Origin of the sequence: Marinomonas algae, from assembly GCF_047525555.1 — a bacterium.
GTDB lineage: Bacteria > Pseudomonadota > Gammaproteobacteria > Pseudomonadales > Marinomonadaceae > Marinomonas.
The window spans coordinates 1-57,671 of the sequence record NZ_JBLIXK010000006.1 but is presented as its reverse complement, the minus strand read 5'-3'; the positions used below and the strand labels follow the sequence as shown (position 1 = coordinate 57,671).

The following is a 57,671-nucleotide window of genomic DNA, read 5'->3' as shown; positions in this document are numbered from 1 at the left end:
AGGCGAGGAGTTACTGAGCCAAGTTGGTTTAAAAGATCGTTTGCATCATAAACCATCACAATTATCAGGTGGTGAAAGGCAGCGTGTTGCTATCGCTCGAGCTTTGGCTAATCGTCCGGCTTGTGTCTTAATGGACGAACCAACGGGTAACTTGGATGAAACAACCTCATTGGATATTCAGAATTTGATCAATGAGTTGAAAGTCACCTATAACATGGCGTTTCTTATTGTGACTCATGACGAAAAAATGTTGGGCTGGATGGATTCAGCTTATCGTTTATCCAAAGGAGCGCTGCAGACTTTAAAGTGATATTCATGTTTGGATATTGTTAGAGAAGGGAAGTGCTTCTAAATGATCGTTATAGGCCGAGGTTAATCACCTTGGCCTTTTTTATTTCTGCGAGCGTAATTGACGCTCTTTCCAGCGTTTGATGACATGAAAACGCCACAAGATGATAATCAGAGCATAACCAATCGCACCAGCAATTAAGCCTGACATGACCGAGCCCACATAAAGCGGAAGCCAAATATGCTCCATTTTGTCCCATATCCATTCAATGGACAGTTTGAAATGTTTCCTATCATGGCTGCCTAGTATGAAGCTGCCAAACTTATAGTTAAAATAGAAAACAAAAGGCATGGTGAATGGGTTGGTAATCCAAACGAGTGCAATCGACAATGGAATGTTTGCACGCATTGGGATAGCGAGAAGGGCGGACGCCAGCATTTGAAATGGCATGGGAATAAAGGCCCAAAATAAGCCGTTAAAAAAGCCTCTTGCCACAGATTTTCTGTTTAAATGCCATAGATTGGCGGCATAAATCTGGGAGCCTAAAATACCTAAGACTTTACTCTTTTTAAGCTTTTCTGGGTTAGGTATGAATTTTCTTAGGTGATTTTTCGGCATAATCAGATAAAAATAAGTTAGCACTTTAAGACATGGAGGTCTTGATGTTACTAAGTAGTTTGTCCATTTTGGTGGGCGCCATTTTGGTGCCAGTAGAGTATTTATGGTTGTATTCTACTTATATCATTCTAGTGTGTCTCTACTTAATCCGTATAAAAGGGTTAATAGTGGCATGTTTGACACTTATCTCCTTTATTTCAATTGCTCTTCATGAGTTCTCAGGTACAGAGCCTTTGTCATTATTTTCAGGGCAAAAGCTTGGGGTAAATGTAGATCGTGAAGAGATTTATTTAAGGTCAACAGAGGTTTTTCAGGCAAATAGCAAAGCAAAACAGTATGACGTTAATTTAGTGTTTTTCCTGCAAGACGGCTCCCGCCAGACATTTGAGCATTTCAATCTTATTCCTGTTTCACCTTTCGATACCCTATTTTTTGATAGTCGTGATGATTCTCTAATTCGTGGCGTGATTAGTAAGGTTGTTTGGCCTGAAAAAGACGGTACGCCATGGCAACGTAAGCTGTATGTAGAAAGAAAACTTACTCAAATTGAAGTTCGCTTTGAAAACTCTGACCTGAACAGGCTACAAGTAAGAAATATCACTGAGCCAAGAGAGTGGCTGTTAGCCCAATTGGATAATGCTCTGCAGGATTTTTCATCTTGGCGTTTTTCCAAGGCCTTGTTACTTGGGAAAAATGACCTTTGGAGTGAAAGAGACACTTGGATTGTTAGAGTCTTAGGCTTAGCGCATTTGTTTGTGGTGTCTGGCTTGCATACAGGCTTCATGTTTGTGATTGGCCGTTTGTTGAGTCGATGTGTGTGGCAATTTTGTCCAGATAAATTGTTATTGGCAGGTTTAACTCGATGGCACTGTGATTTCGTCATCATAGTGCCCTTGTTGTTTGGTTACGCTTATATAACAAATTGGGGAGAGCCAGTCATACGGGCTTCGATCATGTTAAGCGCTTATATGTGTGCTCGTATGTTGGCGTTAAAAGTGTCTCCTTATAGCATCATTACGTTTGCCCTGTGGCTTGTACTACTGATTGAGCCAAGATCCATATTAAGCCCCGGTCTGTGGTTGTCATTTAGTATGGTGTATTTATTGATTGGCTTCTGTCAGTTATCTACGAAATTATCTCGGCTGCTGATATTGCAAGTGATGCTAAGTACGGCGTCCATGGTGCTGATACTGGGTTGGCAGGAAGGGATTTCAAGCAGTTCTATCTTGATGAACGTTTTCCTTATTCCTGTGGCTGGCGTTATATGGTTTCCGTGGGGAATGGTGGCTTGCTTTGAAGTTTTGATTTTTGGAACCCTGCACAGTTATCAAATATTGGATTACGGCCTTGGTTATATTGAAAGCTTTTTGGAATGGGCTGCTTTTACTGTCCCCGTTTTTTATTTCGATCACTTCTCTTCAGCCATTCCAAGAATAATTATGCTCTTATTGATTGTTTATTGGGTATCTCAAAGTCCCTTGAAAAGAGGGTTTTTGAGTGTACTGGCGATTTGGTGTGTGTTGTTTTCACCTGTGTGGCTTCACCTTTATAAAGCAGATATTCAGATAGAAAATAAAGCAAACACCTTGGCAGTTAAAAACAGCGTCAATTCTCTGATAACAGACACTTGGGCCGGTGGAGATTTGGGTAAATTACTGTTTAGTGGTTACTTGGGAGACAATATCAAAGGTCGCTACATCTTGGCGCCAAATTCGATGTCTTCCTTAACGCCTCAATCCTTATTACAGCATGAAATAGATTGGATAATTTTTAAAAGGCCACCGCCTGAAAATGTTAAGTCGATGCTAAAGGCATTGAGTGTGAATTGGCTGTTGGTTTCTTCTGGTGAATCTCTGAATTTTTATTTTCAAGACAATAGAATTACATTAAGGCATTCGAACTGTATATATTCATTTTTTCTCTTAAAATCTGACACTTGCAAGCGTGTAGAAAAGTTCGAGAGTGTGGTAAATTACTTGCAAACTTAAATTGGAGATTGAAGTGTTAGCCTTTATTCAAACTGGTGGTTTTTTCATGTGGCCGTTAATGGCTTGTTCAATCCTAACGTTGGCCATTATCCTTGAGCGCTTTTGGACGTTACGCAAATCGGGTGTGGTGCCAAATGGACTGCTCAGTGATGTAATGACCCGTTTACGTGACGACAGAATGACACTTGATTACATCCGCTCAATGCAATCTAAAACGGGCTTGGCTTCGATTTTTGCCGCTGGCTTATTAAACTCAAAGCATGGGCGCAGTGCCATGAAAGAGAGCGTTCAAGAAGCTGCGAGTCATGTTATTCACGAGCTAGAACGCTTTATGAACACATTGGGAACCATCGCGGCCATTTCTCCTCTATTGGGCTTGCTTGGAACTGTTGTCGGCATGATCAAGGTGTTTGCTGTGTTAATGGAAAATGGTGCGGGCAATACAGCGCTTTTAGCTGGTGGTATCTCTGAAGCATTATTAACCACAGCAGCAGGCTTAGGTGTGGCGATTCCTGCGTTAATATTCCACCGCTTTTTCAGTCGTAAAATCGATGTGCTGGTTGTGACAATGGAGCAGCAATCGACCAAATTGGTAGATGCGCTTCATGGTGATAAAAGCAAATCAGGAGCAGCACAGTGAAATTTCGTCGTCAAAAAATCGATGACGTCCAAATCAACTTAACTCCTTTGATTGATGTCGTTTTTTTACTGTTGATTTTTTTCATGGTAAGTACAACGTTTAACCAAAGTACTGAGTTAACGATTGATTTGCCAACGGCTACTTCTAACGCACCCAGCTCTGATGTTTCTCAAAATGTTGAGCTCGTTATCACAGCTGACGGCCAATATGTCATCAATGGACAAACTCTGATTAATGAAAGAGTCAGTACCTTGGTTCAAGGCTTAAAAGAAGTGACCAGAGGTGATAACTCAAGACCGTTAATCATCACCGCTGATGCGAAAGCTTCTTACGATATGGTGCTAAGAGTATATGATGCCGCTGCGACTCTGGGCATTACTAAATTAGCTCATACTGCACAAAAAGAGCCAACCCAGTGAGCTTAGAGCGTCTTATCAATCGATCTTGGTACGGCAAATGCGGTTGGACGCATATTTTCCAACCGGTACAACCTTTGGTTAAGAAGTTAGTAAAACAGAAGCGTACTGACTTTTTACAACAGACGAATCCTTCCTATCGTGCTCCTGTGCCCGTTATTGTTATTGGCAATATTAGCGTGGGAGGAACGGGCAAGTCGCCCATGGTTGTGGCGATTTGCGAGCTACTAAAAAAACAGGGTTATCGTCCAGGGATCGTTTCCAGAGGGCATGGCGCGAAAGTTGACGCGCCAACTACTGTGTCTCCAGATAGTTTTGCCAGTGCTGTTGGTGATGAACCCGTTATGCTAGCTCGCCAAACTCATTGTCCTTTGGTGGTGTTTCCTAAAAGAGATCAAGCTGTTCAGCATCTACTGAAGACTACAGACGTCAACATCATCATCAGTGATGACGGTATGCAGCATTATCAGCTTGATCGAGACATCGAAATTGCCATGCTTGATGCAAAACGCGGAGTGGGCAACAGTCAGTTGTTACCGGTTGGGCCATTGCGTGAGCCAGTCGAGCGGCTTACTGAGGTGGATTTTATCGTAAGCATTTCAGAACAGATGACAGATCCGCTCACTAAATTGAACTTGCCGGTTGTTCTAACTCGTTTGACGTCCTCAAGTTTATTGTCATTAGATGGACTTCGCTCTTTGGATTCCAACGCCGCTTTTACAGATGATGAGCAATGGCATGTTATGGCAGGAATAGGGAACCCACAGCGCTTCTTGGATACCTTGACGGAATTAGGACTAGCAGAAAACAATACGACTCATAAATGGTTTTCAGATCATCATTCGTTTAAAGAGTCCGACATTCCAGAGACGGGAAATGTCGTAATGACAGAGAAAGACGCAGTGAAATGCCAAAGCTTAGCTTCACTAAATCCGAACCTTTGGTATTTACCTGTTTCGTTGGTTTTACCAGAGTCTTTCCAACACGATTTTTTAGAAAAATTAAACCTTATTAAAGTAGGTAATCAAGATGAATAAAGCGTTATTAGATATCCTCGTTTGCCCTGTTACGAAATCAGCGTTATCACTGAGTAAAGATGGTAATGAATTGATTAGTAAAATAGGCGGGATGGCGTACCCTATTCGCGATGGCATTCCTGTTTTACTTGAGACAGAAGCGCGCACGTTAACAGCGGATGAGCGTCTTGAGTCAGGCTCTGCAAAATGAGATCTTTTAAAGTACTCACGGTTTGTTTGGGCAATATTTGTCGCTCGCCAGCTGCGCAGGGTATTTTAGAAAATATTGCCACCACTCAACAGTTGCATTTAGAGTTGGACTCCGCTGGAACTGCGGCGTATCACATTGGCAATCCTCCAGATTCTCGTTCTATATCGGCTTTAAGAAAAGTTGGTATTGATATCAGTGGGCAAAAAGCCCGTCAGGTTAGAGTGGAAGACTTCCACGAATTTGATTGGATTCTTGCAATGGACAGAGCCAACCTAGCGAATCTTCGTAAGATTCAGCCAGAGGACAGTTCTGCCAAGGTTGTGATGTTTGGTGAGTTTAATGAACAGGCTCAGTTTGGTGAAGTGGATGATCCATATTATGGCGGCACAGAAGGCTTTGCTTCCATGAGAGAACACCTAACCGACATCGCTAATGCATTCGTGCTTCACCTTAACTCTAAAGACAATACAAACCGTTAATGATTATGCCATTTAATACAGACGATTCTCTTGTACAAACGGTTGAAGCAAGTATTCAAAAAGATGTTTCTTTAGCCACTTACAACACTTTTGGTTTTTCTTATCAGGCTGAGTACTTTGCTGTTGCAGACAGCCTTGAGTCACTCAAAATTTTATTGGCTTGGGCGAATCGTTCGAACGTCAATATCACCATGATTGGTGGTGGCAGTAATTTACTAATTTCTGATCATATTGGCGGCTTGGTTATTATTAATCGCTTGTTGGGAATGAAAGCTCATGAGCATGCAAATAACTTGATTAGTCTTACTGTGTCTGCAGGAGAGAAGTGGCATCAAGTGGTTGAGCACGCAGTTGAACAGTCTTGGCATGGTATTGAAAATCTCGCGCTGATTCCTGGCACAGTGGGGGCTGCACCTGTTCAAAATATTGGTGCTTACGGTGTTGAGGTTAAAGATGTTTTGGCTCGTGTTCAGGTGATTGACCAAACCTCTGGCGATGTTTATTGGATAAACGCTAAAGATTGTGGCTTTGCATACAGAGACAGTCACTTTAAAGGCAAATGGAAAAATAAGTTAATCATTACATCGGTGGAATTGACGCTTAAAAAGCAGGCTGAGTTATTGTTAAGTTATGGTGGATTGGCGAACCGCATTGACGGTGAGCCGACGCTGAGAAAAGTATTCGATACAGTATGTGCTGTTCGAGAAGAAAAACTGCCAAATCCAGAGAAGCTATCTAATGCAGGCAGCTTTTTTAAAAATCCTATTGTCAGCCAAGAGCAGCATAGTGAGTTGAAAAAACGCTTTCCCGATTTGGTCTCTTTTGCATTTGAAGATAATTTTAAATTGGCGGCAGGCTGGCTAATTGATCAAGCGGGTTGGAAAGGAAAAAAAAGCCAAGGTGTTGGCGTTTATGACAAACAAGCTTTGGTGCTGGTGAACTACTCCGCACAGAATGCCGATGCTCTATTAGACCTTGAAACTCAAATTAAGCAGTCGATTATAGAGCGCTACGGTGTTGAGCTAGAGCGAGAGCCAGTTCAATTGCCTGTTCAGGCAAATACTGCTCACTAGATGGAGTTAATGGATTGAAAGTCGGTGTGATTGATTCAGGTGCTGGTGGATTAACCATTCTTAATGCTATTCATAAAAAACTCCCTTATCTTGATTTACTCTACCTAGCAGACGATGAGTTTGCGCCTTATGGCAGTAAAAGCTTGGAGCAGTTAGAGAATAGATTGATTCAGATTGGACGTTTTTTCGAAAGTGAAAAAGCCTCTGCCATTGTTGTCGCATGCAATACGGCAACGGTCACTGCAATCGATGCATTAAGAGCAAGTACCTCTTTACCTGTGGTTGGTGTTGAGCCAGCGGTTAAGCCAGCCTTTCGAGTCAGCAAGCAACGAAAAGTGGCCGTACTTGCAACACCTGTTACCGCTCGCAGTGCTCGACTTAATCAGCTAATTGATTTGTGGAAAGCAGACGCTCAAGTGTCCATTATGTCCAGCGATTCACTGGCTTTTGATATTGATGCTTGGCCAGAAACACGAGAGAAGATAGAACAAACCATTCACCAACTGAGTGTCGAGATGCTGGAGAAACAAGTAGACACTTTGGTGCTTGCTTGTACGCATTATCCTTTAGTGAAGCCTCTGTTTGAAAAAGAGCTGGGCGGCGATTGTGAGATCATTGAGCCGAGTGAAGGGGTGGCGGCTCAACTTGAAAGGCGCTTATTTCATCATTATCTTGATGAGATGAACATGCTCACTTTGTCAGAAAAGGTTGGTGGCGTTGAATTATGCAGTTCCTTGGGAATGAATAACATGCCGCGTTTAGTGTCGTGGGTATCAGAACCTAAGGATATTGTTTTTCAAAGAGCCGTAAAAATTTAGCTCAGCCAGTCTGATATTAATCATTAAAAAAGGCCAAAATTCGGTCTTTTTCCCACATAGCATCCTTGTGTCCCAATTCTATTAAAGCTCGGCAGTATTCTGGAGTAAAAAGCAGATAACTTGCCGCTGAGCTGATTTTCTCAGAGGTTGATCCACCAGCTGCTTTTAATAAGACTCGAACGTTTTTAGGTAATGTCCCAATATGACGATGAGCTATTTCGTTAAGCTCTTCTGATGGCGAAATGATTAAGGTCTCCGTTGGTAGGTACTGATGCTGCGCCTGTTTTTCCTTAGGAAGGTCCTTGATTAAACGATTCATGATTTCTAATTGATGAATGTCATCTTCAAGGTTATCAATGAACGCACTGTTCAATAATTGACCTAGTATCTGCGTCACACTTGGTGCGCTGTGTTTAATATTGTCTTCTGGTGTTGACCAAGGTTTGGGGCTTCGATTGCCACTCACGCCGATAATAAAGAGTTTGTTCGCACCACATTGTAGTGCTGGATAGATGGCGGATTTTTGTCTAATCGCCCCATCGCCATAATAGTGCTGATGTATTTTATGGGCAGGAAATATCATTGGAATGGCGCTGGAAGCCAATAAATGATCAACCTCTATATTATCCTTGATGCCTTTTCGCCTACTTGCTTGCCATTCTTTTAACCCCGCTTTTCCTTGGAAAAAGGTGGTTGACTCACCTGTGCTGTAGCTCATAGCGGTGATTGCCAATGCTGTCAGTTGTTGAGTTTCGATAGCTGTATTAATCCGCGAGAAATCTAGGTGATTATTTAGTAACTCTTTTAAAGGCGTATTGTCCATCAAAGCAATGGAAGACCCATGACTGTGTTTATGAAACAGCGAAATGAGAGTTTTGGTTAAAGAGCTCGCCACAGGCCAACGGCCCACTGTGTAAATTTGATCTGGTGTTAGGTGGCGCCATACAAAAGCTAAAGTGGAAGCGGCTTTGGAAAAGTTACTGGCGTGAGTAGCAAGCATGGTTGCATTGAGTGCACCTGCGGAGGTTCCACATAAAATAGGAAAGGGTAAAGGCGTATTTTTAGGGAGCATTTTCCCCATCGCAGACAATACACCGACTTGATAGGCTGCACGAGCGCCGCCACCAGAGAGAATTAATGCCTTGTTATTTTCCATATAAGCTCGCTTAGTCAAATCCAAATTAGATAATTTGAAGCTCTTATGTATCTCATAAAACAGAGCTTTCTTCTATCGAAACAATGACCCACTTCTTAATAGTATGGATGCTTTCAAGAAAAACTAGATATAATTTATAGGTATTTCTAGTCTTTATTGTTATTACATTTATAGACTAAGCGAGCCATGTCAGTCACAATCTCGTCTATACTTTTTCGATAAGTGTTTTTTGTTGATGCTTTTTTAAATCATCGCTTTTTAATAATAATTAATAACAAAGGATGAATAATATGAACGCTTCTGTCGTCATTAGCGGAGTTGGTTTATGGACTCCAGCGCAATCCATTAGTAATGAAGAACTTGTAGCCAGCTACAATGCATGGGCTGAAAAATTTAATACTGAAAACGCAACGGCGATTGAGTCAGGCGAAATAGAAGCCAAGCCGTTTTCCAGTGCCGCTTTTATTGAAAAAGCATCCGGCATTAAAAGTCGTTACATCTATTCAAAAGAGGGCGCTTTAGACATTGATCGAATGCGCCCAGTACTTGATGTTCGTGGTGATGACCAAGTTTCCCATCAAGCTGAAATGGCCATTGAAGCAGCTAAGAAAGCGCTTTTTGCAGCCAGCAAAACTGCAGCAGATATTGATACCGTGATTGTTTCTTGTGCTTATACCCAGCGCTCTTATCCGGCGATTGCTATTGAAGTGCAAGCGGCGCTGGGCATAGATGGATTTGGTTTTGATATGCTGGTGGCTTGTTCGGCTGCAACCTTTGGTCTGCAAAGAGCAGTGGATTCAATTAAAGCCGGTACATCAAAAGGTGTGTTGGTTATCAACCCTGAACTTACGTCGCCTCAAGTGAATTATATGGATCGAGATTCTCATTTTATTTTTGGCGATGTGGCCACGGCTACGGTGGTCGAAAGCAGTGAGACTTGCCAATCGGAGCATGCTTTTGATGTTGTTAGCACAAAGTGCGTGACGGTTTTCTCCAATAATATTCGCTCGAACTTTGGCTATACGACTCGAGTGACGGATGAAGATCCTTACGCCACAGATAAGCTTTTCCATCAAAATGGCCGTAAAGTATTCAAAGAAGTGTGCCCAATGGCGGCAGAACACATTGAAAATCATCTATTAAGTGAAGGCATTCAAGTATCGCAATTAAAACGTTGGTGGTTACATCAAGCCAATATCAATATGAATTTATTGATCAGCAAGCGGCTCTTAGGTCGAGATGCTACTTTGGATGAAGCGCCGGTAGTTCTAGATGAATACGCGAACACCGCCTCGGCTGGTTCTATTATTGCTTTTGCCAAATACCATGAAGATTTAAACGCAGGGGATATAGGTGTTATTTGTTCGTTTGGCGCCGGTTATTCAATTGGCAGTTTGATTCTGAAAAAACGTTAAACGCTCTGTGCATTCAAGCCATTTGCACACTATTCGGTTAAGTCGTTGAAACTCATGTTAATTTAAGGGAGACTAATTACATTTGTTTCAATGATTTAATAGGGTGTTTTAATATGGCAATTCATTCTCAAGCTGGACAGCTTGCTCCCCATGATTCCTTGGTGAATCTTCCTGAACTGATGACAGCGTATTACCTTAAAAAACCAGACGTTGCTAAGAATCCTGAAGAGGGGGTTAGCTTCGGGACGTCTGGCCATCGCGGTAGTGCTTTATTAGTGAGCTTCAATGAAGACCATATTCTTGCTATTTCCCAAGCCATCGCTGAATACCGTAAAGGGCAAAATATCTCTGGCCCTTTGTATTTAGGGAAAGACACACACGCCTTATCTGAAGCCGCATTTCAAACGGTACTGAGTGTGTTAACGGCAAATGGAGTGAAGGTTCGAGTTCAATTAAATGGCGGCTTTACACCGACACCTGTTATTTCCCATGCCATTTTGACGCATAACAAACTTCAGAATGATTTAAGTGACGGCATTGTCATTACACCTTCACACAACCCGCCTGAAGATGGCGGTATCAAATACAACTCGATCAAAGGCGGTCCTGCCGACAAAGACATTACGGATTGGGTAGCGAAAAGAGCGAATACACTTCTACAGAATGGTTTAACAGAAGTGAATCGCTTCACACCCAATGAAATGGAAGTGAGCGGACTCATTGAGTCTTTTGACTACATTAATCATTATGTTGATGACCTTGAAAATGTTATCGATATGAAAGCCATTGCGGATGCAAAAATCCGTATTGGCGTAGATCCAATGGGCGGTTCTGGTATTCATTATTGGGCGCCAATTGCTAAAAAATACGGCTTGGATATTTCGGTAGTCAACCCAGAAGTTGACCCGACTTTCCGTTTCGTCCCTTTAGATAAAGACGGTCGTATCCGTATGGATTGCTCATCTCCTTACGCAATGAATAATTTATTGGCGTTGAAAGATGACTTTGATATCGCCGTTGGTAATGACCCAGATTATGATCGCCACGGTATTGTCTGTGCGGGTTCTGGGTTAATGAATCCGAATGCCTATTTAGCCGTGGCGATTGAGTATTTATCTCAACACAGATCTGAGTGGCCGGAAGATATCCAGTTTGGTAAAACTTTGGTGTCGAGCGGCATGATTGACCGAGTCGTGAACGGGCTAGGTTGCAGCTTGTGCGAAGTTCCTGTTGGTTTTAAATGGTATGTTGATGGCCTGTATGACGGTGTTATGGCGTTTGGTGGTGAAGAGAGTGCTGGCGCTTCTTTTTTGCGTAAAGATGCCAGTGTTTGGACAACCGACAAAGATGGTTTCATCATGGCATTGCTTGCTGCAGAGATTTTGGCTGTAACAGGTAAAGATCCACAAACGCTTTATAATGCACAAGTTGCGAAATACGGACAGCCATTTTATAAACGCATTGATGTGACGGCAACACCAGCGCAAAAAGCGATATTGGGTGCATTAGATGCTAAAAATGTCGCACAAACAGAACTTGCTGGTGAGGCGATTCAAAGCGTGTTAACTCATGCTCCAGGTAATGGTGCAGGCATTGGCGGTTTAAAAGTATCAACTGAAAACGGTTGGTTTGCTGCTAGGCCGTCAGGCACAGAGAATGTTTATAAGATTTATTTGGAAAGCTTTGTATCGGAAGGTCATCTTGCAGAGCTGGAAAAAGAAGCGAAAGCATTGGTCGACAGTGTGTTAAATGCATAAGCGAATTTAGATAAAAAATCCCTCAGCCTTTATCAATAAGACTGGGGGATTTTTTTATTGCATTATTACTTATGCTTTCTAGACTCTTCTAAAAGATACGCAATGAAGTTCTTAATGCTATTCAAATTGAACTCAGCACTGGTCATGTGATGATCTAAATCTTTGATCTCATGGGCTTGCTGAATGTGCTCACGACGAATGACTTCTTGCTTTAATTCTTGCAAGGTAAGCTGAGTTTCATCAATCAGTTTGTTCAGTCTTTCAGTCGATAATACTTGTAAGTTACTCATAAAAATTCCCTTAATTAAATTAAGCTACTAACACCTAAGCAGACAGCAGGAAGGATGAAAAATACACCTAACACATAAGCAAGGGCGGCAAATTTGTTTTCTGATGCGGTTGCACCTAATGATTCTGCCGCTTTTACAGGTAGTTCACGCAACATTGGAATGCCATAGATGACGACAACGCCAAGAATATTGTAGGTAAGGTGAATAAAGGCAATTTGCAATGCCGCAGCGGCATTACCTGTTACGGCTGTGGCAGCAAGAACGGCCGTCACACAAGTACCAATATTCGCGCCTAAGGTGAACGGGTAAATGTCTTTCAGTTTAAATGCGCCAGATCCCGCAAGAGGCACCATTAAAGAGGTCGTTGTGGAAGACGACTGAACGAAAATAGTGACTAAGGTTCCAGATGCAATGCCAGATAAAGGGCCACGGCCAATCGCGGTATGCATAATGTCTTTCGCTTTACCAACCATCAGCTTTTTCAGTAGCTTGCCAACCATGGTAATGGCAACAAAAATAAGCGCAATACCGATTAGAATCAGTGTCACGCCACCTATTTGGTCACCCAGTGTGTGAGTTGCATTTTTGACCGTATTTACAACTGGAGCGGTAGCCGATTTAACGAAGTTAAAGCTATTGATTGATGTATCGCCAGAGCCATAAAATATCGCAGATAGTGAACCGCCTAGTTTTTCTAAAATGCCAAAAGCCATTTCGAGTGGCAAGAAAATAACAACCGACAGTAGGTTAAAAAAGTCATGTACGGTAGCCGCTGAGAAAGCGCGTTTGAATTCTTCTTTAGCTCGAACGTGACCAAGAGAAACAATAGTGTTGGTAATAGAAGTACCAACATTGGCTCCCATCACCATAGGCACTGCAAGTTCAACAGGCAATCCGCCTGCAACCAAACCCACAATAATAGATGTAACAGTAGAGGACGATTGAATTAATGCTGTCGCCACAATACCGACAACAAGGCCTGCGAAAGGGTTGCTTGCGAAAGCAAATAATTCTCTTGCATGACCTGCGGTTGCCATTTTAAATCCACCGCCAATCATGCCAACAGCACAAATCAACAAATAGACTAAAAGGGCAACCATTGCCCATTGCATATAGTTTTGATATTCACTTCTGTTGGGGAGTACTGCCTGATTATTTTCCATGGTGAGTTTCTACCTAATAGTTAATTGGTAAAATGGATACTACGGGCAGTTGTTTACGAAAATATGACTATATGAAAGGTTATATTTTGAGGTTTTTCTTGCCTTTTCAGAAAGAAAAAACAAGAAAACCAAATGGCGATTTAAACAGAGGTTAGGCGTGATAGCCACTTAGTTAAAGGAATGCCTAATTGCGTACCAATCTTTTGGGCGTTGCTTTTTAGTTCTTTTCCGGTCGAATGGTTTTTCTTTTTGCCGGCAATGATGACCCAATTACCTGTCCCTGTGTCTAGCGCTCGGACGTCAACAAAATAGCGTTTAATAAGCTCGTTTAGTTCATCGTGATTTTTATAATCATTCCAGCAATTAAGAGCCAGCCAGCCATCTTCTTTAATATTCTTAGCGCAATTTGCAATGAAGCTTTCTTGTAAAACTGCACGATCCATTCCTTCTGTGTTATAGATGTCCGTCATGAGCAAATCGACTTTTTTCGCCAAGCCTTCTTCTAAACGGTCAGTCGCATTAGCTACTTCCAAGGTGACTCGTTTTCCTTGAGGTAATTTGAAGTACATTTGTGCTGCATCCAATACTTCTTGGCGCAATTCCACAGCGGTTATTTGTACGTTTGGAATCGCGTAATACAGGGCATTAAGCAAAGCGCCGCCGCCCAAGCCTAGAATACAAACGCGCTTTGGCTGACAGAAAAGCAAGGGAAGCGTCATGGCTTGAGTGTATTCATGTTGAAGGACGTGTGGTGTTGAGAGACGAATGCGACTTTGTTCATCGCCTTCTGCAAAGGAGAGCACTCGATATTGTCCATCATCAAAAACGCGAATAGGGCCTAATTTATCTGCACTGTCGTGCAATAGGTTGTGGTGGCTCATGGTGTCACGTTTTCCTTATTCTTTATTGTTGAGATTATAAAAAAGTAAGGCTCAAATTAATTGAGCCTTACTTAAAGAGGGCTTATTGGATAACAACTTCTCTTACGTGTTTTAGAAGCACTTGTATCGGATGTGGCAGATTTGCATCATCAAAGCGTTTTGCTTGGCTCCGACAAGAATAGCCTGTCGCCACTAATTTATTGCTTAGCTCTGGGGCGTTTACTTTCTCTTTCCATGACAATTCATAGATGGTTTTAGAGGTGTCTTTATTCGCTGTTTCATGGCCGTAAGTGCCAGCCATGCCACAGCAGCCCACATTTTCGACTTTCAGCTCAAGGCCTAGAAGACTGTAAACCTGCTGCCAATCTTTAATGGAACCCGCCGCGTTGGTTTTTTCTGTGCAGTGCGTCATGAGATGGTACGTTGACTCTTCACACATTAGTGGCTGTTTGATCAGATGGTCTTTCTTCTCGGCTAACCATTCTTGCATCAGGTGAATCTTAGGAATTTGTCTGTTGTGACCAAACGCTTTTGTATACTCGGAGCGATACGTCAAAGTCATTGATGGATCTATACCAATAAAAGGCAATCCATAAAATGACAAACTTTGTAGCATGTCTAAGTTTTTTCGTGCCGTTTTATTGAATGCTCTCATGAAGCCGTGAACGTGTAAGGGCTTTCCATTTGGCATATAAGGTGCTAGATAAGCTTGGAAGCCTAAGCGACTTAAAAGCTCCATAGTGTCGAGCACCAGTTGAGTTTCAAAGTAGCTGGTGAAAGCGTCTTGCACGACAATCACAGCTCTGGATCTGTCTTTATAACTCAATGATTCAATCGCCAATGGTGTTGCTAAGCGGATGCCTCGCAAAGACATTTCTTTTTTTAGATTGTATTTGCTGAGTTTGGGATTGTCCGTTAAGCCTAAGTATTTGCTACTGAGTTTGTTGGCCCATTTTCGATCCATTAACCAATTGTAAGTGCGCGGAAAGATCGCCATGGTCGGAACCATAAATTCTAAGGAGCCAATCAGGTAATCTTTCGCTGGACGCAAATAACGACTGTAGTAAAGCTCTAGGAACTTTGCTCTAAACTCAGGAACGTCAACCTTGATCGGACATTGACCAACGCAGGATTTACACGCCAAACAACCCATCATGGACTCATGAACTTCATTCGAGAAGTCATAAGCACCGCGGCGTTTTTCTATGGTGTTTTTTAGCTTTGGAAAGAAACTAATCAATGCATTGCTGTGTTTAACCGACTTGCTTGCTTTAGCCGTATCTACGCCTTGTTCACTCATGCCGCGCAGCCATTCGCGCATTAAGGAAGCTCGACCTTTTGGAGAGTGTTTACGGTCACGTGTGCCTTTCCAAGAAGGGCACATCGCATCATTAGGGTCGAAGTTGTAACAAGCGCCATTGCCGTTGCAATACATACCTTCTTTGAATTGCTCGCGGTTTTTGATTGGGATTTGTCGGTCGAATTGCCCGCGTAATGGTACTTCGTCAATTTTTAATAAATCGACGCCCAGTTCAAATGGCGTAGCAATCTTCCCTGGGTTTAATTGGTTGCGTGGATCAAAAGCGCCTTTTACCTGTTGAACGCTTGAATATAAGTCTCCAAAGAAAGCAGGCGCGTATTCTGAACGTACACCTTTGCCGTGTTCGCCCCAGAGTAAACCATTGTATTTTTGGGTTAATGCCACCACTTTATCAGTGATTTCGCGAATCATAGGTTCTTGAGATTCGTCTTTTAAATCCAAGGCGGGACGAACATGAAGTACGCCTGCATCCACATGACCAAACATGCCATATTGAACCTCGTAACTGTCTAACACAGCACGAAATTCCATAATGAAATCCGCCAAGTTTTCAGGTGGAACGGCGGTATCTTCCACAAAAGGAATAGGGCGCTTTTCACCTTCTGCATTACCGAGTAAGCCAACTGACTTTTTGCGCATCGCCCAGATTTTATTCACATTGCTGTGACCCATAGCGATGGTGTAGCCCAAAGTGTTGCTGCCACCTTGTTCAGCCAATGCGTCCAATTTATCAGTTAAGACTTTGATTCTGTCGGCAAGGTTTTGTTCGCTGTTGTCTGTGTATTCAACAAGGTTAATGCCTTGAATGTTCTCGCCCGTTTTTTCTGGAAAAAATTCAGCGACGGAATTCCAAATGATGTCGCCTTTGGCAAGTCCTAATACTTTTGAGTCAACGGTTTCGATGGAAGTTGGGTTAACCGCCAACAATTCACGAGCGTGACGTAATGAACCTTCAAAGCTGTTGTAACGAATATTCACTAAAGCCGCATAGGTTGGAATCGGTAGTAGATTGACCTTGGCTTCAACAATAAATCCTAGTGTTCCCTCTGAACCGCAAAGCACAGAGTTCATATTGAATAAGCCGTCTTCTGTGCGAATGTGCGCGAGGTCATAACCTGTTAAGCAACGGTTTAATTCTGGAAAAGTATCTTGTATTTCTTGTGCTTTGGTTTTCTGAATAGCGTCTACAGTTCGATGAGCGTGAGCAGAGTAATCGCTGCCGCTTTGAATGCTGGAAAGTGTTTCATCATCAATAGGGAAAGATTCCAGTAGCTCTCCGTCTAACAAAACGGTTTTCAGAGACAGAACATGATCGCGTGTTTTGCCGTACATGACAGAGCCTTGTCCGCTGGCGTCTGTGTTGATCATGCCGCCAATAGTTGCTCGGTTACTGGTCGATAACTCTGGCGCAAAAAACAATCCGTGAGGTTTAATGGCTTTATTGAGCTGGTCTTTAACAACGCCAGTTTCAACACGCGCCCAGCCTTCTTCAACATTGATTTCCAAAATACGGTTCATGTATTTGGATAAATCGACAATCAAACCATCAGTGAGTGACTGTCCATTGGTTCCTGTGCCGCCGCCTCTTGGGCTCAGTACAATGTCATGGAATTCTTCTTGATTAGATAAGCGAACTAATCGTTGAATATCGTCTGTGTTTTTAGGATAAATGACGCCTTGTGGGAGTACTTGGTAGATAGAATTATCAGTTGATAGAACAACGCGATTAGCATAATCAGGATTCGTGTCTCCTGCAAAACCTGAAGCATTCAGACGTTCAATAAAAGAAAGGTATTTTGTCTGAATCGGCGAGACTTCAGAGAGCTTAGGAATCATGTTTCATCTCCATAAATGATGAGTGCGCCGATTTTAACAAAGAAAGCCTCTAGATAGGGATATTTCTAACATGAAATTTACCGATCAAATGTCTTACTTTTTTCATTTGTCACGTCATTCACCGTAGAGGAGTCGGGCGTTTATATCAATTAATATGCTACTCTTTATTTTCGTTTAATTGATGTTTCATTAGGTTGTCTGGTGTCGCTACTATTTCCGCTAACTCTCCCTTTTCTAGTTGAAAACTCTTCTCAATCACAATATGAAATGGACGTTTATCGTGGTGATTTGGAACACTCAAAAGCGCCTGGGAATAAATGGCATAAACTTCAGCATCATTTAGCGGAAGCTCAGCGACAGAATGCGAATGTTATCGCTACTTTTGGTGGGCCTTTTTCAAATCATTTGCATGCTTTTGGCGCCATGCTTGCGCAAACGTCTTTTAAAGCGGTTGCCATTGTTCGAGGTGAGCTACAGCCGAAACTGACACCTACTTTGTTAGATATGGTGGCTAGTGGCGTGGAGTTATGGCCCTCGACAAGGTCGGATTATCGATTGGCCGAACAATCCGATGTTGCTCAAGCGATAAATCACCAATACAAAAATGTGTATTGGGTTCCCGAAGGTGGAGGAGGAGAGCTAGGTGCATTAGGCTGTCGAGACTGGGCTGTGAAAATCTGTGCGGCGTATGATCAATATGATGCTTGGGTTGTTTCTGCTGGAACGGGAACCACGGCCGCTGGTTTTCTGGCGAACGGAACAACACCGGATCTGCATGTGTTCAGTGCCTTAAAGGGCGCGTCAGATCAGCGGAATCAAATTATTGAGCAAGCTCATAAAGTAGCAGGGAATGATCTCAAGTATAACCTCAACAATCGACTATTCTTTCACTCAGATTGTCACGAAGGCGGCTATGCAAAACACAGTTCTGCACTGTTAGCGTTTCTTAAGTCTTTTGCGACGACAAATCCAGCTATGCCATTGGACCCTGTTTACACCAGCAAAAGCATGTTTGCTGTATTGTCATTAATGGAACAAGGGGCTTGGCCATACCGTCGTACATTATTTATTCATACAGGCGGTTTACAAGGTTGGCGAGGTTATTCTGATGCCAGTAATCCATTTTCCTTGACCTAACGAGATGGCGAATATGGGTTTCTTCATGTTAAAGTGGCGCAGCTTAGGTAAAACCTATTTTAATAATATAAAACCGTTACAAGATTGCCCGATGGGCTGTTTTACTACATAGACAGACGGAAGAGAATGACGCATGAGTCTTTTTAGACGTGTTGGTATTATTGCTCGATTAGATAAACCTCAGATTCTAGATACGGTTAAGAAGCTGATGGAGTATCTGGAAATAAAAAACATCATTCCTGTTTTGGAAGATGAACTGGCCGCTATGATGCCTGGTATCAAGGTGTCGTCTTCGCCGTTAAAAGAGCTAGGCGATAACTGTGATATGGTCATGGTTGTTGGTGGCGACGGTAGTTTTCTAGGCGCGGCTCGTGCGATTTGTAACTATGATATTCCAGTCTTGGGCATTAACCGAGGCACCTTAGGTTTCCTAACGGACATTTCTCCTCACCGTCTACAAGAAGAATTAGATCCTATCTTTCGTGGTGAATACCATGAAGAAAAACGTTTTATGATAGAAGCGAAGATCAAACGTCAGAATCGCCCAAGCGGCGAAGGCATTGCGCTTAACGATTTGGTACTTCACCCAGGCAAATCGGCACGGATGATTCGTTTCGATCTGTTTATTGATGATCAATTCGTTATGAACCAAAAATCAGATGGTTTGATCGTATCCACTCCAACCGGCTCAACGGCTTATGCCTTGTCTGCTGGTGGACCAATTTTATTGCCAAAATTAGACGCTTTAGTCTTGGTGCCTATGCACCCGCACACTTTAAGTAATCGCCCGATAGTGATCGACGCTAACGCTCGTATTCGTATTGTGGTTTGTGAATCTAATTTAACTTACCCAAGCGTAAGTTGTGATGGTCAGCTAAACATTACGGCAGCTCCTGGTGATGAAATTCACATTACCAAGAAAGCAGGAAATATCCGCTTAATACACCCGAAAGATCATGACTTCTATAATGTTTGCCGTGATAAATTGGGCTGGCAGTCGAGTTATCGTCCTTAGTCAAAACGTGTTTGGCTAATGTTTTTAATAAGTGTCATAAAGTAAGGTTGTTTAGGGCTCCATGTATTTTGTTTATCGGTTTGAAAAGACAGAAGATCCCAAGGTATTAACTGAGGCCTTATGGCACCATAAAATTGCCCATCAAATTATTTTCAACGAAGGTCATAATGAACTTTGGCTACGAGACCCGCGTCAGCTTCCTGCTTTAGAACAAATCTTTACTTTATGGAAAGAGTCTCCTTCAGAGTTAGATTACTCGAAAGCCAATGTTTCTAGTGTTTCAGCATCATCTTCAAATGTGAGTTTAATCGCTCAGTTTAAACGATCTCCTGTCACCCTTGTTTTGTTGTTAGTGACTCTGCTTGTTGCGGCTTTGACAGAGCTTGGAGCGAATTTAGACATGGTAGGGCAATTTACCATTAGTGCTTTTGAGGTCAGGAACGGTCAAATTTATTTCTACAACTTATCTGAAGTGATGGCCAGATATGAATATTGGCGGCTTTTCACGCCAGCATTGTTGCATTTTAGTGTTTTGCATCTCGTGTTTAATACCCTTTGGGTTTGGGATATAGGTCGAAAACTTGAACGCTTACTCGGCTCGGTTGTATGGGCGGTTGGTGTTTTTATTGTCGCGGTGTTGAGTAATATCCTGCAATACGAAATAAGCGGCTATCCTTTATTTGGCGGCTTGTCTGGTGTGGTTTATGGGTTGATTGGCTTTGCTTGGCTATTGCCAATTTTGAAGACAAGTTTCCCAACCATGATAAGTAAGCAATTAATGGTTTTTTTCATTGTGTGGCTGGGAATTGGCTACACACCTTTCCCTGAAATGATCGGCCTTGGTAGCATCGCAAATACTGCCCACAGCATTGGATTATTAGTTGGTTTAGGATTATGTCTTGTGTACTGGCTTGTGACAAAGGGTCGTCACCGCTAAACGAATAAAATAAAAGCTCGTTTGAGCCTTGAGAGAAGAGCAAATGAATTTTAAAGAAATGATCGATAACATGTCTCCTGAAGTTTATGCCAGCCTAAAACAGGCAGTAGAACTTGGGAAATGGCCAAATGGTGTACGTTTAACCGAAGAACAAACAGAGCTTTGTTTGCAGGCGGTCATCACCTACGACTACAGCAATAAATCGGAAGAAGACCGAGTAGGTTACATCGACACGAAAGTACATGATGCGTGCGATAGCAAGACATCAACCAATGAGCATGAAACCATAAAATGGGTTGGCGAAGGCCCTGAGGGTAAGCATTAATGCTGCAAGGTACGCTGAAGAAAATGTCCACAGAAGTACAAGATGGACAGGTGCATTATTACCTTAATCTTGGTGCTGATCGTGTGGCAGTGAATGACTTACTGGGTAAAAAAGTCGCTTTGCATATTGATGGAACCATTCATTGTACAAATTGTGGAAAGGTAACGAAGAAGTCGTTTAGTCAAGGTTTTTGCTTCAATTGCTTTCGGAAGCTAGCAGCTTGCGATACCTGCATCATGAGCCCAGAAAAGTGCCATTTTCATTTAGGAACCTGTCGGGAACCAGAATGGGCTGAAAAGTATTGTATGCAAAGCCATTATGTTTATTTGGCAAATTCATCGGCTCTAAAGGTGGGCATTACCCGTGGCGATCAATTACCTACTCGTTGGATTGATCAGGGTGCAACACAAGCTCGACCGTTATTTCGTGTAGAGAACCGAAGAATGTCTGGTCTTGTGGAAGTGCTGTTCAAAAATGAAGTGTCAGATAAAACCAATTGGCGCAACATGCTCAAAGGTTCCTCCATTGTGATGGATCTTGAACGTGAACAAGAGCGTTTAATTGGCCAGCTTTATGAAGGATTAGACGCCTTACAAAATGAATTTGGCTTACAGTCCATTACCGATTTATCGGATGAAAACGAAACCCACGAATTTAACTATCCCGTTTTAGAATATCCGACCAAGATAACCAGTATTAACGCTGAGAAAACACCTCAAATTGAAGGTACTTTAATGGGCATTAAAGGCCAATATTGGATGCTCGATACTGGGGTGATCAATATTCGCAAATACACTGGTTATCAAGCGACACTGACATTTTAGGAGAAAAGCGATGAAAGAGAGTCAACCTTCAACGATATATTTGAAAGATTACAAAGTTCCTCCTTTTCTGATTGATAAAACTGAGCTGACTTTCGATCTAGACGAAGCAGTGACGATAGTTACGTCACGTTTGCACATGCGACGCAATCCAGCTTACGGTAAATCCACAGTCCCTTTGACTCTCGACGGTGGAGAAGGTGTTAAGCTGATTGGTCTGGCGATGGATGATTATGCATTGCCTCCTGAAGAGTATCGAATCAGCGAAAATAAGCTGATTATTACGGCAACAGCGGACGAATTTGTTCTAACCTGCGAAACCTTGATTGAGCCACAAAATAACACCAGTTTAGAAGGGCTTTATCGTTCTTCTTCTATGTTCTGCACGCAATGTGAAGCGGAAGGTTTCCGTCATATTACTTATTACCTAGATCGCCCTGATGTTATGTCTGTCTTCACCACGACTATCATTGCAGACGCAGAGCGTTATCCAGTAATGCTGTCTAATGGTAATGAGATTGAGCGTGGTAAAACGGAAGAGGGGAAAACCTTTGTTGTTTGGCATGACCCTTTCCCAAAACCGGCTTACTTGTTCGCTTTGGTTGCTGGTGATCTTGCCGTTAAAAATGACATTTTTACAACGCAGAGTAAGCGGGATGTAAAACTGCAAATATTCACAGAAACCCACAATATCGACAAAGTAGATTACGCGATGGAAGCGCTTAAGCGTTCTATGCGTTGGGATGAAGAAGCCTACGGTCGAGAATATGACTTAGACATTTTTATGATCGTTGCGGTTGATGACTTCAATATGGGCGCGATGGAAAACAAAGGGTTAAATATCTTTAACTCCTCTTGTTTGCTTGCTAGCCCAGAAACCACAACAGACGATTCATACTTGCGCGTGGAAGCCATCGTTGCCCATGAATATTTCCATAACTGGTCTGGTAATCGTGTTACTTGTCGCGATTGGTTTCAGCTGAGTTTAAAAGAAGGTTTTACGGTTTTCCGTGATCAAACTTTCTCGGCAGATATGCACTCAGAGACAGTGAAGCGCGTTGAAGATGTTTCTTTCTTAAGAACCGCTCAGTTTGCTGAAGACGCAGGTCCAATGGCGCATCCTGTGCGTCCGGCTTCTTTTATTGAGATTTCCAACTTTTACACACTAACCGTGTATGAAAAAGGCGCGGAAATTGTTCGCATGATTCACACCTTACTAGGCGCTGAAAAATTCCGAGCTGGTTCAGATTTGTATTTCGAGCGACACGATGGTCAAGCCGTGACTTGCGATGATTTTGTTGCCGCGATGCAAGATGCTTCAAGTGTTGATTTGACGCAATTCAAACGCTGGTACTCTCAAGCCGGTACGCCAGTGGTTACAGTGACAGATGAGTTTGATGCAGCGTCTGGAACCTACCGTTTGACAATGAAACAAGAAACGCCGGTTACGCCTAATCAACCAACAAAGTTAGCGCTGCACATTCCTGTTCGTGTTGGTTTGCTTGATCAGAACGGTAATGAACTATCGGCGACCTTGGATGGAGCCACAGCCGATGATCATGTTTTGCATTTGACGTCATCAGAGCAAGTGTTCGAGTTTTCTGGGTTAACTGCTCGCCCGGTGCCTTCTTTATTAAGAGGTTTCTCGGCACCAGTGAAACTGCATTATGACTACACGCCAGCCGACTTATTGTTGTTAATGTCATCGGATTCGGATGGCTTTAATCGTTGGAGCTCCGCGCAGCAGTTAGCAGTGAATGAGCTTCAAGCGCTTATTGAGCAAGCTATCGCTGGGGAAACCTTGTCGATTGAGTCTCAGCTGATTGATGGTTTTAAAGCTTTGATTGGTGACAGCAGCTTAGATCCTGCAATGGTGGCTTTGATTTTAACCTTGCCAAGCCAAGCTTATTTGTCTGAGTTGGCTAATCCAATTTATCCAGCAGCGATAAAACAAGCGCGACATTATTTGAAAACTCAGCTTGCGAACGCTTTGTCTGGTGAGTTTGAAAGCCTTTATACCAACAACCAAAGCCAAGGCGCTTATCAGGCGAATGCAGAAGACATCGCACGTCGTTCATTAAAGAACCTTGCTTTGTCTTATTGGGTTGAAACTGACTCGGCAGCGGCTCAGCAATCGGTTGTCCAGCAATTTGAGTCGGCAAATAATATGACAGATCAATTCTCTGCCTTATCGATTGCAGTACATTCTCAGCATGAAAAAGCCGCGGACATGTTGGCGGCTTTCTACGATCAATGGAAAAACGAACCTTTGGTTGTAAACAAATGGTTAATGTTGAGTGCAGGACAAGAAAGTGATGATGCTTTAGTTAGAGTGAAAGGGCTGATGGAGCATCCTGCGTTTGACCTTAAAAACCCAAATAAAGTGCGTTCAGTGCTCGGTGGGTTTGGTCAAAATATGGCGGCTTTCCATAAGGAAGATGGCAGTGGCTATCGCTTCTTGGCGGATCAAATCATCTTGCTTAATAAACGCAACCCACAGATTGCTTCTCGCCTTTGCACGCCTCTTACCCGCTGGAAAAAAATGCAGCCTGAGTTGAGTAAGAAAATGAAAGCAGAGCTTGAACGAATTTTGGCAGAAGATTTGTCGAAAGATGTTTATGAAGTGATTTCTAAGTGTCTCGCTTAGCGTCCGGCAAACCATCGATTAGACCGTTTTAATTGAGTGATATACAAGGCCTTCAAGTGTTTTCTTGAGGGCTTTTTTTATGTTTTGGTGGTGCTTTCTTGCGTAATAGTCTTTACTGTTTCTTTGCAATTAAAAGGCAAGTCTGGCATAAGAGAAGGTAACTTATCGTCGACCTTGAGTTGTTTCAGGAGCGAGAAATGAAAATAAATACAAAGAGTTTAGTTCCATTTGCGTTGAGTCTTCTGGTGTCAGCGTGCAGTACCTCGTCTCAACAAAATACCCAATCCGCTGTTCTTACTGAACCAAAGCAAAATACCGAAGTAGTAGAGGAACCCCCTGAGTCTTCTATTGCGTTACAAAACCAGAATGATGCTTTGATCAAATCTTTACAGCAACGGATCGCCGACAATCAAACTCGACTTGCAAGCCTGAACCAATCCTTAGACGAAAAAGACGCCACCATCGCTGCCTTACAAGCGTCGTCTTCTAACGCAGATACTTTGCGGGAGCTAGAAGCACAAAAACAATCAAGAGAAGAGCTGGAAATACAGTTTTCAGCCTTGAATCTAGACAACGATTTATTGAAATATCGCATTAATGAACTGGAAAATGAAAACCGTGCTCTTGAGGAAAAAAACAACCAATTGGAGCAAGAAAATAAAAGTGTTCGAGTGCAACTGGAAGAGTTGAAACAAGAAAACCAAGCATTAGGTGAGTCGTTAGCGGAATTGCGTGCACAACACCAAAGCTTGCTAAGCCAATATCAGACATTGAATGACTCAATTTCTACTGTTGAAGAAGTAGAACAACCTGTCATCCAAGATACGGTCGATAAAGATCTTGAAATTGCCAAGTTACAAGCTCAAATAGAAGAGCAAAAAACCGCCATCGCAGAATATCAAAGCGAGATTTCATTGTTAAAATCAGCTTTGAACGAGAACCAAGACTATGAATCTCGCTGGCAAGATTTGGATGAAAAGCTAGCTGAGGCTCAACAAAGAAACGCGCTTTTGACTGACCAAATTAATGCCGCTGAAAATGCTTTGTCAGCAAGTCAGTCTGCGCCAAATCCGTTGCTTGAAAGGTTGAATAATTTGAGAGAGGCTTTAAATGCCCAAGAAAACAGCGGAATTTTAATGGCTGCTGCCATGGACGGATTGCAAGAGCAAATGAGCACTCGCTTGCTGGATGTGCGTTGGCAGCTTCCGAATGAAATGGCATTGCATGATACCTTTGAAATTATCGTGACAGCACGGGCGCAACCTTCGTTATCTGGGCAAACCTACCTTGCGGAACTGGTTACCGATAGCGCGATTCAAATGATTAGTGAGCCAGTGACCAGCGCGGCTATTCAGTCTGGCGCATTGCAATGGCGCTGGCGCGTTTCAGGCTTAAATGAGAAACCCAGCGCACAGCTAAACCTTATTGTGAATCAACAAATTAACTTTCAAAACCAAATCGTTATGAGACAAGTGTATCGAGGCAGTGAGACCTTATCCTTGATCAACACCAACTTGTTTGAAAAATACGGCTATTGGGCTGGCGCGATTTTACTCGGTTTATTGGGCGGTTTTGTTGTAGGGCGTTTGAATAACAGAAAGAAAAACACGCTTTAAGATTTTTCGGCTTAATTTAGAACCTGTTTTGTTCCATTCTTTTCCAACAAGCAAGCTTCTGCCATGACGCCTTTAACAGATGTCACGGCAAGCTTGCTTCATCTCTCGGATCATTCAATTCCACATTACTTTTTTTCAACGTCAAATTGATTGCTTTTCGGTATAGTACACTCGCATATTCTTTTTTGAGGTAGTGGTTGTGGTGAAGTCTGGTTCGTATTCTATTATTGAAAAACGCTTAGCTGAAAATGTATTGATCCTTGATGGTGCTATGGGCACCATGATTCAAGCGTACAAATTAGAAGAGCAAGATTACCGTGGCGAGCGTTTTTCAGATTGGGAAAGTGATTTAAAAGGCAACAACGATTTATTGTCTCTGACTCAGCCTCAAATTATCAAAAGTATTCATGCTAGCTACCTTGAAGCTGGCGCAGACATTATCGAAACCAACACCTTTAATGCCAATTATATCTCCATGCTGGATTATCACATGGAAGAATTGAGTTACGAGTTGAACTTTGAGTCTGCTCGTTTGGCTCGTGAAGCGGCCGACGAATTTACCAAACAGAACCCAAACAAGCCTCGCTTTGTTGCCGGAGCAGTTGGACCAACCAGCCGTACTTGTACCATATCGCCAGATGTAAATGACCCTGGTTTTCGTAACATTCATTTTGATGAGCTAGTTGACGCTTACACAACCGCTGTTGATGGTTTGATCAAAGGCGGTGTTGATCTTATTTTGATTGAGACTATTTTCGACACCTTGAATGCCAAGGCGGCGATTTATGCTGTGTTGGATTATTTCGAAAAGAGCGGTGTGCGTTACCCAATCATGATTTCCGGCACCATTACCGACGCTTCTGGTCGTACTTTATCCGGTCAAACGACGGAAGCTTTTTGGAATTCCATTGCTCATGCTAAACCTTTATCTGTTGGCTTAAACTGTGCGTTAGGGCCAAAAGAATTACGTCAGTACGTAGAAGAGATTTCACGCATTGCTGATGTTCATGTTTCGGCTCACCCAAATGCGGGTTTACCCAATGCGTTTGGTGAATATGACGAGTCACCTGAAGAAATGCTTGAAGAAATTCAGGGCTGGGTCAGCTCTGGCTTTTTGAACATCATTGGTGGTTGCTGTGGTACGACACCAGAACACATTCAGACTTTTGCTAACGCGTTTGAAGACTCGACACCTCGTGTTATCCCTGAAATTGAAAAAGCTTGCCGCTTGTCGGGTCTTGAGCCATTTAACATTAATGGAAACAGCTTGTTTGTGAACGTGGGTGAACGTACCAACGTGACAGGTTCTGCCATGTTTAAACGCCTCATTAAAGAGGGCGATTTTGATACAGCGCTTGATGTGGCTCGCCAGCAAGTTGAAAACGGTGCGCAGATTATCGATATCAACATGGATGAAGGCATGTTGGATTCCCAAGCGGCGATGGAGCGTTTCTTAAAACTGATTGCTTCTGAACCTGATATTTCCCGTGTACCAATCATGTTGGACTCGTCTAAATGGGAAATCCTTGAGGCAGGTTTGAAGTGGGTTCAAGGTAAAGGCGTTGTGAACTCGATCAGTATGAAAGAGGGCGAAGACAAGTTTCGAGAGCAAGCTCGTACGCTTATGAAATACGGTGCTGCTGTGATCGTGATGGCGTTTGACGAAGTTGGTCAGGCGGATACTCGTGAACGTAAAATTGAAATTTGTCGCCGTTCTTACCATATCTTGGTTGATGAAGTTGGCTTTCCACCAGAAGACATTATTTTTGACCCAAATATTTTTGCTATCGCCACAGGTATTGAAGAGCACAACCGTTACGCGTTGGACTTCATTGAAGCAACAGGTGATATCACTCGTGAGTTGCCTTACGCAAAAGTGTCTGGTGGTGTGTCAAACGTATCTTTCTCATTCCGTGGTAATAATCCTGTTCGTGAAGCGATTCATGCTGTGTTTTTGTATCACGCCATTAAGCAAGGCATGACAATGGGGATTGTGAATGCAGGGCAATTGGCTTTGTATGAAGACATTCCGACCAAACTTCGTGATGCCGTAGAAGACGCTGTTTTAAACCGTACACCAGACGCAACTGACAACCTACTTGGCATGGCGGCAGAATTTGCTGGCACAGGTGAAGTGGCTGAAAAAGAAACGCAAGAATGGCGTGGTTTGCCTGTATCAGAACGTTTAAGTCATGCTTTGGTGAAGGGCATCACAGAGTTTATTGATGAAGATACGGAAGAAGCTCGACTTGCTTATGATCGTCCATTAGAAGTGATTGAAGGCCCTTTGATGGATGGAATGGGAATCGTGGGCGATTTGTTCGGCTCAGGTAAAATGTTTCTTCCTCAAGTGGTGAAATCTGCCCGAGTGATGAAAAAAGCCGTCGCCTATTTGATGCCTTTCATCGAAGAAGAAAAAGCCCGTAATTTGGATACGGCTTCTTCGAGTAATGGCAAGATCATCATGGCAACTGTGAAAGGCGATGTGCATGACATTGGTAAAAACATTGTGGGCGTTGTTCTGCAATGTAATAACTTTGAAGTAATTGACCTAGGTGTCATGGTTCCTGCTGAAAAAATACTTCGTACAGCGAAGGAAGAAGGTGCAGATATCATTGGTTTATCTGGCTTGATTACACCGTCTTTGGATGAAATGGTTCATGTTGCCAAAGAAATGGAACGCCAAGGCTTTGATATTCCTGTCATGATCGGTGGTGCGACAACATCAAAAGCACACACAGCAGTAAAAGTTGAGCAAAACTATAAGCGTAACCAAGTGGTTCATGTGACGAATGCATCTCGAAGTGTGGGTGTGGCAAGTGCTTTATTAAGCAAAGATTCTGAGCGTCGTCAGAAGTTCGTGGATGAGGTTAAAGCGGACTATGAAAAAACTCGTATTCGTCACAAAGACAGAGCGAAAGCGGGTCGTCGTGTTTCTTTAGATAAAGCAAGATTGAATAAAGCTCCGATCGATTTTACTACAGGCATAACCACACCGAAGAAAACGGGTGTGACCGTTATTACTGAAAATGAGATTGATTTTGAAGTGGTTAAAAACTACATCGACTGGACACCTTTCTTCCAAACTTGGGAGTTGGCGGGCGCTTATCCAAGAATTCTGACGGATGAGGTTGTTGGTGTTGAAGCGACTCGTGTGTTTAACGATGCATTGGCAATGCTAGACGAAGTGATTGCGACGAAGTGTTTGCAAGCACGAGCAGTGGTTGGGATTTTCCCTGCGAACCAAGTAAATCATGATGATATTGAACTGTATGCGGATGAATCTCGTACAGAAGTGATCGAACGATTGTCTTTCCTTCGTATTCAAAATGAGCTGACTGCACCCGGTAAATACAACCACAGTTTAGCGGATTTTGTGGCTCCGAAAGACAGTGGTGTACCAGATTATATGGGCGCATTTGCTTGTGCTGCGGGCTTTGGTATCGATCCATTGGTCGCGAAATACGAAGCAGATCATGATGACTACAACTCTATTATGATCAAGGCGGTAGCTGACCGACTTGCTGAAGCGACGGCTGAGTACTTGCACGAGAAAGTTCGTAAGGAAATTTGGGGATACGCTAAGGATGAAGATTTAACCAACGAGCAGCTGATTAAAGAAAAATACCAAGGTATTCGTCCGGCGCCTGGTTATCCTGCTTGTCCTGATCACACTGAGAAAGCCAAACTTTGGACGCTTCTTGATGTGAAAAAGAATATTGATATGGATATTACGGAAAGCTACGCCATGTTACCAACGGCCGCTGTGAGTGGTTGGTATTTCGCCAACCCTGAAGCGACTTACTTTGGTGTCGGCAAAATTGGTCCAGATCAAGTTGATGATTACGCTGAACGTAAAGGCATGAGCAAAGACGATGCAGAACGTTGGTTAGCACCAAATCTAGGTTACGACCCAGAAGACGATCGAATTTAACGGCACGTTTCATTTAGAAGAATTTATTATGTCAAAAGCGATTAAAGATCCAGAGCGCCATAAAGAACGGATGCAGAAAATAAAGTCTCACGTAGACAAGCGCATTGCAAAAGCTCAAGAAGACAAAGGCACCTTTGTCCTTTTAACTGGCAATGGCAAAGGTAAATCTAGCTCCGCGTTGGGTATGGTTGCTCGTGCTTTAGGGCATGGCATGAAAATTGGTGTTGTGCAGTTTTTGAAGGGCGAATGGAATACCGGCGAGATAGACTTCTTTAAGAAGCAAGACGGTATTCAATGGGAAATTATGTCAGCTGGTTTTACTTGGGAAACGCAGAACAGAGAGTCTGACATAGCGTCTTCGCAACAGGCGTGGGAAAAAGCTGCTGCTATGCTCTTAGACCCTAGCATTGACCTAGTTGTGTTAGATGAACTGACTTATTTATTGCATTATGAATATCTTGATGAAGACCCTGTTTTGCAAGCGTTGATGAATCGACCTGAAAGCCAGCACTTGGTTGTTACTGGCCGTGGCGCGTCGGATGCTTTGGTCGAGCTTGCAGACACAGTGAGTGAAATAAAAGAAGTGAAACATGCCTTTAAACGAGGAATTAAGGCTCAGAAAGGTCTGGAATTTTAGTTTTTTTCTGGTTTTATCTTCGGTTTATCTTTGTTTTTATAGTGGAATAGTTTTCTCTTGTGCTGATATTATTTGGCTTTGTTTTTAATCGATTGTACAGAGGTTTTTATGGCAACTATTGAGCGCATGGAAGTTGGTCAGCGAATGAGTCGTATTGTGAAGCATAACGGTACAGTGTATCTGTGTGGCCAAGTAGGTGCGGATGCTAATACTGGCATTGCTGAACAAACTCAAACTATGTTGGATAAAGTGGAAGCTTTATTGGAACAAGCGGGTTCTAGTAAAGAGTACATTTTATCTGCGACTGTTTATATTCGTGACATGAAAGACTTTGCTGCGATGAATGCCGTTTGGGATGCTTGGGTTCCTGAAGGTTTTGCACCTGCTCGCGCTTGTGTAGAAGCTCGTATGGCAAGACCAGAGTTGCTTGTTGAAGTGTCTGTTGTTGCTGCAGAAAAGTAGCTTTCATCTACGAAAGCAGCTCGAATGAGAATAGTAAAATGAGTAAGTGCTTTTATTGGTGCTTGCTCATTTTTTTTGCCTAAGCTCATCTCTTAATAATGACATTATTTTCTACCAGTGCATTGCTTAAGGTTCGAATAGTTCGAGCCATGTCTCTGGACAGGTTCATCAATAAAATACCGAAATCAAATGGAAAGTTATCGTGGAAGTCGCTGAATAGATTGCTAGAAATCTCTAACAACAGGCTTTCTTCTTGAGCATAAAGGCTGCCAACATGGTCATGTAATGCGATCATCGAAACAAAGCCAATGACTTCACCAAAATGAATGGTGCGTGTCAGAGTGCTTTTGTTGTTGTGATGTTTGTAAAACGCCAAGCTGCCATGTAGAACGATATTGAAGTTGCCGCCTTTGCTGCCGTGGCTAAAAATTTCGTCGTCCTTGTATGCGTGTTTTAAAATACCTTCATCAAGTAAATATTGGATAGCGGGTTCTGATAAAGCACCAAAGATAGACCCTTCTTTTAATCGAGAAATGGATAAGTCGAACTGGGCTTCTTCTACTGAAAGAGTTTTCATTGCTATGTTCTCCACCAAAATAGGTTTTCGGCTTAGACTGATTTCGCGCCTTCCTTAATTAAGTCATCGGCCCTTATTGGTATTTCTAAACCGCCTAAATTGCTTTCTTTTGTTATTCACGAAGGCCGTCACTCTTGTTAATCCTTCTTTCTTTGTTAGTTTTTTATGGAATAAGTTCATTGCTCCCTTAAAGAGTGAGGTCAAACTGTGCGATAATGCGCCACATAAACGCTGCCCTCATACTGGTTTGCTTAGGTTTCTAATTTAAGCCCTTGGGAGTGCAAACATTTACTTAATGATCATTGGAAGAATACTTTGTTAACGACCGCTAACATCACCATGCAATTTGGTGCAAAACCTCTTTTTGAAAATGTCTCTGTTAAATTTGGTGAAGGTAAGCGATACGGTCTTATCGGTGCCAATGGATGTGGTAAATCCACTTTCATGAAAATTCTTGGTGGCGATTTAGAGCCAAGTTCAGGGAATGTGTCAAAAGACCCAAATGAGCGCCTTGGTAAATTGAAACAGGATCAATTCGCTTACGAAGAATATTCTGTTATCGATACCGTTATCATGGGGCACACTGAGCTTTGGGCAATTAAGTCAGAAAAGGACGCGATTTACGCTAACCCTGAAATGACGGAAGAAGATGGCTTGCGCGCAGGGGATTTGGAAGCGGAATTTGCTGAGATGGACGGCTATACAGCAGACTCTCGTGCAGGAGAATTATTACTAGGTGTTGGGATTCCAACTGAACAGCATTACGGTCTGATGAGCGAAGTCGCTCCAGGTCTTAAATTGCGTGTCTTGTTAGCACAGGCATTGTTCTCTGATCCTGATATATTGCTTCTTGACGAGCCAACCAACAACTTGGACATCAACACAATTCGTTGGTTGGAAGGGGTTTTGGTTGAGCGTAACTGCACCATGATCATCATTTCCCACGACCGTCACTTCTTGAACTCTGTTTGTACGAACATGGCCGATTTGGACTACGGTGAGTTGCGTTTGTTCTCTGGTAACTATGATGAGTACATGACAGCGGCCACTCAGTCTCGTGAACGACTATTGGCGGATAACGCTAAGAAGAAAGCGCAAATTAATGAACTGAAAGCCTTCGTAAGTCGTTTCTCTGCTAACGCTTCAAAATCTAAACAAGCCACTTCTCGTGCGAAACAGATTGATAAAATCCAGCTAGAAGATGTGAAACCTTCTAGCCGTCAAAGTCCTTTTATTCGCTTTGAGCAAGAGAAAAAGCTTCACCGTTTGGCGGTACAAGTTGAGAATGTTGCGAAATCCTATGATGAGCAATTGTTCAGCAACTTGAGCATGATGGTTGAGGTTGGCGAGCGCATTGCGGTTATCGGGCCAAATGGTATCGGTAAAACGACTTTGCTTAAATGTTTGGTTGGCGATACAGAGTTAACCAAAGGCGAAGTGAAGTGGTCTGAAAATGCCAACATTGGTTACTACGCTCAGGATCACGCTCATGAATTTGAAAAAGATGTCGATCTAATCGAATGGATGGGACAGTGGGGCAAAGAGGAAGACGATGAACAGGTGATTCGTGGAACGCTTGGCCGTTTGTTGTTCTCCCAAAATGACATTAAAAAGTCTGTCAAAGTTTTGTCTGGTGGTGAGCAAGGTCGCATGTTGTTCGGTAAGTTGATGCTGCAAAAGCCAAACGTACTTGTAATGGATGAGCCAACAAACCACATGGATATGGAATCGATCGAAGCCTTGAACTTGGCGCTTGAGCATTACCCTGGTACTTTGGTTTTCGTCAGTCATGACCGTGAGTTTGTATCTTCTCTTGCGACACGCATTGTTGAAGTAACAAGTGAAGGTATTGTGGACTTCCACGGTACTTATGATGAGTACCTTGCAAAGTTAGATGCACAGTAAATAATTGATTTATTTCATGTGTTGTTAATGACAAAAAAGGAAGACATAGCGTCTTCCTTTTTTATGTTTATTACTTCTGCATAAAGGTGAGAAGTTAAGAGAGAGATTAGCGTCTGTCTCTGTAAGGCTCGAATTCTTGGTATTCTAATATCTCAACTTTATCATTAAGGTTGATGACACCAGAGTTCAGCGCCACTAGGTTAATGCCAAAATGAATGCCTTGTCCTTTTCGTGTGCGGAACTTCCCTAAAGCTTTTAAAGGCTCGCCTTTTTTCAATCGTTCTGCTGTTTCCGGATTGAGTGTTATGAAAATGCAGCGCTCGCATGGTTTGACGTTTTCAAATTCCACTTCACCAATTTTAATTCTCTTCCAACTGTCTTCTTCAAAGGCTTTGTTTCCTTCAATCACAAGATTTGGTCGAAATTGCGCCATCTTAATGTCTTCGGGACAAGTTTCATTCAATTCATCAAGAGAGGCTTGTGTCGTTAATAGAAAAGGGTAGCCATCAGCAAAGGCAACAGGTGCGTCTGGTTTTCGGCTAGTAAAGCGTTCTGACTTATCGCCAAAGAACACGAGCTCTACTGGTTTGTCTACTATTGAGCTAAACCAAGCGTTCACTTCTGACTTCGCCACTTGACCTTGTAGATGCTCTTCCCAGATTACGACACCTTTATGGTCGTCTGAGAGATTGGCTTGGTTGAGTGTTAACTCGGTATCAGTGCTTGGGTGTGATAATACCCAGCTATTATCATCAAGTTGCTTGGCTTTAATGAGCGTGAGCGTTGGATGTTCTCGCCCTGTGATGAAATCTCCATCAGGTGTTACCAGCATATAGCGACGATCGCCTTGAAGGCCTGTTTCGCTTACTTGGCTGGTTTGCAGTGCAATCCCATGAATGGATTTGATTGGATAAATAATCAACTGGCTGAGGGAGTAGGTCATGAAAGCTCCTTTTTAGTGAGCCTATATTATTGCTTAGGCGATGCTCTTTTCCAATAAAAAAGCCCCAGAAATTCTTTCTGAGGCTGATTTTGAGAACTTTATGGCGTTTACAAGTAATAAGATGCCAAAGGAGGGAAGCCGTTAAACTCTACAGCACTGTATGTCGTAGTGTAGGCACCCGTTGATAACCAATACATGCGGTCACCAATGGCTAGATTAAGAGGCAATCCGTACTTATAGTTTTCGTACATTATGTCAGCACTATCACAAGTTGGACCGGCAATAATCACTTCCTCTAGCTCGCCACCTTTTTCTACGTGGATTGGGTATTTAATCGACTCGTCTAATGTCTCGATCAAGCCGGAGAATTTGCCCACATCTGTAAATACCCAACGGTTCAAGGCTGTATGAGACTTACGAGAAATCAATACGACTTCACTTACCAATACGCCAGCGTTAGAAATCAAAGAACGACCAGGCTCTAGAATGATGCGTGGTAGTTCTGTGCCGAAATCTTCTTCCAAGAAACGAGTAATTTCTTCTGCGTAAGTAGAAAGCTCATTGGTACGAGCAATATAGTTAGCAGGGAAACCACCGCCCATATTGATCATTTGAAGCTCAATGCCGTCTTCTTCTTTTAAACGCTCGAAAATCACTTTTACGCTAGCAATAGCAGCATCCCATGCGCCGATATCGCGTTGCTGTGAACCTACATGGAATGAGATACCGTAAGGAATCAATCCCAGTTCTTTTGCCAATATCAAAAGGTCCATCGCCATGTCTGGACGGCAGCCAAATTTACGAGAAAGTGGCCAGTCAGCTGTTACCGTGCCTTCCGTTAAAATGCGTACATACACACGAGAACCTGGTGCTGCTTTTGCAATGTTACGCAAGTCAGCTTCAGAGTCTGTTGCAAACATGCGAACGCCTTTCTCATAGAAATAACGTACGTCATTTGCCTTCTTAATCGTGTTGCCATAACTAACACGATCTGGAGACACGCCGCCAATGGCGAACAATTTATCTAGTTCGTAGCGGGAAGCAACATCGAAGTTAGAACCACGGTCGCGCAGTAGCGTTAGAATTTCTGGCGCTGGATTGGCTTTGATTGCATAGAAAATATCAGCAATAGGAAAGCCTTTTGTGATCTCTGTGTAAGCTTCGTCGATGATTTCTGTATCGATAACAACAAAAGGGGTTTCTTTCGTTGAAGCAAATTCTTTGAAGCGAGCGAAGCGTTCAGGTGTGTAGAAAGCGTTGACGTCGATAGTCATAGGTAACTCCTCATTGTATAAACATAAACCGAATTTAAGTAAACGTCTTTACCTTCTCCCGTCCTACTTATGGCTGTTACTTATCCGGCTTTGTGATGGCCTTAAGCGACTAGCGCAGCAGTTGAAGCGGTGCGGATTATGTTCAGCAATGACGCGGGCGAAATTTAAGGTCAAGAGGAGTTCACGTCAAGTGAATTTTTTATTTTTTTACAAAAAAAAGAGACTGTTTAAAGTCTCTTTTTTCGCGTGGTTTTTTAGACCTTATTTTTGAGACATTTTAGTCTGTAAAAAATGTGCGCCACTGCCAATAATCAGTGCGCCGACAAAATATATGCCTTCATTGAAATTGTTTACAAGTGCCGTTAAACCAGGACCTGGGCAGTAGCCGCTTAACCCCCAGCCAATGCCAAAAAGAACAGAGCCAATAATTAACTTGGAATCGATTTGGCGCAAGGTTGGAACTTGCCATTTGCTGGCTATAAAAGGCCGTAGTTGTTTGCTTTTGATGAAATAACCCAACATACCAACAGCGATCGCACTGGCCATTACAATGATGAGAGAAGGGTTCCAATCGCCAAAAATATCCAAAAAGCCAATAACAACAGCAGGGTTGGTCATTTCTGAAAAGGCCAAACCTAAACCAAATATCAAACCTGCGAGGAGCGTAATGATTGCATTCATGATGTTTTCCTAGTTTTTCTTAATGCGCGATGGCGACTGTGAGAATGGCCGTCGCCATAAATATAAGAGTGGCGACAATAGAGCGAGGGGACAATCGTGATATACCGCAAACGCCATGACCACTTGTGCAGCCTCCACCAAGTCGTGTTCCATAACCAACGAGTAATCCAGAAATGATCAGTAGGATTGGGCTTCTTGTTTCAGGAAAAGCAACCGTTTGCTCAGTTAATAAGCCGTAAGCGCTGCCGCCAATGATAAGACCCGCTATAAATAAGAAGGGTAATAAACGCTCTTTGCTAAAGAGAAATTGTGACAGTATGCTGCTGATGCCAATCACTTTTCCTATGGTGAGAAGGTACACCGTTGCGGTTAAGCCAATCAGTAATCCGCCAACTAAAGGGTTAAATATGGAGTCCATTTTGAGTTCCTGTCATTAAATATAAGTATATTCTAATATATAAATAAGAAAATGCTAATATATTTTAAAAAGAATTTCTGATTGTGCTTAGTTCCACAGTATTTACCTATTAAATGGCTGATAATATTGGAAGTACCCTGTAATCTTAAGGCATCAAGGAGATTGAATGAGTGATTTATGGTTAGGCGCTTCGAAAGAAGAAGCAGAGTATGTTTTTCTTTTACCGAATAAGCCCATTCTTTCCAACGAAAGCGATGTTGTTTTATCCCATCAGGTCGATGTGGATCGATTGATCGAGCTCAATGGTAACCATTGGCGTAAAATTCTGACCATAATGGCGAAGTTAACCTCGCCTAATTATGGCGAATGGCGTGAGTTCCGAGATAAAGATTTGCTAAAAAAAGTGGGAGTCGCTTTTTCAATAGATCAGCTAACGAACGTTAAAGGTGTACTTTTTATTGTTGGGAATACGTTTCGAGAGGCGCTGCCTATTCTTGATTCGGCGCAAGAGGTAGGAGACAAGCATGTTGCCGCTTTTACTCTTAACCGTGTTTGGTGCCCTTATTTGGATTATCGCCAATTCCCTAACATCTTAATTGAAGCAATACGTGAAACCATTTTGGAGAAGTGATGTTTAAAGCGTTAAAGAGTCTTTTTAGTATGCCTATAGAGCAAGGCGAGCAAATAACCTATCAAAAAGCGGTTGCAGCCTTGCTGATGGAAGTTATGTTGGCGGATCATGAAGTAAATGATCAAGAAGAGGCGCAAGTTAAAGAGTTTCTTCGAGAAGTCAGTGAGCTTGGTGATGACGTGGAGCTGTTATACGAAGAAGCGCGTTCTGGCGTTGAAGAAGCGAATGACTTATATCAATTCACAAAGGTCATTAATGATACGGCGACTTTAGAGCAAAAAATGTTGTTGTTGAAAGCTTTGTGGCGTGTCGCTTTAGCCGATGATGATATTGACGCTTATGAAGATCATCGAATCAGAAGAATCAGCGAGTTGCTTTTCATGCCTCATTCAGAGTTTATTCAGGCAAAGTTGTTTGTTCAGAATGAAATGAAATCAGAATAGCTCTGATATAGAAATAAAAAATGCGGCATGTGGAGCCGCATTTTTTGTTGGTGACCTGCCTAATCAAGATTGATCTTGATCGTCTTTTGCTCTTTTTTCCGGATGGTTATTGGCTTCTGTTAATCCAGCTTCTCTTTGAACCGCAGCTAATACACCACGTAAAATGCCTAACTCTTGTTTTTCTGGACGTGAGCGGTTGAAGAATCTGTGTAATTTATCTAATACTTTGCCTGGGTGATTACGCACAACAAAGTTTATTCCATAAAGCGTGTCTTCTAAGTGCTCATAAAAAAGATCCATGTCTTTCTTTCTTGGGTATTCTGGTGTTTCTGTATTTTTGAAATCTTTGTTCTGACTTGCCATCCATATCTCATAAGCGACAATTTGTACGGCTTGTGAAATATTTAGAACTGGGTATTCATCGTTCGCATCAATGTAGACTTGGCGGTGACATTGAGCGATTTCTTCATTTAGAAGTCCAGTGGTTTCTCGTCCAAAAAGAATGGCGACATTGTGCTCTGCTGCTTCAGGAATCACACTTTCAGCACATTCTCTGGCATTCATGATGGGTAGCTGAAAGGTTCTGTGACGGGCGCTTGTGCCAATGACCAAGCTACAATCTTCAATGGCTTCTTGCAGGGTTGGAACTATCGTTGCGTTTTCCAGCAGATCAACTGCACCTGCTGCACGGCTGGTGGCTTCTTCTGATGGGTAGTCATTTGGATCAACAAGATACAAATTGGTGAGCCCCATGTTTTTCATGGCACGAGCTATGGCGCCGACATTTCCAGGGTGAAAAGTGTTGATTAATACGATTCGGATATTACTTAGCATGGTTTGTGAAGTACTCAAGGTTAATGGTTTCTTAAACGAATTAGGGCTTTAGCGTTAATGATTGCTCTGTGCTAGCGAAATCGACATTGTCTAAGATAACTTTGGTTGTGTCATTAAAGAGGAATTGATTACAGGCGTGATGATACAGGGAACCTGTTTCTAACACCAATCGATAACGGCCTCTCGGAATATAATTGGCTGCATAGGATTGTTTGCCATAAAGGTAGATGGAAAATGGCTTTTGTCCATCGTGAGACTGGAAGGTAAGCATACTGTGTTGGGGGAGCTGGTTTAAAATCCGAAGTCGGCTTTTTCCTTCTGCTTGGCCAATCTTTTCACCATGAGATGGTGAAGCGCCTGGCTGTCCGATACAAGCTGTTGCTCTTGCGTTTTCTATGCTGCCATAACCTATGTTCTTTGCTTCCACCCAGCCACTCACGCCTTGAAAACGAACAGTTAGCCAATCTCCCTGCATTTTGATGCTTTGTAAATTAGAGTCTTTCGGGATATTTAATAGGACTGAACTTGCTAAATCAGGTTCTGAATACAAATTGGTGCTGCTGAAAGTGTGGTTAATTCCTACTCTGAACTGTGGGTATAGCCCACTGATATAAGTGGCTTCTTGCTCTTCTACCACTTCGTTATCTTGAAAAGATTGCCAATAAATCGTGGCATAAATACCAGCCGCAAAGCAGGCTATATAGGTCGCAGCACGAAATGCTGCCTTGGCTGCATCTAAACGTATTGGCTGACTGATGGGTTCTTTTTCTTGCTTGCTATAATTTGGTTGGAATGCGTCTTCTTCGTCATCTACAAAAGACTGATAAGGTGGAATGTCGGTTTGAGTATGTGTTTTATTCGTGAAACCGTCAGGAGAGAAGCCTTTGGATGCTTTAAATGCTTCTTCATAAAGAGCTTTAAGCCTTTTTTCATTCAGCGTGTTGCGTGCTGCCTTTATTGCCTCATCACGTACTTTGTCTTGATGTGCGTTATTACGCTTCATTTCTTCATATGCACGCTGTCGCTCTTTTATGAAGGCTTCTTGCTCTTTGTCGGTTGCAGTAAAGTGAGTGCTGTAGCGTTTTCTGGTGTTTGAAGATGTGCCTTCACTAAAGCTAAAAGGCTTCCAGTCATCCACTTTTGTTCCTTGACGAATGGCATTGCTGACATTCTCATAAGCCGCTTGTAGGCGCTGAAACATTTCGGTTGTATCTGTGTCTGGATTCTTATCAGGATGGTAGCGACGAGCTAAACGTCTAAAAGCCGCTTTAGCTTCTTGCTCATCAGCATTGGTTGGAATATCCAGTAATCGAAAGTCGTCAATGAGGCTCATGTGTTTTAGATACTAACCATGTTTATGAGAAGATGAGTGAATCCACTCATTATGCATCATTTATAGGCGGCGACAAAGATGCATCTGCCTCTTTGAGAAGGTCAAGATAGTGTTCCGGTGACATAGGTCGATGGAGGAAATAGCCTTGGCCAATTTGGCAATTCCAGTTTTGCAAAAGCTTCAATATACTCTCAGTCTCAATGCCTTCGGCCACACTGGTAATCTCTAGTTCTTTGCTGAGGTTAATCATGTTGTGGCAGAGGGTTTGTTTTTGCTTATCGTTCAACAGATTCATGACAAAGAATTGGTCTATTTTTAGTTCATGGGTCTGTAAAGAAACCAAGTTTTGCATTGAGCTATAACCCACGCCAAAATCATCAATGGATAATTTAAAACCTGCTTGATGTAGCTGTGAAACATTATTCAGTACAGTATCGTTGTTTTGGAAAATACTGGTTTCTGTGACTTCTATTGTGAATTGCTGTGCGTTCAAATTGTATTTCTTTATAAGGTTGCTGGCATGAGCGGCAAAGTCTTCTTGCCAAAGGTCGAGAGCTGATACATTAATTGATAGAGTTTGGCCTGTAAGTTCTATCGAATGTGTTGAGGCCCACTGAAAAACTTTTTCTATCACCATGTACGTTAATTTATAAATAAGTCCTGTTTGCTCGGCAAGAGGAATAAATTCTGCTGGAGAGACTTGTCCTAACGCCTTATTATGCCAGCGTAATAGAACCTCACCTCCAACAATGCTGTTTTTGTTTAAATCAACTTGCGGCTGAATATCAAAGTAAAGTTTCTCATTTTGTATGTCATCAGTCAGAAGGGTAATCACTTTAAGTTGATGGATGTGGTTACTTGCTAGCTTGTTTGTAAAAGGTGCCCAGGTACCAGAAGAGTAAGTCACTGAGTTGCTCGCTATGGTGGCATTTTGGTAAAGCTTGTCTAAGTCATCTCCTTGCGACGGATAAAGGGCGCTCCCAATTTTATAATGATGTCTAAAGTCTACTTTATTCACCACAATTGAGTGATCAAGTACTTGTTGTAAGCTTTCAATTTGGCTTTTTAATTTGTCAGGTGTTGTGCTGATGATCACAATGTTTTTGATGGTTGAGCGGATTAAGTATTTGGTGTTTTTGTTTGCCAGCGGCAACGGCAGTATGCCATCCATCACCATAACTTTTTTATGAATTCGATTTACCACATCGGCAAGGGCAATGTCTGCTTGCGCAGGACCAAAAGCCTGATTCAGTTTCAGGTGGCTGGTTATTTCTATCATGACGAGTGCTAAGTTTGGTGAGAGAGGAAATGCTTTTTCAATGACGTTCGGAAGGTGTTCAAAGTAATAAGTACGATTCGGTTGGCCTGTAGACGAATCTGTGATCGCTTGAAGTTGGCGCTTATGTTCTAAATAGTTACTTTTATCTGCGAAAGCGAAAGCAAATCCTAATAATTGTAATAGGTTGCAAATTGGCAATATCGATTCAGTCATGATGTTAATTGGTAGCACTTTCCAGAAGATTAAGGTGTTTAGCAAGCTGCCAATCATTAAAACGAGCCACGAGAATAAGTAAAATCGTGCTGCAAGAAACCCTTTAGAATAAGCCTTAATTCCCCAGTAGCTACAACTACAGAACATAAAAACTTCAATAACAGCGAAGAGGGAAGCAGAGGCCTTTTCTGGCAGCAGTAGGGTTAATACTAAAAAGAAGAGAAAGCCAACGTCGCCGTACTTGTAAATAAAAGACTGTTTGCTTGGAACATTCACTTCACTCAAGAAGGTTAAGCTGAATTTGTAAAGCACCCATGCACCGATGCCAAACACAAAAAAAGGATTTCTCGTTAACCACTGGCTTACTTCTTCAGGGAAAATCCAACGGTCGAAGCCTGAAATGATGGATAAAGCGACAAAAATAGAGAGATTAATACAGAGGTAGTAAATATAGCCAGATTGTCTAAATAAGATAAAAACAAATATATTGTGGGCAAGTAGCACAGATAAACTGCAAATGATGATGGTCCAAAAAAGCATCTTTTGCTCTTTTTGTGAAGTAACCTCTTCATCGGTGAAAATCTCTATAGGCGTTAAAAGAGGAGAGTGCCCTTGTTTACGTATTAGCACAGTGGTTTCTTCTTGCTGTGATAGTTCGATTGGAATCCAAATACCTTTGTAGCCTTCAGTATTATGGTTCCATGTTTGTTGAGAACCTCTTATCCAATGGTCTTGCAGCTCATCGCCATGGAAAAGATAAAAGTCTAGTTTGCTAATAATGTAATAGCTTAGCCCCAAATGGATTTGTTGTTCTGGCGATTCTTTTGAAATTTTAGGAAAGATCAGTTTGTGCCAATAAGCGGTGTCTGAAAAGCTTTGAGATTCAGTGTAAAGCTCTTCATCAAATGGGATTGATAGTAAGTCTTTGGCGGATACAGGTTGAGTTTCTTTGAAGGTAGGGAATGTGTTGTTGCTTTGCTGAACATAATCGCTTGCGAGCACAGTTAGACTCCACAATTGTGACATGAGCAAAATTAAATACATCACATTTTTAATCATCACCCCTGTCTACCTTTGTGAAATTTAGCCTAAAAATGGCTCGTGAAAACTGAAATATCAAATGCTCGTAGCAGTCTTTGCTTGCAATCATCTATGCTTTCTTAAAATATAGGCGATATTTTGAATTAATGTACTTTGTTTAGGAATTTTATGAGCGATAAATTGACCCACCTAGATCATCAAGGCCATGCGCATATGGTGGATGTTTCAGATAAGAGCGTCACTAAACGTACTGCCACTGCACAAGCGGTTTTGACTATGCAGCCTTCTACATTAACAAAGGTAATTGAAGGTGGTTTGCCAAAAGGTGATGTTTTGGCGACAGCGCGCATTGCTGGAATACAAGCTGCCAAAAAAACGTCGGACCTTATACCTTTGTGTCATCCATTAATGCTGACTAAAGTGAGTGTGGAGATAAACACGATTAGCGATTGTGAGTTGGAAGTTTTATGTACCTGTGCTTTATCTGGAAAAACCGGTGTTGAGATGGAAGCGTTAACAGGGGCGAGTGTCGCCGCGTTAACACTTTACGATATGTGTAAAGCCGTTGATAAAGGTATCGTAATCAAGAATGTTTCTCTGCTTGAGAAAAAAGGTGGAAAGAGTGGCGATTGGAGTAAAGATAGCAGTGAAAGTTAATATTGTATTTTTTGCTTCTTTAAAAGAAAAAATAGGTCAAAGTTCGCACCTTGCAGAGCTTGATTTGCCGATAACTATTGGACAGTTGAAACAGCAGTTATCAAATGAATTAAACCAAGGTGATGCGATATTGGAAATGGGAATCCAGTCTTCTGTGGATTTCGAATTTGCGCGCGATGAGGACTTGATCCCAGTAGATGTGAAGGAAGTCGCATTCTTTCCACCTGTGACGGGAGGCTAGATGATTAAAATCCAAGAAGAAGATTTTCAAGTTGATCTTTTATACAAGAACTTGTTGCAAGCCAATAAAACAGGCGCGGTAGCTATGTTTGTCGGCTTGGTTAGACAGTTTTCAGATTTGCCGAAAGAAGCGTGTTCGTTTGAATTAGAGCATTATCCGGGAATGACTGAAAATAACCTACAAGCCATTGTCGATGAAGCTAATGCTCGCTGGGCTTTATTAGATGTTGCTGTGGTTCATCGAGTCGGGAAGTTATCCGTTGATGATCAGATCGTGTTTGTGGGTGTCAGTGCGGCGCATCGTGCGGAAGCGTTTCAGGCTTGTGACTTCATAATGGATTACTTAAAAAGCCGAGCGGCTTTTTGGAAGAAAGAAACCCAAGGAGACAAGGCACAATGGGTTTCAGCTAATGTAAAAGATGAGCAAAGTTTAGATCGTTGGGCGAAATAACCTAAAACTTTGATGGCTCTTCGTTAATTAGGCCGAAGTGTTTTCTTTCGTCCACTCGCATGCCGCTCTCTGTATTCTGTGTCTATGTATTTATCTGTGGTCGCCATGCTGGCGTGCCCTGCATCTTCTCTAACGTGCTCTTTTGGGCGAGTTTTCACGTCTTCGGAAATGCCTGTATGTCGTAACCAGTGAACGGTTGCGACTCGTAGGTCATCAGCATCCGCTCTCATGCCGTCTTCACACATGCGCTCATAAGCTCTATCAAAGCAGAATTGCACTATATTCCGAACTTGTCGAGAGCTGGTCATGGCGCCTTGGCCTCTGTTTTTAGGAACCAATGGGGTGTTTTCCGCAATGGTTGGAAGCGTTGGCAAATCTCGAAATTTTCGGTAACGGATTAAAGCATTGAGCATGTCATCGGAGACGGCAACGAGTCGCTCTTTGTTGCCTTTTGAAAGCACTTTAAACCACCAGTGACCATCTGCGTCTTTAATAAAGTCTCCCATGACAGGAGCGGATCGTTCATCCGCAACAAGCTCCGAAATTCGTAAATACATGCCTAGTAGGGCATTCATGATAAACAGCGTACGTTCGTGCGTACTAGGATCTTCCTCTGCCAAGAGTTCTGCAGTTTCAATCACATAATCCCACTGCAAATTGGAAATACGTCTAACTTGCTTTCTGGTGACTTCTTTTTTAACAAATTTACTTTTTTGACGAATGAGGGCAACAGGGTTTTGCTGTGCTGCTTCCTCTTGTATTAGAAAGCCATAATAAGATGAAAGAATGGAAAAGGTTGCTCGAATCGCTGCTTGTGATAATGAATGTTGCTTTGTTTGTGCCACATCACCGTTTTTAAATTCTAATTTGCTAACGTGCGCCACAAAAGGGCGCCACGATTCATTAGGCACTCTTTCGCCCATGTGTAATTTAAAACGAGCTACATTTTTTGTGCCGATCCAGTTTTCAGGTGGCGCCATGCAAAAGTGGATGAACTCTTCGATTTGATCTCGTCGTAGGTGCGTAGAGGGTGATGATGCGATATTCCACGACCAAAGCAATAAACGCTCAACTTCTCGTCGATAAGAGTTGAACGTTGCTTGGGAGCCGTTGTAACTATAAATGAAACATAAAGCCAGTTGTAAATCGCGTCGGTACTCTGGATCTTTCAGTTGAGGTGCATGGTTTTTTAACTGTGATGCAATAGTCTCAAATTGAGTGAAAGGGTTTGGTAGGTGTTCTAAATTGTCTATTAAAGCAACAGGTGTCATGATTTTTTAATGCCTACGGAGCAATTAGGTTAACCTGTGTAGGCTATTCCTTAAAACTTTTATCCCACAGTGTCACTTGATTGCGTCCACGTGATTTGGATTTGAAAAGCGCTAAATCCGCTTGATCGATGAGTTCGGTCGCAGTTTGCGCTTGAAACTCAATAGATGTTACACCTAAGCTGCATGTAATAGAAATATCTCCGAAATCTTCGTCTTCTATTTTCTGACGAATCTTCTCAGCTTTGCTCATGGCTTCTTCTTGAGAAGAAGAGGGCAGTATGATGCAAAACTCTTCACCACCAAAGCGCGATACAATGCCATCATCCCCCATGCTATCTTGAAGTACTTTGGCTACGTTTTTAAGCACTTTATCGCCTGTACTGTGGCCATATGTATCGTTAACCATTTTGAAATGGTCAACGTCGATTAGGATGATGCAGTATTCCCTGACGGGTGTTGTGCTATCAAAGTATTTGTTTATGAAATCAAATAAAATACGGCGATTATAGCAATTTGTTAATGGGTCCCGTGTCGCTAAATAATTAAGCTCTTTATTATGCTTTTTGGAGGCTGTGAACCTGTGGTATATATAAACAGAAACACCTAAGCAAAGTATAAGAAGTGACGCTAGAATCAAATTGGCGTATCTGTTTTTCTCTAATTTAAGATTAGATATTTCCCTTTCTTTTTCTATGATTTCTAGCTCTTTTTTGCCTTTTTCTATCAGCAACTGATCTATTTTTTTCGACTCTTTTAAGGACTCTAGCTCCACTTCAATTTTCTTCGAGTGAAGCTTTGCTCGCATAAGAACAACCTCGTTATCGTCTTTTTCTTTTTGTAGAAGCTTAGCAGTAAGAATCTCTTTTTCTGCATATTTTAATGCGCTTAAATAGTTGCCTAACGATTTTTCGGCTTTTCTCAAAGAGTTGTAACTATAGAGCTGATGAAACCTCATATCTTCTTCAATCGAAAGAGCCAATGCTTCTTTTAATAATTGAATCGATCTATTGGTATCTATTTCAATAAGTTCTTTGGCCAGAGGGATTAAGGTTTTTACTTGATATGACTTATCTCCAACGTCATAAGCAAGAGAGAGAGATTTTTCATAGTAAGCGATAGCATTGGTTTTTTGCCCCTGCTCACGATATGCACTAGCGAGTATTCTAGCGACAATGGAGGCTTTCGTTTTATCGTTATCAGCTATGTAGATGTTATAGGCCTTTTCTGCATTTTCTTCGGCTGCTTTATAATCCTTTTCATCTAAGGCTATGACAGCGATTTCTCTTGCGGCCGTCGCTAATGTGCTACTGTCTATTTTGTCTTCGGGAATATTAATGGTTTGTTGGTAGAAATACCGAGCTTGTTCGAATGACTTTAAGCGAGTGTAAATAAGCCCCATTTCATTAGATGTTTTTGCAATGCCAGATAAGTTATTGACACTCTTATAGTATTGGTAGGCTTGGTGCACATAATCAAAGGACTTTTCATAGAGGCCAATATGGCGGTTAATGATACCGGCCCCCATAAGAGCTTTTGCTTCACCTTCGGGGTCGTCTATCTCTTCGTGTAACGCTAAACTTCTCTTCAATGCATCAAGTGCAACAATATGGTTTCCTAAATAACGCTCAGCTTCAGCGAGTGTATTCAGAGTGCGGGCTATATTTTTCTTATCATCTAGAGCGGTAAATGTCTCTAAGGATTTTTTATAATAAAGAGCAGTATTTTCTCTGTCTTTAAGACGTTTATATGATTGTGCAATTTGCTTATATGCTCTTGCTAACTCTCTTTTTGTCGATCTATCTTCACCGGAAAGATATTGTATTGCCTTCTTATACTCTTCTATTGCTTTGAGGTAATTTTTTTGACCGTATTCAGAATCTGCTTGAGCAATGATAGTGGAAGCTGCTGAGTTGCTATCTTCAATTGATGAGCTGCCACTCTCTAAACCTATAGCTTCTGTTTCTTGCGCATTAGCAAGATTCACCGAGAAAAGGAAAAGCGTCAAAAGAAGTGGTTGAGTGTAAGATTTTATGGCTTGTAATAGAGCAAGTTCTAAAAGGAATGCTTTCAAATATTGTCGATATAAAGCAGGGGTGTTCATTATGGAGTGCCTATACCTTATTTGTTAGTTGAAAGCTAAATGTATTATTTAAGTATACATAAATCTTTAAGTATACATAATCAATTTTTGATCAAAAATGCAGCTTTATCATTAGTGATAAGTTGACCTTATTGAAACCTGTTAGAATGTTAAACGATTGAACCAAGCGGTCAGGCTTTCGGGTTATTTTATGTCTTCTTTTTCTTCGGCTTCTTTTATTCGATCAAAGAACAACTCTGTTTTTTTTATCTTATCTTTATCCTTCTCTTTGGCGTCAACTTGAGCTCTTTTGATGAGCAGTTGTGCGGTTTTATCTTTGCCTTGGCTGAAATCAAGCATGGCTCGATAATTTAAGGCCATTGGAATGTTCCCTATGGCTTGAAAGTGCTGAATGTTCGCTCTCCAGAAGAGGCGCTTTTCATACAAATAATCAGTTTTTACTTCTTGTGGTTGCAAGTTGTCTAATTGAGCTAGAAGCATGGAGAAAATAACATCGTTAGGTGCAATATCAAGCTGCTGCTCAATGACTTCAATGCTTTTGTCTTTTTGACCGTTTGCAGTAAAGCTTAAGGCTTTTAAATAGTCTGTGAAGCGGTTGTGTTTTTTGAGTCTTTCTAAAAACATGATTGAGCGGTCAGGAGATTGTATTAGGTAAGAAAATAACCCTTTGGCAAAGTTTTTGGCATTTATGTCCTGGATTTGCTGGTCAAGATAAGCGTAAGGACGTTCTTCCAAACCGGCTCTATAAGCAAGAAGAGTTGCTCGAAAGTACTCGAAGTCACTTAGCTCTTTGTAGCTAATAATAGTTTCTTTCGTATCGGTACTAAAAGAGTCTGATAACCTTGTATCAGGCGATGGGTGAGTGGATAAGAATTCTAGCTTTGGACGTCCAAGTGCACGCTTAAAAAAAGCTCGGAATAAATCATTCATCCCCTCAGGTGAAAGCCCAGCAGAAATCAAATACTGTCTTCCTCTTCTATCGGCTTCCTGTTCTTGGTTGCGACTGTACGTCAGGGTATTTTCAGCTTGGTTTGCAAGACCACCTAGCCAAAGGGCTGTGGTTGCGTCTGCATCGGCACCTGCTAAAGCGGCAGCGATACCGGCTCCGATTAAGGTCAGTGTTTTTTGTAACTCTTCGCTGGAATGCTGACTTTGACGCTCATAGTGCCTAAGTTCCAAATGGGCAACTTCGTGGGCAAGCAAGCCTAGAAGCATGTCTTCATTTGTGATGGTTTCTAATATGTCAGAATAAATAAACATATGACTGCCAGGAATCACAAATGCATTGCTTTTAGAGCTGTTGAGCAAGGTCATCTCAACCGTTTTGTTATAAATGCTTGTCTGTGGAAGGACCTTTGACAGAGTATCCTTAAGGTAGTCGTAAGCTGGTGGGAAATCGATCAATGCTCGGCTACCATTGAGCTTTCTAAACCAATGTTGACCCAATATATAGGATGGGTTTGATAAAGATCGCTCGTCTTTATTTGCTTCTAAATCTGGGATGGCAGCCACACCAGTGTTTGCAAAGAAAAATATCGTAAAAACAAAAAGTAAGATGCTTAAGCCTGTTGTAACGTTAGAAAATAGTCTCATAATATGGGAGTTATATTTATTGGGTAAAATCAAAAATGGTGAACCATCAAAGTATTCAGTATGACGTAATCTTGGATGCAAGAGAAGATCGTTGCCCAATGCCTTTGCTTAAAACCAAATTGTCTTTGAGTAAAATGGAAAAAGGAGAGCACTTACTTGTTCAAGCGAGTGATCCAGGTTCTATGAAAGATATTCCCCATTACGTAGAGTTAGTTGGTTTTTCTTTGTTGTCTGTAAGCGAAGAAGACGATGTATATACCTTTTTGATTCAGAAAAACTGAGATGGATTTATATGTTTAGAATTGTTGATACCTTGCTAAAGCGATATTTTTCGAATGAAGAAGTAGTTGTTTTTCTCTTATTGTTAATTGCAGCATTAGTTGCTTTGGCGTTTTGGGGTGGGATTTTGGCGCCAGTATTGGTTGCCATTGTTTTGGCGTTCTTGCTCCAAGGTGTGGTGGATAGATTAAAGCGCTTGGGGGTTGGGCATAAAACCTCAGTATTTTTAGTATTCTTTTCATTTCTGAGTGCTTGTGGTGTCTTTATCGGATTAATGGCGCCTATTATTTGGCGTCAAGCTGTGCGCTTTGTTCAAGATGCACCACGCATGTTTACTGGTATTCGTGATGAAATTCTGCAGTTCGCCGAAGGGCACAGTGAGTATGTTAGCCAAGCTTCTATTAATGAAATTGTAAATTCTTTAGCAAATGAATCGGCAAGTCTTGGGCAATGGCTAGTGTCGTTCTCCTTGTCGAGCATACCGTCTTTATTTTCCTTGATGATTTATTTGGTCTTGGTGCCTTTGGTGATGTTTTTTCTATTAAAAGATCAGGAAAAAATATTGAGTTATTTGACCTCATGGCTGCCTAAAGAAAGAAGGATGATGCGCAATATCGCCCACGAAATGAATGAGCAAATTGCTAATTACATCCGTGGTAAGTTCATCGAAATGCTAGTAGTCGGGGTTGTAACCTACATTGTCTTTTTGGTGTTCGGGCTTAGATACGCTGAGTTATTGGCATTATTGGTCGGCCTTTCAGTATTAATTCCTTATATTGGCGCTGCTGCTGTGACGGTTCCTGTGGTGTTAGTAGCATTTTATCAATATGGAACAGGCAATGAATTTCTCTATGTTGTTGCTGCATATCTAGTTGTTCAGGCATTAGATGGTAACGTATTGGTGCCTTTGCTATTTTCTGAAGCGGTGAATCTTCACCCATTGGCGATTATTGTGGCGGTTTTGTTTTTCGGTGGTGTATGGGGGTTCTGGGGGATTTTCTTCGCAATTCCTTTAGCAACCTTGGTGAAAGCCATTATTAATGCTTGGCCGGATCAAGAAGCACTCAACTAGACCAAGATGTTCGCTCAATATGCCTGCTTGAAATAAAGAATGAAATAGCAGGCATTTAGTTTTGGTATCTAGCATACTGAAATCTTCTTGTTTTCCTGTAATCTGTATTATCAGCTTTTGTACCTATTGTATGTACTTTCTCGGAGTCACTCATGTTTGCTAAGAATGCACGCCCAATCGCTTGGCCATTGTTTTTCTTTTACCTTTTCTTTTGTGCTCTGATTGGGGTAATGATGCCTTATATTTCGGTTTACTATAAATCGATAGGGCTAACGGCATCGGAAATCGGTCGTTTAATGTCTACTTTTACCTTGTCTGGCATTCTCATTCCTCACTTTTGGGGCTGGTTGACCACTAAAGTCGGTTTGCCGAAACGTGTGCTTCAAATTGCAGTGTTAGGGTGCTTTTTTGCTGTTATTCCCTTTAATTGGAGCGATCAATTTACCACTCTCTGGTTGCTAACGTGTTTGATGGCTCTGTTCTATTCTGCTTTGTTACCGATGACAGACTCTCTTGCTGTAAGAAGTATTCGACATCTGGATGTTCCATATACTCGACTGCGCGTGGGTGGTTCTATTGGGTATCTGCTTGCCGTCGCAGGTGCGGGCTTTTTAATCGGGCATTTTGGTGTTTTGGTTGTTATTCCTTTGATGTGTACTTTTATTGGCTTGGCCGCAGCAACCACCTTTTTTGTTAAAGAGCAGGCTTATGAAGTCAATACTCAAAAAGAGACAACCTCTTTTCTAACTCTGCTTAAAGGGCGTGAGTCAATTCTGTTTTTTGTGTTGGCTTTTTTAGCTTTTATGTCACACGCGCCATTTAATGTTTTTTTTGCTGTGCATTTATCGGATGTTGGTTATAGCGGTGAACATATTGGTTTGTTGATTGCATTAGGTGTGATTATTGAAATCATCCTATTTCTATTCTTCGGAAATGCCATCAAGCGATTAGATGTGGTTCATCTGGTGATTATATGCTTCGTTTTCGGCATTATTCGTTGGTTTTTAGTTGGCTGGTTTGCTTCTGTTTTATGGATTCTGATTTTTACTCAACTTCTCCATTGTATTACATTCGCTTTATTTCACATGGTGTCGATTGAGCAAATTCGTCGTCTTTTCCCAGAACGCTATTCAGGGCAAGGCCAAGCCATGTACAGTGCTTTCGCCATCGGTTTAGGTGGTGGATTGGGTATGGTAATAGCAGGATACTTATGGGAATGGGCTGGCGGCGCATGGGTATTTACAGCAGCGTCTGGCACCAGTGCATTAGCTCTAGTTATCTTGTTGCTTCATCAGCGTCGTTAACGGTTTACCGTCAGCGGATGACCTCGTTTTTGAGTAGTTCAATAAAAGCAAGGGCTGCTCGACTTAGGGTTTTTTGCTTGTGATGAATGACTCCAAGCTTTCTTTCCACGTTTAAGTCAGGGAGGTTCAATACCGCCAGTTTGTCATCAACAAGTGTGGAAGGAAGCAGCGACCATCCCCAGCCGATACCCACAAGCATGGCCAGAGTTTCTAGGTTGTTTGTGTTCATCCTCACTTGTGGCTTTAAGCCTTGTTTGCCAAAAACTTGCTCGGCAATTTGCCTTGTGAAGGTGTTTTTATTTGGTAGTACGCAGGCATGTTGCGCCAGTTCCATTAAACTCAGGTTTTTTATTTTAGCCAAAGGATGATCTTTGCTAACCACACAAGTTAGAGGGTCAGACCAAATCGGCAAAGATTCAATTAACGGGTTTTCTTTATGGGAAAGGGTAATGATGCCTAATTCCGCTCGGCCTTTTAGAACATCTTGATAGGCTTCTTCAGATTGAGAGAAATCAATTTCTAGTTGTGCGCTTGGAAAGTCTTCTTGGAAGCGCTTTAGTGACTTTGGTAAACGTCGTAAGCCAACATGGTGACTGGTGGAAATTCTAAGCTCACCACTGACATCTTGCATTTGTAGTGACATGCTGCGTTTGATGTCTTGAAGGTCTTCAGCCATTTTTCTGGCTTTAGGCAATAAACGTATGCCTGCTTCGGTCAATTGGACTTGGCGTCCAATCCTGTCAAAGAGTTGCACTCCTAAATTACTTTCCAGTGCCGCGACGCGCTTACTAATAGCGGGCTGTGTCACGAAAAGCTGTGATGCAGCATGAGAAAAAGAACCTGTTTCGGCCACTTTAATGAAGGTAATGAGTTCAGCGATGTCTATCATTCCAAAAAATTATCCAAAATATGAAAAATATGAATTTGAGTAATTTAAGCCAAAGATTTAGGATAGCGCAATAAGATTTTTAGGAGAGAACTTATGTCAGGTAAAACCCTTTATGACAAGTTGTGGGATAGCCACCTTGTGCAACAACGAGATGACGGCAGTGCCTTAATCTATATCGATTTACAATTACTTCATGAAGTGACGTCACCTCAAGCATTTGAAGGTTTACGCTTAGCTGGGCGTAAGCCTTGGAGAATCTCTTCAAGCTTAGCAACACCAGACCATAACGTACCAACCACTAAAGTTGAGCGTGTGTCAGGTGTGGACGGAATTGAAGATCCTGTGTCTAAAATTCAGGTGACAACGTTAGATGACAACTGTAACGAATTCGGCATCACCGAATTTGATATGAAAGACATTCGCCAAGGGATCGTACACGTTGTTGGGCCAGAACAAGGTGCGACGCTTCCAGGCATGACAGTTGTTTGTGGTGACTCTCATACTTCTACTCACGGTGCTTTTGGTGCCTTGGCGCATGGTATTGGTACTTCTGAGGTTGAGCACGTATTAGCAACTCAGTGTTTGGTGCAAAAGAAAAGCCGTAACATGTTAGTTCGTGTCGACGGTGAATTGTCGCCTTGGGTGTCTGCTAAAGACGTTGTACTTGCGATTATCGGTGCAATCGGTACAGCGGGCGGTACAGGTTATGCGATTGAGTTTGGTGGTACTGGTATTCAATCTTTGTCTATGGAAGGCCGTATGACGGTTTGTAATATGGCGATTGAAGCAGGTGCTCGCGTGGGTTTGATTGCGGTTGATGATACCACGATTGAATACGTGAAAGGTCGTCCTTACGCGCCAAAAGGTGAACAGTGGGAAATGGCTGTTGAAGCATGGAAAGACCTTGTTTCTGATAAAGACGCGCAATTTGATGAAGTGGTTATTATCAAAGCAGAAGACATTAAACCTCAAGTAACTTGGGGAACCTCTCCAGAAATGGTGATTGCGATTGATGAAGCCATTCCCCGCCCTGAAGATCAAGCCGATCCAGTGAAAAAAGAAGGTTATGCTCGAGCTTGGAAGTACATGGGCTTAGAAGGCAAAACAACATTGGCTGACGTGACACTTGACCGAGTCTTTATCGGGTCTTGTACGAACTCTCGTATTGAAGATTTGCGCATTGCGGCAGATGTAGTCAAAGGACGCAAAGTGGCTTCTACGCTTAAGCAAGCGATTGTTGTACCTGGTTCCGGCTTGGTGAAAGCGCAAGCCGAAAAAGAAGGCTTACATCACATATTTGAAGAGGCTGGATTAGAATGGCGCGAGCCGGGTTGTTCTATGTGTTTGGCAATGAATGCAGACAAGTTGGGAGCAGGCGAGCATTGTGCGTCTACTTCCAATCGAAACTTTGAAGGTCGTCAAGGTTTTGGTGGTCGCACTCATTTGGTTAGCCCTGCAATGGCTGCCGCAGCGGCAATCGCTGGTCATTTCGTTGATGTTAACGAGTTTGTTAAACACTAAAAGGAGAAAGTATGCGTCCATTTACTCAGCACACAGGTTTAGCCGCTCCTTTGGATTTGGCAAACGTCGATACAGACATGATTATTCCAAAGCAGTTCTTGAAATCCATCAAGCGTACAGGCTTTGGGAAGAACTTATTTGATGAACTTCGATACCAAGATGAAGGTCAGCCAGATCAATCTTGTGAAGGCCGACCTTTGCGAGAAGAATTTGTCTTGAATCAGCCTCGTTATTCTGGCTCGAGTGTCTTGTTGGCTCGCCAAAACTTCGGTTGTGGCTCCAGTCGTGAACACGCACCTTGGGCTTTAGATGATTACGGTTTCCGTTCTATTATTGCGCCAAGTTTTGCTGATATTTTTTACAACAACTGTTTCAAGAATGGCTTGCTTCCAATTGTGTTGCAAGCAGAAGAGATTTATCAGTTGTTTGCTGAAGTGGCGGCAAAAGAAGGCGCTCAAATAACGATTGATTTGGAAAAACAAACAGTAACGTCGCCATCGGGTGCAAGTTTTGAATTTCCAGTAGATAACTTCCGTAAGCACTGTTTGTTGAACGGTCTGGACGATATCGGTTTAACGTTGCAGCAAGACTCCGCTATTCGCCGTTACGAAGAAAAACGCATGAATGAAGCGCCGTGGCTTTTCTTGTCACGAGAGAAATAACAATTAAGACATTAGCTTGAAGGATTTGAGATGAGTAAGAACGTATTAGTGTTACCTGGTGATGGTATTGGTCCAGAGATTGTTGCACAAGCTGTGCGTGTATTGGATGCAGTGAACGAGCAGTATTCTTTGGATATTAAGCATGAAAGCGCTTTGGTTGGCGGTTCTGCTTACGATGAAACGGGTTCACCATTACCTGAGGCAACGCTAGACAAAGCAAAAGCTGCTGATGCTATTTTGCTTGGTGCTGTTGGTGGTCCTAAATGGGATGGCTTGGACATGGCGGTTCGCCCAGAAAAAGGTCTATTAGGCTTACGTTCTAATTTAGAACTTTTCTCTAATCTTCGTCCTGCTATTTTGTACCCACAATTGGCAGAAGCGTCTAGCCTAAAACCTGAAATCGTTGCGGGATTAGATATTCTTATTGTCCGTGAATTAACAGGCGGTATTTATTTTGGTCAACCTCGTGGTATTCGCACATTGGAAAATGGCGAGCGCGAAGGTTTTAATACATACGTTTATAACGAATCTGAAATCCGTCGTATCGGTCGTTCAGCATTTGAAGCGGCTCGTCAACGTGGTAAACGAGTGTGTTCTATCGACAAATCCAACGTATTGGAAGTAACCGTACTTTGGAAAGAAATCATGGAAGAAGTGGCGAAAGAGTATCCTGATGTCGAATTGACTCATATGCTAGTAGATAATGCTGCAATGCAGCTTGTTCGTGCACCAAAACAGTTTGATGTAATGGTTACTGGCAACATGTTTGGTGATATCCTATCTGACGCTGCTGCAATGCTAACAGGCTCTATTGGTATGCTTCCTTCTGCCTCATTAAATGCAGAAGGTCGTGGTATGTACGAACCTTGTCATGGTTCTGCGCCAGACATTGCAGGCAAAGGCATTGCGAACCCATTGGCGACGATTTTATCGGTTGCCATGATGTTGCGTTACTCTTTGGATGCTAAAGAAGCGGCAGATGCCATCGAAGCAGCGGTAAGTAAGGTTCTAGACTTAGGTTTAAGAACAGCAGATATTGCATCAGAAGGATGCGAAACAGTCAGTACGCAAGCCATGGGCGACGCGGTATTGGCAGCATTAAAAGCTTAATATTAAAACAATATTAGGTGTTTTCATTCGGGATATTGCTCTTGGTATGAGTGACCCCACAAAAAAAGGTAGAGATAACCATGTCAAAACAAACTGTAGGTTTAGTCGGCTGGCGCGGAATGGTTGGTTCCGTGTTGATGCAACGTATGCGAGAAGAAAACGACTTTGATCATATTGATCCAGTCTTTTTCACTACTTCTCAAACGGGGCAGAAAGGGCCAGAAATTGGTAAAGATATTCCATTACTTCAAGATGCAACAGACATTGAAGCCTTGAAAAAAATGGACATTATTATTACCTGCCAAGGTGGCGATTATACCAAGGCGATTTACCCACAGTTACGTTCTGCTGGTTGGAATGGTTACTGGATTGATGCGGCATCTTCATTGCGTATGGATAAAGATGCGATTATTGTTCTTGATCCAGTTAACCAAAACGTCATCAAGCAAGGCTTGAAAGATGGCGTAAAAACCTTTGCTGGTGGTAACTGTACCGTGAGTTTGATGATGTTAGCTCTCGGTGGCTTGTTTGAAAAAGGCCATATTGAATGGATGACGTCTATGACGTACCAAGCGGCTTCTGGCGGCGGTGCACGTCACATGCGCGAACTCATTAATCAAATGGGTATGTTGCAAGGTTCAGTGGCTTCTGAGCTTGCTGATCCTGCGAGCGCAATTTTAGACATCGACCGCAAAGTAGCGGAACAAATGCGTTCTAATACGATGCCGGTTGATCAATTTGGTGTGCCTTTAGCCGGCAGCTTGATTCCATACATTGACTCTCAGTTAGACAATGGTCAAAGCCGAGAAGAGTGGAAAGCACAAGCGGAAACCAACAAGATCCTTGGTAATACAGGTTCTATTATCCCTGTTGATGGTCTTTGTGTGCGTATCGGTGCCATGCGTTGCCATAGCCAAGCCTTCACCATCAAATTGAATAAAGACATTCCAGTTGCAGATATCGAAGGGATTCTTGCTCAACATAATGATTGGGTGAGTGTGGTTCCTAATGATAAAGAAGCAACCATGGCGCGTTTAACGCCAACAGCAGCAACAGGCACTTTGGATATTCCAGTTGGTCGTATTCGTAAATTAAATATGGGGCCTGAATACATCAGTGCTTTCTCTGTGGGTGATCAGCTATTATGGGGTGCTGCAGAGCCTCTGCGTCGTATGCTAAGAATTCTACTAGAAGATTAATTCTCTGGTCATTTTTTACTTTAAAAAGCACCTTTCGGGGTGCTTTTTTTTGCCTGAAAACTTTTAAAATTAATCTGTGCAAATTATGAAAAGCTTTGCTAACTTGAATAAGGTAAGTCTTTGTTAACTTTTCCTAAAGATAACGTAAGGTTTTATGATTTCGAACAATATTTTACGCACTTACCATTGAAAAGCCTTTAAAAGGGCCATAGATTATTTATATAGACTTAGCAGGAGGAACATTAATTTATTTAGTAAAACAACTGACTCAATAAAAGGAAACTTTCTATGTATACATTGAACATTAGTGGTCATCACGTACAATCTGGTGAAGAAGTCCAAGCAGTCGTTAAAGAAAAAATGGATCACTTATCTCGTATCAACAATCAAATTACGAGTATCAAAGTGATTCTAAATACCGAAAAACATGAGATTCATGAATTAATTGTCGAAGCCAGTGTGCATATTCCTGGTCATGATCTTTTTGCAACAGTTAAAACGGATAAACAGCTTAAACCGGCACTTGATCTTTTAGTTGGTAAATTGGAGAAGCAACTGATTAAGCACAAAGCTAAACACTCCGGCCGCCAGCATCATATTAACGCCCATGATGTTGAAACCCCTTTTGAGCGTCAGCAGCAAGCAGAATTTGATGAGCTGGTAGAGCGCGAAGTTATTTAAATTTTTTGATCTAGGATAAGCCTCGCATTGCGAGGCTTTTTTGTGTCCAGTGACCCGTCCTAAATAAGGTTGTCACTTTTCAATACTTCAATTGGAGAGTGCAATGACTACAACACCTAAGCGTACACAGAGAGACTATTCCTTCGCCTTTAAATTGGCAGTTGTTGATCA

General features: G+C 42.2%; 53 protein-coding genes (1 of these 53 running past the window's edge). 35 read left to right on the top strand and 18 right to left on the bottom strand.

The features are described from left to right. Positions 1–310, top strand: the final stretch of a protein-coding gene (locus tag ACMUMQ_RS10000) for an ABC transporter ATP-binding protein (protein WP_414681846.1). Its footprint begins 377 nt before the window's first position; only the last 310 of its 687 coding nucleotides appear in the window; its start codon lies off the left edge, out of view; its stop codon occupies positions 308–310. Positions 311–391: 81 nt separating this feature from the next. Here the strand turns inward: ACMUMQ_RS10000 and ACMUMQ_RS09995 are convergent, their stop codons facing one another. Further along, a complete protein-coding gene (locus ACMUMQ_RS09995; RefSeq protein WP_414681975.1) occupies positions 392–907 on the bottom strand; it encodes a DUF2062 domain-containing protein in 516 nt (171 codons plus the stop codon). Between the two features lie 44 nt (positions 908–951). On the opposite strand from ACMUMQ_RS09995, the gene ACMUMQ_RS09990 reads away from it, so the two are divergent. Genes ACMUMQ_RS09990 through murI form a run of 8 tightly spaced genes read left to right on the top strand, consistent with a single transcriptional unit; the run spans position 952 to position 7,548 of the window. After that, the gene (locus tag ACMUMQ_RS09990; RefSeq protein WP_414681845.1) at positions 952–2,895 is read left to right on the top strand and encodes a ComEC/Rec2 family competence protein; all 1,944 of its coding nucleotides are present in this window, start codon (positions 952–954) and stop codon (positions 2,893–2,895) included. Between the two features lie 13 nt (positions 2,896–2,908). Further along, positions 2,909–3,535, top strand: coding sequence for a MotA/TolQ/ExbB proton channel family protein (locus ACMUMQ_RS09985; RefSeq protein ID WP_414681844.1), 627 nt, complete (start codon positions 2,909–2,911; stop codon positions 3,533–3,535). After that, positions 3,532–3,954 (top strand): ExbD/TolR family protein, encoded by a 423-nt coding sequence (locus ACMUMQ_RS09980; RefSeq protein ID WP_414681843.1) that lies wholly within the window; start codon positions 3,532–3,534, stop codon positions 3,952–3,954. The genes ACMUMQ_RS09985 and ACMUMQ_RS09980 overlap by 4 nt, the downstream gene beginning before the upstream one ends. Next, positions 3,951–4,988, top strand: a complete 1,038-nt coding sequence (gene lpxK / locus ACMUMQ_RS09975; protein ID WP_414681842.1) for a tetraacyldisaccharide 4'-kinase — start codon at positions 3,951–3,953, stop codon at positions 4,986–4,988. Before ACMUMQ_RS09980 ends, lpxK begins: the two co-directional genes overlap by 4 nt. Then, positions 4,981–5,178 carry a Trm112 family protein gene (locus ACMUMQ_RS09970; RefSeq protein WP_317003764.1) on the top strand — a complete coding sequence of 66 codons (198 nt, stop codon included), beginning with the start codon at positions 4,981–4,983 and terminating at the stop codon, positions 5,176–5,178. Before lpxK ends, ACMUMQ_RS09970 begins: the two co-directional genes overlap by 8 nt. Beyond that, a complete protein-coding gene (locus tag ACMUMQ_RS09965) occupies positions 5,175–5,657 on the top strand; it encodes a low molecular weight protein-tyrosine-phosphatase (protein ID WP_414681841.1) in 483 nt (160 codons plus the stop codon). Before ACMUMQ_RS09970 ends, ACMUMQ_RS09965 begins: the two co-directional genes overlap by 4 nt. A gap of 5 nt (positions 5,658–5,662) precedes the next feature. After that, positions 5,663–6,730: a UDP-N-acetylmuramate dehydrogenase gene (gene murB, locus ACMUMQ_RS09960; protein WP_414681840.1), complete on the top strand. Its 1,068-nt coding sequence runs from the start codon at positions 5,663–5,665 to the stop codon at positions 6,728–6,730. Positions 6,731–6,744: 14 nt separating this feature from the next. Then, on the top strand, positions 6,745–7,548 hold the full coding sequence (gene murI, locus ACMUMQ_RS09955) for a glutamate racemase (protein WP_414681839.1): 804 nt from the start codon (positions 6,745–6,747) through the stop codon (positions 7,546–7,548). A 16-nt stretch (positions 7,549–7,564) separates the two neighbouring features. Here the strand turns inward: murI and ACMUMQ_RS09950 are convergent, their stop codons facing one another. Continuing rightward, entirely contained in the window at positions 7,565–8,704 is a 1,140-nt protein-coding gene (locus tag ACMUMQ_RS09950) for a patatin-like phospholipase family protein (RefSeq protein ID WP_414681838.1), read from the bottom strand. A 290-nt stretch (positions 8,705–8,994) separates the two neighbouring features. Between ACMUMQ_RS09950 and ACMUMQ_RS09945 the strand changes: the two genes are divergently transcribed. Together ACMUMQ_RS09945 and pgm are read left to right on the top strand one after the other, a co-directional pair. After that, positions 8,995–10,119, top strand: coding sequence for a beta-ketoacyl-ACP synthase III (locus ACMUMQ_RS09945; protein WP_414681837.1), 1,125 nt, complete (start codon positions 8,995–8,997; stop codon positions 10,117–10,119). A gap of 113 nt (positions 10,120–10,232) precedes the next feature. Continuing rightward, on the top strand, positions 10,233–11,876 hold the full coding sequence (pgm, locus tag ACMUMQ_RS09940) for a phosphoglucomutase (alpha-D-glucose-1,6-bisphosphate-dependent) (RefSeq protein WP_414681836.1): 1,644 nt from the start codon (positions 10,233–10,235) through the stop codon (positions 11,874–11,876). A gap of 65 nt (positions 11,877–11,941) precedes the next feature. Here pgm and ACMUMQ_RS09935 read toward each other — a convergent pair whose 3' ends face one another. From ACMUMQ_RS09935 to ydiJ, 4 genes are all read right to left on the bottom strand, one after another. Next, positions 11,942–12,166, bottom strand: a complete 225-nt coding sequence (locus ACMUMQ_RS09935; protein WP_414681835.1) for a hypothetical protein — start codon at positions 12,164–12,166, stop codon at positions 11,942–11,944. 14 nt (positions 12,167–12,180) lie between these two features. After that, complete coding sequence (locus ACMUMQ_RS09930; protein ID WP_414681834.1) at positions 12,181–13,329, bottom strand: Na/Pi symporter; 1,149 nt, start codon at positions 13,327–13,329, stop codon at positions 12,181–12,183. A 140-nt stretch (positions 13,330–13,469) separates the two neighbouring features. Then, positions 13,470–14,210: a spermidine synthase gene (locus tag ACMUMQ_RS09925; protein ID WP_414681833.1), complete on the bottom strand. Its 741-nt coding sequence runs from the start codon at positions 14,208–14,210 to the stop codon at positions 13,470–13,472. A gap of 82 nt (positions 14,211–14,292) precedes the next feature. Then, positions 14,293–17,367 carry a D-2-hydroxyglutarate dehydrogenase YdiJ gene (gene ydiJ, locus ACMUMQ_RS09920; RefSeq protein ID WP_414681832.1) on the bottom strand — a complete coding sequence of 1,025 codons (3,075 nt, stop codon included), beginning with the start codon at positions 17,365–17,367 and terminating at the stop codon, positions 14,293–14,295. A gap of 201 nt (positions 17,368–17,568) precedes the next feature. On the opposite strand from ydiJ, the gene ACMUMQ_RS09915 reads away from it, so the two are divergent. The 10 genes from ACMUMQ_RS09915 (at position 17,569) to ACMUMQ_RS09870 (ending at position 30,898) form a co-directional block, all read left to right on the top strand. Beyond that, entirely contained in the window at positions 17,569–18,504 is a 936-nt protein-coding gene (locus tag ACMUMQ_RS09915; RefSeq protein WP_414681831.1) for a 1-aminocyclopropane-1-carboxylate deaminase/D-cysteine desulfhydrase, read from the top strand. Between the two features lie 133 nt (positions 18,505–18,637). Continuing rightward, entirely contained in the window at positions 18,638–19,519 is an 882-nt protein-coding gene (locus tag ACMUMQ_RS09910; RefSeq protein ID WP_414681830.1) for an NAD(+) kinase, read from the top strand. 61 nt (positions 19,520–19,580) lie between these two features. Continuing rightward, on the top strand, positions 19,581–20,456 hold the full coding sequence (locus ACMUMQ_RS09905) for a rhomboid family intramembrane serine protease (protein ID WP_414681829.1): 876 nt from the start codon (positions 19,581–19,583) through the stop codon (positions 20,454–20,456). A gap of 43 nt (positions 20,457–20,499) precedes the next feature. Beyond that, entirely contained in the window at positions 20,500–20,781 is a 282-nt protein-coding gene (locus tag ACMUMQ_RS09900; RefSeq protein ID WP_414681828.1) for a YeaC family protein, read from the top strand. Next, positions 20,781–21,605 carry a DUF2797 domain-containing protein gene (locus ACMUMQ_RS09895; protein ID WP_414681827.1) on the top strand — a complete coding sequence of 275 codons (825 nt, stop codon included), beginning with the start codon at positions 20,781–20,783 and terminating at the stop codon, positions 21,603–21,605. Before ACMUMQ_RS09900 ends, ACMUMQ_RS09895 begins: the two co-directional genes overlap by 1 nt. Before the next feature lie 10 nt (positions 21,606–21,615). Beyond that, a complete protein-coding gene (gene pepN / locus ACMUMQ_RS09890; protein WP_414681826.1) occupies positions 21,616–24,249 on the top strand; it encodes an aminopeptidase N in 2,634 nt (877 codons plus the stop codon). 197 nt (positions 24,250–24,446) lie between these two features. Beyond that, positions 24,447–25,865 carry a coiled-coil domain-containing protein gene (locus ACMUMQ_RS09885; protein WP_414681825.1) on the top strand — a complete coding sequence of 473 codons (1,419 nt, stop codon included), beginning with the start codon at positions 24,447–24,449 and terminating at the stop codon, positions 25,863–25,865. Positions 25,866–26,064: 199 nt separating this feature from the next. Beyond that, the gene (gene metH / locus ACMUMQ_RS09880) at positions 26,065–29,799 is read left to right on the top strand and encodes a methionine synthase (RefSeq protein ID WP_414681824.1); all 3,735 of its coding nucleotides are present in this window, start codon (positions 26,065–26,067) and stop codon (positions 29,797–29,799) included. A gap of 28 nt (positions 29,800–29,827) precedes the next feature. Next, the gene (cobO, locus tag ACMUMQ_RS09875; protein WP_414681823.1) at positions 29,828–30,436 is read left to right on the top strand and encodes a cob(I)yrinic acid a,c-diamide adenosyltransferase; all 609 of its coding nucleotides are present in this window, start codon (positions 29,828–29,830) and stop codon (positions 30,434–30,436) included. A gap of 108 nt (positions 30,437–30,544) precedes the next feature. Continuing rightward, the gene (locus tag ACMUMQ_RS09870) at positions 30,545–30,898 is read left to right on the top strand and encodes a RidA family protein (RefSeq protein ID WP_414681822.1); all 354 of its coding nucleotides are present in this window, start codon (positions 30,545–30,547) and stop codon (positions 30,896–30,898) included. 85 nt (positions 30,899–30,983) lie between these two features. On the opposite strand, the gene ACMUMQ_RS09865 is transcribed toward ACMUMQ_RS09870, so the two are convergent. Further along, entirely contained in the window at positions 30,984–31,475 is a 492-nt protein-coding gene (locus tag ACMUMQ_RS09865; RefSeq protein WP_414681821.1) for a cyclic nucleotide-binding domain-containing protein, read from the bottom strand. Positions 31,476–31,790: 315 nt separating this feature from the next. On the opposite strand from ACMUMQ_RS09865, the gene ACMUMQ_RS09860 reads away from it, so the two are divergent. Then, complete coding sequence (locus tag ACMUMQ_RS09860; RefSeq protein WP_414681820.1) at positions 31,791–33,380, top strand: ABC-F family ATPase; 1,590 nt, start codon at positions 31,791–31,793, stop codon at positions 33,378–33,380. A gap of 106 nt (positions 33,381–33,486) precedes the next feature. Here ACMUMQ_RS09860 and ACMUMQ_RS09855 read toward each other — a convergent pair whose 3' ends face one another. The 4 genes from ACMUMQ_RS09855 to ACMUMQ_RS09840 form a co-directional block, all read right to left on the bottom strand. Then, positions 33,487–34,323, bottom strand: coding sequence for an MOSC domain-containing protein (locus ACMUMQ_RS09855; protein WP_414681819.1), 837 nt, complete (start codon positions 34,321–34,323; stop codon positions 33,487–33,489). A 107-nt stretch (positions 34,324–34,430) separates the two neighbouring features. Further along, the gene (locus ACMUMQ_RS09850) at positions 34,431–35,597 is read right to left on the bottom strand and encodes a type III PLP-dependent enzyme (RefSeq protein WP_414681818.1); all 1,167 of its coding nucleotides are present in this window, start codon (positions 35,595–35,597) and stop codon (positions 34,431–34,433) included. A gap of 261 nt (positions 35,598–35,858) precedes the next feature. Continuing rightward, the gene (locus ACMUMQ_RS09845; protein ID WP_414681817.1) at positions 35,859–36,278 is read right to left on the bottom strand and encodes a DUF6691 family protein; all 420 of its coding nucleotides are present in this window, start codon (positions 36,276–36,278) and stop codon (positions 35,859–35,861) included. Positions 36,279–36,297: 19 nt separating this feature from the next. Beyond that, the gene (locus ACMUMQ_RS09840; RefSeq protein ID WP_414681816.1) at positions 36,298–36,696 is read right to left on the bottom strand and encodes a YeeE/YedE family protein; all 399 of its coding nucleotides are present in this window, start codon (positions 36,694–36,696) and stop codon (positions 36,298–36,300) included. A 166-nt stretch (positions 36,697–36,862) separates the two neighbouring features. Between ACMUMQ_RS09840 and ACMUMQ_RS09835 the strand changes: the two genes are divergently transcribed. Continuing rightward, positions 36,863–37,327 carry a DUF6942 family protein gene (locus ACMUMQ_RS09835; protein WP_414681815.1) on the top strand — a complete coding sequence of 155 codons (465 nt, stop codon included), beginning with the start codon at positions 36,863–36,865 and terminating at the stop codon, positions 37,325–37,327. Beyond that, the gene (locus ACMUMQ_RS09830) at positions 37,327–37,770 is read left to right on the top strand and encodes a tellurite resistance TerB family protein (RefSeq protein WP_414681814.1); all 444 of its coding nucleotides are present in this window, start codon (positions 37,327–37,329) and stop codon (positions 37,768–37,770) included. The genes ACMUMQ_RS09835 and ACMUMQ_RS09830 overlap by 1 nt, the downstream gene beginning before the upstream one ends. A gap of 63 nt (positions 37,771–37,833) precedes the next feature. On the opposite strand, the gene trmJ is transcribed toward ACMUMQ_RS09830, so the two are convergent. Genes trmJ through ACMUMQ_RS09815 form a run of 3 tightly spaced genes read right to left on the bottom strand, consistent with a single transcriptional unit; the run spans position 37,834 to position 42,431 of the window. Further along, positions 37,834–38,604 carry a tRNA (cytosine(32)/uridine(32)-2'-O)-methyltransferase TrmJ gene (gene trmJ, locus ACMUMQ_RS09825; RefSeq protein WP_414681973.1) on the bottom strand — a complete coding sequence of 257 codons (771 nt, stop codon included), beginning with the start codon at positions 38,602–38,604 and terminating at the stop codon, positions 37,834–37,836. A 40-nt stretch (positions 38,605–38,644) separates the two neighbouring features. Beyond that, positions 38,645–39,937 (bottom strand): DnaJ domain-containing protein, encoded by a 1,293-nt coding sequence (locus ACMUMQ_RS09820; protein WP_414681813.1) that lies wholly within the window; start codon positions 39,935–39,937, stop codon positions 38,645–38,647. Between the two features lie 49 nt (positions 39,938–39,986). After that, positions 39,987–42,431, bottom strand: a complete 2,445-nt coding sequence (locus ACMUMQ_RS09815; RefSeq protein WP_414681812.1) for an EAL domain-containing protein — start codon at positions 42,429–42,431, stop codon at positions 39,987–39,989. Positions 42,432–42,638: 207 nt separating this feature from the next. On the opposite strand from ACMUMQ_RS09815, the gene moaC reads away from it, so the two are divergent. The 3 genes from moaC to ACMUMQ_RS09800 are packed head-to-tail and all read left to right on the top strand — an operon-like array spanning position 42,639 to position 43,818. After that, positions 42,639–43,127, top strand: coding sequence for a cyclic pyranopterin monophosphate synthase MoaC (moaC, locus tag ACMUMQ_RS09810; protein ID WP_414681811.1), 489 nt, complete (start codon positions 42,639–42,641; stop codon positions 43,125–43,127). Further along, on the top strand, positions 43,117–43,368 hold the full coding sequence (locus tag ACMUMQ_RS09805) for a MoaD/ThiS family protein (RefSeq protein WP_414681810.1): 252 nt from the start codon (positions 43,117–43,119) through the stop codon (positions 43,366–43,368). The genes moaC and ACMUMQ_RS09805 overlap by 11 nt, the downstream gene beginning before the upstream one ends. Continuing rightward, complete coding sequence (locus ACMUMQ_RS09800; RefSeq protein ID WP_414681809.1) at positions 43,369–43,818, top strand: molybdenum cofactor biosynthesis protein MoaE; 450 nt, start codon at positions 43,369–43,371, stop codon at positions 43,816–43,818. It abuts the gene before it with no gap. A 23-nt stretch (positions 43,819–43,841) separates the two neighbouring features. Here ACMUMQ_RS09800 and ACMUMQ_RS09795 read toward each other — a convergent pair whose 3' ends face one another. The 3 genes from ACMUMQ_RS09795 to ACMUMQ_RS09785 all read right to left on the bottom strand — a co-directional run bounded on the left by ACMUMQ_RS09795 (position 43,842) and on the right by ACMUMQ_RS09785 (position 48,702). Next, positions 43,842–45,089 (bottom strand): tyrosine-type recombinase/integrase, encoded by a 1,248-nt coding sequence (locus ACMUMQ_RS09795; RefSeq protein ID WP_414681808.1) that lies wholly within the window; start codon positions 45,087–45,089, stop codon positions 43,842–43,844. 43 nt (positions 45,090–45,132) lie between these two features. Next, complete coding sequence (locus ACMUMQ_RS09790) at positions 45,133–47,190, bottom strand: diguanylate cyclase (RefSeq protein WP_414681807.1); 2,058 nt, start codon at positions 47,188–47,190, stop codon at positions 45,133–45,135. A 183-nt stretch (positions 47,191–47,373) separates the two neighbouring features. Beyond that, positions 47,374–48,702 carry a M48 family metallopeptidase gene (locus tag ACMUMQ_RS09785; RefSeq protein ID WP_414681806.1) on the bottom strand — a complete coding sequence of 443 codons (1,329 nt, stop codon included), beginning with the start codon at positions 48,700–48,702 and terminating at the stop codon, positions 47,374–47,376. Between the two features lie 116 nt (positions 48,703–48,818). Between ACMUMQ_RS09785 and ACMUMQ_RS09780 the strand changes: the two genes are divergently transcribed. From ACMUMQ_RS09780 to ACMUMQ_RS09770, 3 genes are all read left to right on the top strand, one after another. After that, entirely contained in the window at positions 48,819–49,064 is a 246-nt protein-coding gene (locus ACMUMQ_RS09780; protein ID WP_414681805.1) for a sulfurtransferase TusA family protein, read from the top strand. An 11-nt stretch (positions 49,065–49,075) separates the two neighbouring features. Beyond that, entirely contained in the window at positions 49,076–50,134 is a 1,059-nt protein-coding gene (locus ACMUMQ_RS09775) for an AI-2E family transporter (RefSeq protein WP_414681804.1), read from the top strand. A 152-nt stretch (positions 50,135–50,286) separates the two neighbouring features. Continuing rightward, the gene (locus tag ACMUMQ_RS09770) at positions 50,287–51,438 is read left to right on the top strand and encodes an MFS transporter (RefSeq protein WP_414681803.1); all 1,152 of its coding nucleotides are present in this window, start codon (positions 50,287–50,289) and stop codon (positions 51,436–51,438) included. A gap of 10 nt (positions 51,439–51,448) precedes the next feature. Here ACMUMQ_RS09770 and ACMUMQ_RS09765 read toward each other — a convergent pair whose 3' ends face one another. Beyond that, positions 51,449–52,327 carry a LysR family transcriptional regulator gene (locus ACMUMQ_RS09765; protein ID WP_414681802.1) on the bottom strand — a complete coding sequence of 293 codons (879 nt, stop codon included), beginning with the start codon at positions 52,325–52,327 and terminating at the stop codon, positions 51,449–51,451. Between the two features lie 93 nt (positions 52,328–52,420). Between ACMUMQ_RS09765 and leuC the strand changes: the two genes are divergently transcribed. The 5 genes from leuC to hpf all read left to right on the top strand — a co-directional run bounded on the left by leuC (position 52,421) and on the right by hpf (position 57,500). Then, positions 52,421–53,848, top strand: coding sequence for a 3-isopropylmalate dehydratase large subunit (leuC, locus tag ACMUMQ_RS09760; protein ID WP_414681801.1), 1,428 nt, complete (start codon positions 52,421–52,423; stop codon positions 53,846–53,848). 11 nt (positions 53,849–53,859) lie between these two features. Then, entirely contained in the window at positions 53,860–54,510 is a 651-nt protein-coding gene (gene leuD, locus ACMUMQ_RS09755; protein WP_414681800.1) for a 3-isopropylmalate dehydratase small subunit, read from the top strand. A 30-nt stretch (positions 54,511–54,540) separates the two neighbouring features. Then, entirely contained in the window at positions 54,541–55,620 is a 1,080-nt protein-coding gene (gene leuB, locus ACMUMQ_RS09750; protein ID WP_414681799.1) for a 3-isopropylmalate dehydrogenase, read from the top strand. Positions 55,621–55,700: 80 nt separating this feature from the next. Then, positions 55,701–56,819 carry an aspartate-semialdehyde dehydrogenase gene (gene asd, locus ACMUMQ_RS09745; protein ID WP_414681798.1) on the top strand — a complete coding sequence of 373 codons (1,119 nt, stop codon included), beginning with the start codon at positions 55,701–55,703 and terminating at the stop codon, positions 56,817–56,819. Positions 56,820–57,107: 288 nt separating this feature from the next. Further along, a complete protein-coding gene (hpf, locus tag ACMUMQ_RS09740) occupies positions 57,108–57,500 on the top strand; it encodes a ribosome hibernation-promoting factor, HPF/YfiA family (RefSeq protein WP_414681797.1) in 393 nt (130 codons plus the stop codon). Positions 57,501–57,671 lie beyond the last annotated feature (171 nt).

Bases quoted from the DNA above. Each gene is read 5' to 3' on its own strand.
- ACMUMQ_RS09995 (WP_414681975.1), bottom strand. From the start codon at position 907: ATGCCGAAAAATCACCTAAGAAAATTCATACCTAACCCAGAAAAGCTT.
- ACMUMQ_RS09990 (WP_414681845.1), top strand. From the start codon at position 952: ATGTTACTAAGTAGTTTGTCCATTTTGGTGGGCGCCATTTTGGTGCCA.
- ACMUMQ_RS09970 (WP_317003764.1), top strand. From the start codon at position 4,981: ATGAATAAAGCGTTATTAGATATCCTCGTTTGCCCTGTTACGAAATCA.
- ACMUMQ_RS09965 (WP_414681841.1), top strand. From the start codon at position 5,175: ATGAGATCTTTTAAAGTACTCACGGTTTGTTTGGGCAATATTTGTCGC.
- murB (WP_414681840.1), top strand. From the start codon at position 5,663: ATGCCATTTAATACAGACGATTCTCTTGTACAAACGGTTGAAGCAAGT.
- ACMUMQ_RS09950 (WP_414681838.1), bottom strand. From the start codon at position 8,704: ATGGAAAATAACAAGGCATTAATTCTCTCTGGTGGCGGCGCTCGTGCA.
- ACMUMQ_RS09945 (WP_414681837.1), top strand. From the start codon at position 8,995: ATGAACGCTTCTGTCGTCATTAGCGGAGTTGGTTTATGGACTCCAGCG.
- pgm (WP_414681836.1), top strand. From the start codon at position 10,233: ATGGCAATTCATTCTCAAGCTGGACAGCTTGCTCCCCATGATTCCTTG.
- ACMUMQ_RS09935 (WP_414681835.1), bottom strand. From the start codon at position 12,166: ATGAGTAACTTACAAGTATTATCGACTGAAAGACTGAACAAACTGATT.
- ACMUMQ_RS09930 (WP_414681834.1), bottom strand. From the start codon at position 13,329: ATGGAAAATAATCAGGCAGTACTCCCCAACAGAAGTGAATATCAAAAC.
- ACMUMQ_RS09925 (WP_414681833.1), bottom strand. From the start codon at position 14,210: ATGAGCCACCACAACCTATTGCACGACAGTGCAGATAAATTAGGCCCT.
- ydiJ (WP_414681832.1), bottom strand. From the start codon at position 17,367: ATGATTCCTAAGCTCTCTGAAGTCTCGCCGATTCAGACAAAATACCTT.
- ACMUMQ_RS09910 (WP_414681830.1), top strand. From the start codon at position 18,638: ATGAGTCTTTTTAGACGTGTTGGTATTATTGCTCGATTAGATAAACCT.
- ACMUMQ_RS09905 (WP_414681829.1), top strand. From the start codon at position 19,581: ATGTATTTTGTTTATCGGTTTGAAAAGACAGAAGATCCCAAGGTATTA.
- ACMUMQ_RS09900 (WP_414681828.1), top strand. From the start codon at position 20,500: ATGAATTTTAAAGAAATGATCGATAACATGTCTCCTGAAGTTTATGCC.
- ACMUMQ_RS09895 (WP_414681827.1), top strand. From the start codon at position 20,781: ATGCTGCAAGGTACGCTGAAGAAAATGTCCACAGAAGTACAAGATGGA.
- pepN (WP_414681826.1), top strand. From the start codon at position 21,616: ATGAAAGAGAGTCAACCTTCAACGATATATTTGAAAGATTACAAAGTT.
- ACMUMQ_RS09885 (WP_414681825.1), top strand. From the start codon at position 24,447: ATGAAAATAAATACAAAGAGTTTAGTTCCATTTGCGTTGAGTCTTCTG.
- cobO (WP_414681823.1), top strand. From the start codon at position 29,828: ATGTCAAAAGCGATTAAAGATCCAGAGCGCCATAAAGAACGGATGCAG.
- ACMUMQ_RS09870 (WP_414681822.1), top strand. From the start codon at position 30,545: ATGGCAACTATTGAGCGCATGGAAGTTGGTCAGCGAATGAGTCGTATT.
- ACMUMQ_RS09865 (WP_414681821.1), bottom strand. From the start codon at position 31,475: ATGAAAACTCTTTCAGTAGAAGAAGCCCAGTTCGACTTATCCATTTCT.
- ACMUMQ_RS09855 (WP_414681819.1), bottom strand. From the start codon at position 34,323: ATGACCTACTCCCTCAGCCAGTTGATTATTTATCCAATCAAATCCATT.
- ACMUMQ_RS09850 (WP_414681818.1), bottom strand. From the start codon at position 35,597: ATGACTATCGACGTCAACGCTTTCTACACACCTGAACGCTTCGCTCGC.
- ACMUMQ_RS09845 (WP_414681817.1), bottom strand. From the start codon at position 36,278: ATGAATGCAATCATTACGCTCCTCGCAGGTTTGATATTTGGTTTAGGT.
- ACMUMQ_RS09840 (WP_414681816.1), bottom strand. From the start codon at position 36,696: ATGGACTCCATATTTAACCCTTTAGTTGGCGGATTACTGATTGGCTTA.
- ACMUMQ_RS09835 (WP_414681815.1), top strand. From the start codon at position 36,863: ATGAGTGATTTATGGTTAGGCGCTTCGAAAGAAGAAGCAGAGTATGTT.
- ACMUMQ_RS09830 (WP_414681814.1), top strand. From the start codon at position 37,327: ATGTTTAAAGCGTTAAAGAGTCTTTTTAGTATGCCTATAGAGCAAGGC.
- trmJ (WP_414681973.1), bottom strand. From the start codon at position 38,604: ATGCTAAGTAATATCCGAATCGTATTAATCAACACTTTTCACCCTGGA.
- ACMUMQ_RS09820 (WP_414681813.1), bottom strand. From the start codon at position 39,937: ATGAGCCTCATTGACGACTTTCGATTACTGGATATTCCAACCAATGCT.
- moaC (WP_414681811.1), top strand. From the start codon at position 42,639: ATGAGCGATAAATTGACCCACCTAGATCATCAAGGCCATGCGCATATG.
- ACMUMQ_RS09800 (WP_414681809.1), top strand. From the start codon at position 43,369: ATGATTAAAATCCAAGAAGAAGATTTTCAAGTTGATCTTTTATACAAG.
- ACMUMQ_RS09795 (WP_414681808.1), bottom strand. From the start codon at position 45,089: ATGACACCTGTTGCTTTAATAGACAATTTAGAACACCTACCAAACCCT.
- ACMUMQ_RS09790 (WP_414681807.1), bottom strand. From the start codon at position 47,190: ATGAACACCCCTGCTTTATATCGACAATATTTGAAAGCATTCCTTTTA.
- ACMUMQ_RS09780 (WP_414681805.1), top strand. From the start codon at position 48,819: ATGGTGAACCATCAAAGTATTCAGTATGACGTAATCTTGGATGCAAGA.
- ACMUMQ_RS09775 (WP_414681804.1), top strand. From the start codon at position 49,076: ATGTTTAGAATTGTTGATACCTTGCTAAAGCGATATTTTTCGAATGAA.
- ACMUMQ_RS09770 (WP_414681803.1), top strand. From the start codon at position 50,287: ATGTTTGCTAAGAATGCACGCCCAATCGCTTGGCCATTGTTTTTCTTT.
- ACMUMQ_RS09765 (WP_414681802.1), bottom strand. From the start codon at position 52,327: ATGATAGACATCGCTGAACTCATTACCTTCATTAAAGTGGCCGAAACA.
- leuC (WP_414681801.1), top strand. From the start codon at position 52,421: ATGTCAGGTAAAACCCTTTATGACAAGTTGTGGGATAGCCACCTTGTG.
- leuD (WP_414681800.1), top strand. From the start codon at position 53,860: ATGCGTCCATTTACTCAGCACACAGGTTTAGCCGCTCCTTTGGATTTG.
- leuB (WP_414681799.1), top strand. From the start codon at position 54,541: ATGAGTAAGAACGTATTAGTGTTACCTGGTGATGGTATTGGTCCAGAG.
- asd (WP_414681798.1), top strand. From the start codon at position 55,701: ATGTCAAAACAAACTGTAGGTTTAGTCGGCTGGCGCGGAATGGTTGGT.
- hpf (WP_414681797.1), top strand. From the start codon at position 57,108: ATGTATACATTGAACATTAGTGGTCATCACGTACAATCTGGTGAAGAA.